This window comes from Desulfosporosinus paludis (assembly GCF_045689965.1).
GTDB lineage: Bacteria > Bacillota > Desulfitobacteriia > Desulfitobacteriales > Desulfitobacteriaceae > Desulfosporosinus > Desulfosporosinus paludis.
The window spans coordinates 5,312,672-5,370,342 of sequence record NZ_CP144211.1 but is presented as its reverse complement, the minus strand read 5'-3'; the positions used below and the strand labels follow the sequence as shown (position 1 = coordinate 5,370,342).

Annotated in this window: 58 protein-coding genes, 3 pseudogenes and 1 riboswitch (1 of these 62 cut by a window edge); of the genes and pseudogenes, 10 read left to right on the top strand and 51 right to left on the bottom strand. The window is 40.0% G+C overall.

What is annotated here, in order from left to right; all coding sequences use genetic code 11:
* The 5 genes from VZF35_RS26600 to VZF35_RS26580 form a co-directional block, all read right to left on the bottom strand.
* On the bottom strand, positions 1-181 hold the 5' portion of the coding sequence (locus VZF35_RS26600; RefSeq protein ID WP_407309704.1) for an ABC transporter permease subunit. 617 nt of this gene lie to the left of the window's left edge; the window shows 181 of its 798 coding nt (coding positions 1-181); it begins with the start codon at positions 179-181; its stop codon lies off the left edge, out of view.
* Positions 174-1,064, bottom strand: coding sequence for an ATP-binding cassette domain-containing protein (locus VZF35_RS26595; RefSeq protein ID WP_407309702.1), 891 nt, complete (start codon positions 1,062-1,064; stop codon positions 174-176). Before VZF35_RS26595 ends, VZF35_RS26600 begins: the two co-directional genes overlap by 8 nt.
* A 27-nt stretch (positions 1,065-1,091) precedes the next feature.
* Entirely contained in the window at positions 1,092-1,718 is a 627-nt protein-coding gene (locus tag VZF35_RS26590; RefSeq protein ID WP_407309700.1) for a TetR/AcrR family transcriptional regulator, read from the bottom strand.
* A gap of 854 nt (positions 1,719-2,572) precedes the next feature.
* The gene (locus VZF35_RS26585; RefSeq protein ID WP_407309698.1) at positions 2,573-3,013 is read right to left on the bottom strand and encodes a hypothetical protein; all 441 of its coding nucleotides are present in this window, start codon (positions 3,011-3,013) and stop codon (positions 2,573-2,575) included.
* Entirely contained in the window at positions 3,006-3,368 is a 363-nt protein-coding gene (locus VZF35_RS26580; protein WP_407309696.1) for a hypothetical protein, read from the bottom strand. Before VZF35_RS26580 ends, VZF35_RS26585 begins: the two co-directional genes overlap by 8 nt.
* A gap of 323 nt (positions 3,369-3,691) precedes the next feature.
* On the opposite strand from VZF35_RS26580, the pseudogene VZF35_RS26575 reads away from it, so the two are divergent.
* Positions 3,692-3,889: pseudogene (locus VZF35_RS26575) on the top strand (cupin domain-containing protein); the annotation flags it as partial.
* A gap of 227 nt (positions 3,890-4,116) precedes the next feature.
* Here VZF35_RS26575 and VZF35_RS26570 read toward each other — a convergent pair.
* The 8 genes and pseudogenes from VZF35_RS26570 to VZF35_RS26535 form a co-directional block, all read right to left on the bottom strand.
* Positions 4,117-4,389 (bottom strand): annotated as a pseudogene (locus VZF35_RS26570) (RtcB family protein); the annotation flags it as partial.
* An 80-nt stretch (positions 4,390-4,469) separates the two neighbouring features.
* Complete coding sequence (locus VZF35_RS26565; protein ID WP_407309694.1) at positions 4,470-5,048, bottom strand: nitroreductase family protein; 579 nt, start codon at positions 5,046-5,048, stop codon at positions 4,470-4,472.
* Positions 5,049-5,237: 189 nt separating this feature from the next.
* Positions 5,238-5,720 (bottom strand): GNAT family N-acetyltransferase, encoded by a 483-nt coding sequence (locus VZF35_RS26560; RefSeq protein ID WP_407309692.1) that lies wholly within the window; start codon positions 5,718-5,720, stop codon positions 5,238-5,240.
* A gap of 43 nt (positions 5,721-5,763) precedes the next feature.
* Positions 5,764-6,135, bottom strand: coding sequence for a GNAT family N-acetyltransferase (locus VZF35_RS26555; RefSeq protein ID WP_407314850.1), 372 nt, complete (start codon positions 6,133-6,135; stop codon positions 5,764-5,766).
* A gap of 41 nt (positions 6,136-6,176) precedes the next feature.
* Positions 6,177-6,350: a hypothetical protein gene (locus VZF35_RS26550; protein ID WP_407309690.1), complete on the bottom strand. Its 174-nt coding sequence runs from the start codon at positions 6,348-6,350 to the stop codon at positions 6,177-6,179.
* 153 nt (positions 6,351-6,503) lie between these two features.
* Positions 6,504-6,998, bottom strand: coding sequence for a GrpB family protein (locus VZF35_RS26545; RefSeq protein WP_407314848.1), 495 nt, complete (start codon positions 6,996-6,998; stop codon positions 6,504-6,506).
* A 79-nt stretch (positions 6,999-7,077) separates the two neighbouring features.
* Positions 7,078-7,254 carry a hypothetical protein gene (locus VZF35_RS26540; RefSeq protein WP_407309688.1) on the bottom strand — a complete coding sequence of 59 codons (177 nt, stop codon included), beginning with the start codon at positions 7,252-7,254 and terminating at the stop codon, positions 7,078-7,080.
* A gap of 79 nt (positions 7,255-7,333) precedes the next feature.
* On the bottom strand, positions 7,334-7,648 hold the full coding sequence (locus VZF35_RS26535; protein WP_407309686.1) for a hypothetical protein: 315 nt from the start codon (positions 7,646-7,648) through the stop codon (positions 7,334-7,336).
* Between the two features lie 661 nt (positions 7,649-8,309).
* On the opposite strand from VZF35_RS26535, the gene VZF35_RS26530 reads away from it, so the two are divergent.
* Entirely contained in the window at positions 8,310-8,891 is a 582-nt protein-coding gene (locus tag VZF35_RS26530; protein ID WP_407309684.1) for a manganese catalase family protein, read from the top strand.
* A 572-nt stretch (positions 8,892-9,463) separates the two neighbouring features.
* Positions 9,464-10,015, top strand: a complete 552-nt coding sequence (locus VZF35_RS26525; protein WP_407309682.1) for a DoxX family membrane protein — start codon at positions 9,464-9,466, stop codon at positions 10,013-10,015.
* 538 nt (positions 10,016-10,553) lie between these two features.
* On the opposite strand, the gene VZF35_RS26520 is transcribed toward VZF35_RS26525, so the two are convergent.
* From VZF35_RS26520 to VZF35_RS26510, 3 genes are all read right to left on the bottom strand, one after another.
* Positions 10,554-10,826, bottom strand: coding sequence for a hypothetical protein (locus VZF35_RS26520; protein ID WP_407309680.1), 273 nt, complete (start codon positions 10,824-10,826; stop codon positions 10,554-10,556).
* Positions 10,827-11,443: 617 nt separating this feature from the next.
* A complete protein-coding gene (locus tag VZF35_RS26515; RefSeq protein WP_407309678.1) occupies positions 11,444-12,127 on the bottom strand; it encodes a YetF domain-containing protein in 684 nt (227 codons plus the stop codon).
* Positions 12,128-12,590: 463 nt separating this feature from the next.
* On the bottom strand, positions 12,591-13,268 hold the full coding sequence (locus VZF35_RS26510; protein WP_407309676.1) for a DUF1232 domain-containing protein: 678 nt from the start codon (positions 13,266-13,268) through the stop codon (positions 12,591-12,593).
* A gap of 129 nt (positions 13,269-13,397) precedes the next feature.
* Between VZF35_RS26510 and VZF35_RS26505 the strand changes: the two genes are divergently transcribed.
* From VZF35_RS26505 to VZF35_RS26495, 3 genes are all read left to right on the top strand, one after another.
* Positions 13,398-14,051, top strand: coding sequence for a manganese efflux pump (locus VZF35_RS26505; protein WP_407309674.1), 654 nt, complete (start codon positions 13,398-13,400; stop codon positions 14,049-14,051).
* Positions 14,052-14,249: 198 nt separating this feature from the next.
* The gene (locus tag VZF35_RS26500; protein ID WP_407309672.1) at positions 14,250-14,396 is read left to right on the top strand and encodes a hypothetical protein; all 147 of its coding nucleotides are present in this window, start codon (positions 14,250-14,252) and stop codon (positions 14,394-14,396) included.
* Between the two features lie 180 nt (positions 14,397-14,576).
* A complete protein-coding gene (locus VZF35_RS26495; protein ID WP_407309670.1) occupies positions 14,577-15,863 on the top strand; it encodes an LCP family protein in 1,287 nt (428 codons plus the stop codon).
* 433 nt (positions 15,864-16,296) lie between these two features.
* Here VZF35_RS26495 and VZF35_RS26490 read toward each other — a convergent pair whose 3' ends face one another.
* Positions 16,297-16,722: a metal-dependent transcriptional regulator gene (locus tag VZF35_RS26490; protein ID WP_407309668.1), complete on the bottom strand. Its 426-nt coding sequence runs from the start codon at positions 16,720-16,722 to the stop codon at positions 16,297-16,299.
* A gap of 181 nt (positions 16,723-16,903) precedes the next feature.
* Here VZF35_RS26490 and VZF35_RS26485 point away from each other — a divergent pair, with 181 nt between their 5' ends.
* The 3 genes from VZF35_RS26485 (at position 16,904) to VZF35_RS26475 (ending at position 19,847) form a co-directional block, all read left to right on the top strand.
* Positions 16,904-18,193, top strand: a complete 1,290-nt coding sequence (locus tag VZF35_RS26485; RefSeq protein WP_407309666.1) for an Nramp family divalent metal transporter — start codon at positions 16,904-16,906, stop codon at positions 18,191-18,193.
* Between the two features lie 95 nt (positions 18,194-18,288).
* On the top strand, positions 18,289-19,230 hold the full coding sequence (locus VZF35_RS26480) for a cation diffusion facilitator family transporter (protein ID WP_407314846.1): 942 nt from the start codon (positions 18,289-18,291) through the stop codon (positions 19,228-19,230).
* 83 nt (positions 19,231-19,313) lie between these two features.
* The gene (locus tag VZF35_RS26475) at positions 19,314-19,847 is read left to right on the top strand and encodes a YjbE family putative metal transport protein (RefSeq protein ID WP_407309664.1); all 534 of its coding nucleotides are present in this window, start codon (positions 19,314-19,316) and stop codon (positions 19,845-19,847) included.
* 95 nt (positions 19,848-19,942) lie between these two features.
* Here the strand turns inward: VZF35_RS26475 and VZF35_RS26470 are convergent.
* The 34 genes and pseudogenes from VZF35_RS26470 to purF form a co-directional block, all read right to left on the bottom strand.
* Positions 19,943-20,065 (bottom strand): annotated as a pseudogene (locus VZF35_RS26470) (arsenate reductase ArsC); the annotation flags it as partial.
* Positions 20,066-20,132: 67 nt separating this feature from the next.
* A complete protein-coding gene (gene arsB / locus VZF35_RS26465; RefSeq protein ID WP_407309662.1) occupies positions 20,133-21,191 on the bottom strand; it encodes an ACR3 family arsenite efflux transporter in 1,059 nt (352 codons plus the stop codon).
* Between the two features lie 20 nt (positions 21,192-21,211).
* On the bottom strand, positions 21,212-21,565 hold the full coding sequence (locus VZF35_RS26460) for an ArsR/SmtB family transcription factor (RefSeq protein ID WP_407314844.1): 354 nt from the start codon (positions 21,563-21,565) through the stop codon (positions 21,212-21,214).
* Between the two features lie 90 nt (positions 21,566-21,655).
* Positions 21,656-21,790: a hypothetical protein gene (locus tag VZF35_RS26455; protein ID WP_407309660.1), complete on the bottom strand. Its 135-nt coding sequence runs from the start codon at positions 21,788-21,790 to the stop codon at positions 21,656-21,658.
* Positions 21,791-21,855: 65 nt separating this feature from the next.
* The gene (locus VZF35_RS26450) at positions 21,856-22,866 is read right to left on the bottom strand and encodes a permease (RefSeq protein WP_407309658.1); all 1,011 of its coding nucleotides are present in this window, start codon (positions 22,864-22,866) and stop codon (positions 21,856-21,858) included.
* Positions 22,867-22,872: 6 nt separating this feature from the next.
* On the bottom strand, positions 22,873-23,145 hold the full coding sequence (locus tag VZF35_RS26445) for a thioredoxin family protein (protein ID WP_407309656.1): 273 nt from the start codon (positions 23,143-23,145) through the stop codon (positions 22,873-22,875).
* An 8-nt stretch (positions 23,146-23,153) separates the two neighbouring features.
* Entirely contained in the window at positions 23,154-24,350 is a 1,197-nt protein-coding gene (locus VZF35_RS26440; protein ID WP_407309654.1) for an MFS transporter, read from the bottom strand.
* Positions 24,351-24,716: 366 nt separating this feature from the next.
* Positions 24,717-25,376, bottom strand: a complete 660-nt coding sequence (locus VZF35_RS26435) for a response regulator (protein ID WP_407309652.1) — start codon at positions 25,374-25,376, stop codon at positions 24,717-24,719.
* Complete coding sequence (locus VZF35_RS26430; protein ID WP_407309650.1) at positions 25,369-26,886, bottom strand: ATP-binding protein; 1,518 nt, start codon at positions 26,884-26,886, stop codon at positions 25,369-25,371. Before VZF35_RS26430 ends, VZF35_RS26435 begins: the two co-directional genes overlap by 8 nt.
* A gap of 50 nt (positions 26,887-26,936) precedes the next feature.
* Entirely contained in the window at positions 26,937-27,896 is a 960-nt protein-coding gene (phnD, locus tag VZF35_RS26425; RefSeq protein WP_407309648.1) for a phosphate/phosphite/phosphonate ABC transporter substrate-binding protein, read from the bottom strand.
* An 80-nt stretch (positions 27,897-27,976) separates the two neighbouring features.
* A complete protein-coding gene (locus VZF35_RS26420) occupies positions 27,977-29,449 on the bottom strand; it encodes a hypothetical protein (RefSeq protein WP_407309646.1) in 1,473 nt (490 codons plus the stop codon).
* Between the two features lie 63 nt (positions 29,450-29,512).
* A complete protein-coding gene (locus VZF35_RS26415; RefSeq protein WP_407309644.1) occupies positions 29,513-31,060 on the bottom strand; it encodes a YeeE/YedE thiosulfate transporter family protein in 1,548 nt (515 codons plus the stop codon).
* 40 nt (positions 31,061-31,100) lie between these two features.
* Positions 31,101-31,622, bottom strand: a complete 522-nt coding sequence (locus VZF35_RS26410) for a rhodanese-like domain-containing protein (protein WP_407309642.1) — start codon at positions 31,620-31,622, stop codon at positions 31,101-31,103.
* A gap of 69 nt (positions 31,623-31,691) precedes the next feature.
* Complete coding sequence (locus tag VZF35_RS26405) at positions 31,692-32,357, bottom strand: molecular chaperone (RefSeq protein ID WP_407309640.1); 666 nt, start codon at positions 32,355-32,357, stop codon at positions 31,692-31,694.
* A gap of 138 nt (positions 32,358-32,495) precedes the next feature.
* Entirely contained in the window at positions 32,496-35,306 is a 2,811-nt protein-coding gene (locus VZF35_RS26400) for a molybdopterin-dependent oxidoreductase (protein WP_407309638.1), read from the bottom strand.
* 1 nt (position 35,307) lies between these two features.
* A complete protein-coding gene (gene nrfD, locus VZF35_RS26395; RefSeq protein ID WP_407309636.1) occupies positions 35,308-36,474 on the bottom strand; it encodes an NrfD/PsrC family molybdoenzyme membrane anchor subunit in 1,167 nt (388 codons plus the stop codon).
* The gene (locus VZF35_RS26390; RefSeq protein WP_407309634.1) at positions 36,474-37,070 is read right to left on the bottom strand and encodes a 4Fe-4S dicluster domain-containing protein; all 597 of its coding nucleotides are present in this window, start codon (positions 37,068-37,070) and stop codon (positions 36,474-36,476) included. Before VZF35_RS26390 ends, nrfD begins: the two co-directional genes overlap by 1 nt.
* A gap of 487 nt (positions 37,071-37,557) precedes the next feature.
* A complete protein-coding gene (locus tag VZF35_RS26385; protein WP_407309632.1) occupies positions 37,558-39,792 on the bottom strand; it encodes an ATP-binding cassette domain-containing protein in 2,235 nt (744 codons plus the stop codon).
* A gap of 362 nt (positions 39,793-40,154) precedes the next feature.
* Positions 40,155-40,535 carry a carboxymuconolactone decarboxylase family protein gene (locus tag VZF35_RS26380; protein WP_407309630.1) on the bottom strand — a complete coding sequence of 127 codons (381 nt, stop codon included), beginning with the start codon at positions 40,533-40,535 and terminating at the stop codon, positions 40,155-40,157.
* 128 nt (positions 40,536-40,663) lie between these two features.
* Positions 40,664-41,170: a flavin reductase gene (locus tag VZF35_RS26375; protein WP_407309628.1), complete on the bottom strand. Its 507-nt coding sequence runs from the start codon at positions 41,168-41,170 to the stop codon at positions 40,664-40,666.
* A 241-nt stretch (positions 41,171-41,411) separates the two neighbouring features.
* The gene (locus VZF35_RS26370; protein ID WP_407309626.1) at positions 41,412-42,839 is read right to left on the bottom strand and encodes a VWA-like domain-containing protein; all 1,428 of its coding nucleotides are present in this window, start codon (positions 42,837-42,839) and stop codon (positions 41,412-41,414) included.
* Positions 42,840-42,845: 6 nt separating this feature from the next.
* Positions 42,846-43,973, bottom strand: coding sequence for an ATP-binding protein (locus VZF35_RS26365; RefSeq protein WP_407309624.1), 1,128 nt, complete (start codon positions 43,971-43,973; stop codon positions 42,846-42,848).
* Between the two features lie 12 nt (positions 43,974-43,985).
* Positions 43,986-44,786, bottom strand: coding sequence for a hypothetical protein (locus VZF35_RS26360; RefSeq protein WP_407309622.1), 801 nt, complete (start codon positions 44,784-44,786; stop codon positions 43,986-43,988).
* 430 nt (positions 44,787-45,216) lie between these two features.
* Positions 45,217-45,909, bottom strand: coding sequence for a class I SAM-dependent methyltransferase (locus tag VZF35_RS26355; protein ID WP_407309620.1), 693 nt, complete (start codon positions 45,907-45,909; stop codon positions 45,217-45,219).
* Positions 45,910-46,161: 252 nt separating this feature from the next.
* A complete protein-coding gene (locus VZF35_RS26350) occupies positions 46,162-46,821 on the bottom strand; it encodes a DUF1847 domain-containing protein (RefSeq protein WP_407309618.1) in 660 nt (219 codons plus the stop codon).
* A gap of 35 nt (positions 46,822-46,856) precedes the next feature.
* Complete coding sequence (locus VZF35_RS26345) at positions 46,857-48,413, bottom strand: long-chain-fatty-acid--CoA ligase (RefSeq protein WP_407309616.1); 1,557 nt, start codon at positions 48,411-48,413, stop codon at positions 46,857-46,859.
* Positions 48,414-48,828: 415 nt separating this feature from the next.
* Complete coding sequence (locus tag VZF35_RS26340) at positions 48,829-50,022, bottom strand: benzoate/H(+) symporter BenE family transporter (RefSeq protein ID WP_407309614.1); 1,194 nt, start codon at positions 50,020-50,022, stop codon at positions 48,829-48,831.
* Between the two features lie 452 nt (positions 50,023-50,474).
* Entirely contained in the window at positions 50,475-51,107 is a 633-nt protein-coding gene (gene thiE, locus VZF35_RS26335; RefSeq protein ID WP_407309612.1) for a thiamine phosphate synthase, read from the bottom strand.
* A gap of 5 nt (positions 51,108-51,112) precedes the next feature.
* A complete protein-coding gene (thiF, locus tag VZF35_RS26330) occupies positions 51,113-51,727 on the bottom strand; it encodes a sulfur carrier protein ThiS adenylyltransferase ThiF (RefSeq protein WP_407309610.1) in 615 nt (204 codons plus the stop codon).
* A complete protein-coding gene (gene thiH / locus VZF35_RS26325; RefSeq protein ID WP_407309608.1) occupies positions 51,724-52,857 on the bottom strand; it encodes a 2-iminoacetate synthase ThiH in 1,134 nt (377 codons plus the stop codon). Before thiH ends, thiF begins: the two co-directional genes overlap by 4 nt.
* On the bottom strand, positions 52,854-53,654 hold the full coding sequence (locus tag VZF35_RS26320; protein WP_407309606.1) for a thiazole synthase: 801 nt from the start codon (positions 53,652-53,654) through the stop codon (positions 52,854-52,856). The genes thiH and VZF35_RS26320 overlap by 4 nt, the downstream gene beginning before the upstream one ends.
* Positions 53,655-53,721: 67 nt before the next feature.
* Positions 53,722-53,922, bottom strand: a complete 201-nt coding sequence (thiS, locus tag VZF35_RS26315; RefSeq protein ID WP_407309604.1) for a sulfur carrier protein ThiS — start codon at positions 53,920-53,922, stop codon at positions 53,722-53,724.
* Positions 53,923-54,094: 172 nt separating this feature from the next.
* Positions 54,095-55,372 (bottom strand): phosphomethylpyrimidine synthase ThiC, encoded by a 1,278-nt coding sequence (gene thiC / locus VZF35_RS26310; RefSeq protein ID WP_407314842.1) that lies wholly within the window; start codon positions 55,370-55,372, stop codon positions 54,095-54,097.
* 171 nt (positions 55,373-55,543) lie between these two features.
* A complete protein-coding gene (gene purF / locus VZF35_RS26305; protein ID WP_407309602.1) occupies positions 55,544-56,947 on the bottom strand; it encodes an amidophosphoribosyltransferase in 1,404 nt (467 codons plus the stop codon).
* Positions 56,948-57,037: 90 nt separating this feature from the next.
* A riboswitch (TPP riboswitch) is annotated at positions 57,038-57,142 on the bottom strand.
* 176 nt (positions 57,143-57,318) lie between these two features.
* Between purF and VZF35_RS26300 the strand changes: the two genes are divergently transcribed.
* Positions 57,319-57,546 (top strand): hypothetical protein, encoded by a 228-nt coding sequence (locus VZF35_RS26300; protein ID WP_407309600.1) that lies wholly within the window; start codon positions 57,319-57,321, stop codon positions 57,544-57,546.
* Positions 57,547-57,671 lie beyond the last annotated feature (125 nt).

Sequence of the window (57,671 nt, the reverse complement as noted above, 5' to 3'; positions counted from 1 at the left end):
CAAAACCGAACGCCTTCATTAACCCAGGCATTGTCTTAATGATAGTGTCAAAAACGTTAGCATTATTTGGGTTAAACATATACACAATACACCCAGTGTAGAGAGTTAGTATATAAATGAAAATCATGATTAGCTTGCTAGTAGCTTTCATTTCACGATTAAACAGTGTCATATTAAACATTTGTAACACCTCCATAAAAATGCATGAACAGCTCTTCCAAAGTTTGTGTTTTTACGTCTAGGTCGACGACCTCAAATTTTTCTAATTTACTAATTAATGTGTTAATATTGCCCTTTACAGATACCGTAACCGTTTTACCTTGAATCTCCGAGATTTCGAAACCTTCTTGAGAAAAGCTAGCAGCTGCCTCTTCTGATGAAAAAGTAATGATATAAGTTTTTTGCTTTGACTGTGACAAAGTCTTTAAGTCTTCTATATCAACCAGTTTACCATCTCTTATTATCGCTGTACGATCGCATGTTTTTTCAATCTCTTCAAAGTTATGACTAGACATAAAGATTGTTTTGCCTTTAGCCTTTTCAGATAACACTAATTCGAGAAATTTTACTTGCATTAAAGGATCAAGACCGGTCGTAGGTTCATCTAAGATAAGAAGATCAGGGTTATTCATGAAAGCACAAACAATCCCAATTTTTTGTTTCATCCCTTTTGACATTTTTTTAATTTTTCCACTCGCATCTAGCTTGAACATGTCAATCAGTTCTTGAGCCCTGCTAAAATCTTCGATACCTTTCATCTTGGCAATAAATTTTATAAAGGTCAGCCCCTGCATATCGTCCATAAACGCTATTTCGGCCGGCAAGTATCCGAGAGTTTTTTGAATTACATCTCCTTGGGTGCGGCAATCTAAACCATTTATTAAACATTCTCCTTTGTCCGGATGAGTAAAACTCATTAGATTTCTAATAGTCGTTGTTTTGCCGGCACCATTTGGGCCTAAGAAACCAAAAACTTCACCCTTTTTAACGGAAAGATTCAGATCAAATATTCCCTTATCATTCCCATAGTCTTTTGTTAAATTTTTTATCTCAATAACATTCATCAAATTCACTCCCTTAAAAATATCTGCTTATTTATAGAAACATGCTTTTAGTATTTTTAGATATTCTTTTATTTCTTCCAATAATTTATCCAGATCAATTTCATCAGGAGTACGATTCTTTATTTTTTCCAACTCGCTCTTTGTAAAACCATCAATAGTCCAAGTGACGATATTTATCGCCTTTCCAATATCAATTCCCTCTTTGAATTTTGAGGTATCGATATTCTGATTTAAAAATGATTGCCCAATTCTCATTAATTGCGCATTCCTGCTTTCTAATTCGTTTTTTACTTCAGGTGAATCTTCCTTGTAAGCGGCGGCGGTGAATGCATAGATTTCAGGATGTTTTTTTAATACTTCGGTTTTGAGTATCATTCCATGGTGTCTTCTAATAAAAATATCACGTTCATTACTATCGAACTTTGATAAAATCTCGTCTTTTAAAATATTCAAGGCGTAGTCGTACAAAAACAGATACAAGTTTTTTTTGCTTTTAAAGTAGTGATATAAAGAACCTTTTGAAATCTCAGCTGCTTTTACAATTTCATCAGTGGAAGCATTTTTGAAACCTTTTTGCGCAAATTCATTCATAGCTGTGTTTATAATACGCATTTTTTTCTCACGGTCTAATCTAAAGAACATTGTAAAAATCATATGCACCCCCTGACGTAGCAGAAGCGTAAAAATAACTGACCATGTGGTCAATGAGGTAATTCTAGAACTTTTGACCAGCTTGGTCAATAGTGATATATTTCCAAATCTTTTCTGCGAATATTTTATTTGTGAAAAACAAAAAAACACCAATTTTAGAGATGGTGCTATTTTGACATTTGGGTTCAGGCGTATAAATCGACTTCGATCAAAATGAGTTATGATTCCTCATGTTCACCCGAGCTAATTCGTTTTTAAACCTGTGTTAGTACCAAGGCCTTACAAGGATAAAATCAAGCGCCTTTGTAAAGTTTCCCAGCCCAACGCCTCTCGGACTGCCGATGTTTTAAATTTATCGGTAAATGATATCCGGAGATCGGTTTCCTTCAGAACATCAAGGAGGCTGGTCATTGGTCAGCGACGTAACAATTCGGCTTTAATACGGGTTAAATTAGACGGTTCTGTCTGAGGTTCCAAAGGTGATAAGGTTATCCATCCGTTTCCATTGTCAGTAATCCGGATTTTGGGATTTTTAGGAGGCCCTGCATTAAGGCGTTCCAAACTTCGCGTATGCGCTCGTTCCTAGACAGGATATTCGTTATCTATTACGTTATGGCATTATCTTTGGTTTCGTCGCCGACACGGTAATGATTATAATCCGAGATCTAGCTTCCTTCAAGAATGAGCATCATGCTCCACTCCTCGCCACTAGTTTGTTTGAGCGACTATTCGGCAATATTTGTCTACCAAAATAATCTATTATCTTCGGGCTTTCACTCTTAAAGGAATTCCCTAACTCTCTCTAATATTTCTCGCTAATCGTTTGGACGCCATAGACTGTTTCTTCAAACTATAGCTTAAATCAGCCTGTAACTGAACCAAATGGTTAATAAACCAAGTAATAGATGTTCCGGAATCTCTATTAGAGCTGCTCTCGCTGAAAGATTTGCCGACTGTCTTACCCAAAATTTTGCTGTTATAGCACGATGAACTATCAACCAGAAGAAAGCGCCCGAAGTCATACTTTTTATATATAAATAATCCGAACCGGTAATCAAAAAAACCAGCCATACATATCCACCGAAACCCGCCCCCATCATGATATGCCCAATAAATCCCACAACTCTTGAACTGATCTTGTCTAATGGCTCCCAATTCGGCAGTAAAACTGAGGCAACAAAAGTCGAAATATCATTTTCCTTTAAATGTACTCTATATAAAATTTGATCAATTATAGTCGTAATTATTGTAGCTAACATTCCCGAAAGAGTCATTCTAAGAAAATAATCTTTAATCATGAACTCTTGCTCCGATTTCAAACTTTAACATGAGACCAGCTACAAGACCCCAAATAGCAGCGATTCCAATACCTTTCAGCCATGAATAATCATTTCCAGTCCAATTAAATAAGGAGGCAAGTCCAACTCCCCCAAAAGTTCCTGCAACCAGATTAGTCAATACTCCGAGAAGTAAAGAGAAATTTGTTATTAGCGTTCCTGGCGGAGTAATAGAAATTGCAGCATAATGGCTGGTTGTTGATGGCAAAACTCGAAATAAGTAAAGAATCCAGTTAACACTTACGGCTATTATCGTCGCTACAAAACCAGCGATACTTCTGCGCAGAACAGTGTCCATATTTGATCTTCCCTTCATTGAAAATATATTCCTTAACTGCCCTAGCAACAAGCCCCCAAGGTTACCTAGGATCAAGATATATATGATCCTTATAAGTTTTCCTATCCATTCACCAAAGAGAATCACATCAGGGTTTCTTTAACATCAAAAGTTTCAATCATTTTCTAATGTACATATTTCCCCACACTTTATCTAGCTTATTTTCTCCGATAACGAATCACTTATTCGCAGTCTTTGACTCTCTTCTCTTGAGGAAGTGGGATCACTTACAACTACGCTGGTACTCGGCAATAAAGAAGAAAAATCCTACCGATAATTGACAATATACCGGGGGATACTTAGAGGCTGAAGCTCACCCACAGGGAACACAGGAGTTTATTACTGCTTTTTCCGGTAAGCTGGTTGTCATCGTCGATGAACAGGAACTGACCATTGACCGTGGTTCATCCATTCGTTTTAAGGCCGATCGTCCTCATGTCTATAAAAATATCGGTGATGGTATTTGCCTTTTGAGCATGGTTATCTACTATCCTGAATAAAATGAGACTTATATACATAAAAAGGCGAGCTGCTTACAAAGAAGACAACTCGCTCTTATTAATAAAAGGCTAAATAAGTATCAAGGGAAACCCATCTAACATTCTTGGTTTCATTGCTCTGAGATAATCGCCTTGAGAAATCTAATCAAGAATATCATTGACAATTGGTCTACTCTTCTCCCGCCTTAAAGTTATAAATCGGCTTAATTACTTTCACAATATCTGCACTTTTGCAGTTCCAATCGTTTGTTGCTGATTGAGATAGTTTCCATACCGCAACCAATATCTACGCCCGCTAAATTAGGAACCACTTTATCCGTAATGGTCATCGTGGTTCCAATCGTGCAGCCAGCTCCAGCATGCACATCCGGCATGACCCTGATTTTGCTCGCTTTTACAAACTCCTGATTACAAAGGGTTTCAATCTGTGAAGCAGCCCCTTCTTCTAGAATATCGGTATACACCTTCGCTATATTATATTTCCCTTCAATTTGTACCATTGTTTACACCCGTTCCATTCCTATATTCTTAACCTACGAAGACGGCCTTATTTTGGAGAGCGAGAGGAATATTTTTCAACCTAATCTAACCAGTCTGTAACTTCTTTCCAAGAAACTCTGGGGCGTGGAAAAGGCTTTTCATTAGCATAACCCAGACAGATTGCGGCAATTAGTTGGTTTTCAGTGTTTAACCACGTTCGAATTTCTTCTTCTGCATAATATATATCACATACCCAGAGAGTTCCAAGCCCCTGATCTTGGGCGGTTAGCAACATATTTTGAATTGCTGCCGCAATTCCCTGAACATCAGTTAACCAGCGATTATGGTTTAATTGCCCATCTGCGTCAATGCAAGTATCAAAATAAGAATTCAAAACCATAATTACAACAGGTGCTTGATTCATAGCAGTAATCGTCTGGCTAAAGCTACCTGTGTTGACACCCTTAGATTTTCTTTCTTTTTCGGAACAAAACAAAAGACTTATTAAATCGTCCTTTTTCTTCCCTTCGATGACAATGAACCTCCAAGGTTGACGGTTCTTGCCCGAAGGGGCTAAAACTGCTGCTTCAAGAATTCTTTCAATTTGTTCCCTTGATACCTTTTCACTTTTGTATTTTCTAATACTTCTTCTTTGACTGATAGCTTCAAAAGTATCCATTTTAGTCCCTTTTCTTTAGTTAGTGTATATTTTACCCTCACACGGGCATTTCGAACAGTCTCATACTGCTCAATAATTCCTTCTTACATTGCTAATTGGATCTTTTTAATGCCCCAATGCTCCCGTCGTGGTAATTTATTTATCCTTAACGAAAAAGAGGCTTAGAATGCACTTTTATTGTTCATATCTTTACTTATTAGCGTGTACTGTGAAATATCTCATTATTGGCTTTGCTTTTGACCTTCTTTCAACTTCAACAAAACCAGCTTTTTCAAATGCAGAAGGAATGCCCGTCCACACAAAGGCATCCGGAATTTGTTCACTGTATGGTACAACCGGATAACCTTCAATTATTTTAACATTGTTATTCTCACAATATTTGATAACCCCATTTAGTAATTCAAGAGATATACTTTTTCTCCTAAAGGCTTTAGATATAAAAAAACAAGTTACAGACCACACCTGTTCATTATCAATTCTTTTTAAGACTCGTGAATTTTCGAGTCTTAAATATTCTTCCCTCGGCGCAACTGCACACCATCCAATTGGTTCATTATCTATATACGCCAAAACGCCTATTTTCCTATTTTCTTCAACCAGTGCTCGCATAGCACTTTTATTCTGTTCGCCCTTTTGGCGCTCAAAGTCAGATTTCTTTAAACGCCAGGACATGCACCAACAGCCACCACATGCTCCTCTTTCCCCAAATAGAATCTCAAAATCGTCCCACCGAGTAGAGTCCAAATCGTAAATCTTTAAGTTCAATTCTTTGTTTGAATAGATAAGCATAATAAGTCCTTTCTATAGATACTCTCAACCCACACCCCATGTCTCCCAGTAAACTTTCACTCCAACAAGCCCAACCAACCTTCAAAAGGGCCTTCCTTTGGAAAGCGGGGGGATAATCATCCAATGTCCCAACAACCCAGTAGCCATATTTGAGGTAAAAGTCTCTTGCTTGAAAACCAAAAGTAGTTAAGAACACTTTCCCACACCCTATTTCTTTTGCTAACTTTTCTACTTGAACTAAAAGTTGCCTACCTATTCCTTTTAATCTATATTGGGATTCTATCCACAAAAATTCGATATTTAACCACCCCCAGTAAGCTTCGGCATAAAGCCCACCAATTAAAGTGCCATTTTCATCATTAACCCGGAGGTTGATTGTTTTAATTGCGCCTTTTTTCTAATTTCTAAATGGTGAGGTGAAGTTGCATTATTGAACTCTCTAATCTTTGTTTGAAGTACTATTCTAAATTCGTCGCCAAAATCAAACTCAGTCGTTATGTTAAACTCATTCATTAAAAGATTTCCCTCCTTTCAATTAGATTTACTTTCCTTACTACCCAACGCTCTTGGCATGGACAATGGATTAAACAGGATGAAGCTCAACCCGGAGGGTATGAGTGGATCACCACATTCGCTAAAACGACAGAGCCAGTGATGTTGAGCATGCTACTCTGCCGCGTTCGCTCGGTCCATAATCTCCTGGATTATAGCGGTTTTGGCGTCTGCGTAGTTCTGCACGTGCCGCCATACACGCTGAGCCAAGCTTCGCTTGACACGCGCGTAGTTGTCCCGGTCGGTTTCGCTGGCCCGTAACCAATCGCGGAAGCGCAGCATTCGTTCAACTTCAGAGGTCCCCACGCTGAACACGTGAAGATTGATGCTGATATCGGACCCTTTGAACAGACGGTGTTCGAACCATTCGGGCTCCCGGACCCGCAGCGTGAAATCGGCCGTCTCCAAGTGCAGTACATAAGACAGCTCGTCGGCAGAGTCCGCCACGACCAGCAGCATATCAATGATTGGCTTGGCACATAGTCCCGGCACCGAGGTCGAGCCGACGTGCTCCACCCGCAATGCCTTGCTGCCTAGTGCAGAACGAACTCGGTTGGCCGCCTGTTCGAATTGTTCAGGCCAGCGCGGGTCGTATTCGACGAGGGTGATGGTCGCGTTGTGCGGTTTTAGTTCGCCTACCGTGATCCTATGACCCCTTCTGAAGTTTTCTCCAAAGCTAAGTCAATTCTCAAAAATCCGTGCTTTGATTTCTGAATCCATTGTAGATTTCTCTGATTGATGTCCTCTTTCCTAAGTCCTCTTCGAAAAAGGTTGAAATACCCACATGATGCTCATTCAATTTTTCCCAAAGTGGAGCAACTCTATCTAAGAGTTCTTTGCTACCTTCAACAAAGGTAATATTCAAAAAGCCACCTCTATACCATCATCAGTCTAACTCCCACAACGCTCCGGCTCGGTAATTAGAAACGTATAGAATATATTTCCTATTCATTTAGCTTTGAAAGTTCCCAAATAGTTCCCTTTTTCGATGGACAATGAATTCTATAAATGGCCCTATTATCAGACTCCCATGAAGGGAAACCCAACGCTACTCTCCAAATGTAAAGATCTAAAACATGTAATAAGGCGGTACATGCTTCATGAGGCTTATCATATGGGGTAATGTATACGAACATGTCACCAAGATTATGGCGGCATGAGCCAATTTTTTCAATCATTTTTATTTGAATTGGCCCTATTTTACTCCACATTTCCTTATATTCTTTATCAGTCATAGTTTTCTTTTCCATGTATTCCATTACTTCCACTCTCCAGCTCTTAATTTGCAATCGATAACGTATTCGAGAATATCGCAACAAAGCAGCTTAAATATTTTTGAATATTTGGGTTTCTTTCTTTTACTAATTCCACTAATTATCTTCCATTTCCTGCAATCAGGATGCAAAAAGGCCGGAGCCCCTCAAAGCACTCCGGTGAGTATACATGTTATAAAATTTCAAACCGTATGTTCTTCTTGAACTTAGCAAGGCGCAATCGGCGAGTGATTTGCCTTTAACGTTTTGTCAAAAATAACCCTTAAGTTTATTTAAGTTCGAGGGGCCTTCTCTTGCAATGCACGGAATTGATTCTTAATGCCTGCATAACAACGAGGGTTAGAGAGAGAACTGGAAGCGTGTCAAACAACAGCGCTTTTGTCAAATTAACCCCCCCTTTCATATATCCAATTCAAACATAAACGTTCGTCCCTTCAAAAGTACAGTAATAATCCTTTCACATTTAGTTCCCGACCAATGAACCTAAATTCGGTATGTTCAATACAATGAATGTATCAGGGTTACCTAATTTTATATTTTTGAACTCGTTAACACTGTTTAAAAGCAAAGTCATTCGGTTTTTCTGATTATACGTCTTATTAGGCCATGCCAGTGTGTTAAAAGGAGCACAATCGGAGGAGTACAAATGTTTATTTTTAAAAAAGGGTTATTGTATCCAGTTCGTGTTGAACGTCCTAATCCTCAGTTCGGGCAAATTATGCTCGAACATTATGGGGGAAAAGACAGTGAGTTCTCTGCTGCAACTCAGTACTTAAATCACCGGTCTAACATGCCGAATCATTATGTCAAAAATCTTTTAGGTCTAATCGCTGCAGAGGAAAAAAGCCATATGGAAATGATTGCGGTCGCTATTAAAATGCTTGGTGGCCCTCCTCTTAGTTATATAAATTCACAAGGTGTCCCCTGGAATATAGATTATGTGGATCAAAGTCTAGATCCTATTGCTATGCTTCAAGCTGATGCTGAAGCAGAGATAAGAGCGCGGGCATTATACAATCAGCATCTCACGATGACCAGTGATCCCGGACTTAAACAAATGATTAGTTTTTTAGGTAGCAGGGAAGATGCGCACAAACACCTTTTCCAAAAGGCCCAAGCTCTAATTTTAAAGGGAGCAACACCCGACCAATTTAAGCAGTTAATTTCCGAATATAAGGTAAGCTTCTATAAACGTAGTAGTGATAGTTTCTTAAAGAACCGCCGATAGGTGGTTCTTTATTAGATAGCAATCATTACGTTCATCGGTTAAATGAACCATCTATGTCCATTGTAAGCTACTCCTAACCCACAATAGCTCCTCAAGCACTATTCCAACAATCTATCGTCCCTGTCAACTTCAGCTCAAGTCATCCAGTATTTTTTCACTCCCACCTTCCCACCAAGCTTCGAAAGGAGCCTTCCTTTGAAATACGGGGAATTGAAAGACTCGTTACTTGACTGCCGGCTAGGCTTTAACAAGACGGCTATCTCCAAGGGTATATGCCTCTTGAGCTTAGCAAGGCGCAACAGCAACAGGAGGGTGATTTACGCTCGGGGATGTGACCGAAATGCTGCTGGGATAAGTTGTCTGGATTGACCCTAATATAGCTTTTTAGATGAGGGAATTCTTACTGAAGTAATCTTGATGATCGCCTCTTAAGATACTGCGTTATTTTTGATGGTGACAGCTGGGGCCGACATTATTTTTATAAATATTATAATATTTTAATTGTTTCTTCTTTATAATTATGTTAAAATATTCGTATAAGAACTTAATACTTACAAAGGAGGCTTATATTAATGAACTCTTACATTAATGCAGTTAAAGCTGAATTAAAGGATTGGAAAAAGGCTCTTTTATTAATTGTCTTAACAGTAGCAAGAATCATATATGGCTGGGCTTGGGTTAATGCTGGTTGGGAAAAGGTTACATCAGGGTGGTTTAACTTCAAAGGAGGTCACTCTGCTAAACTAATCGCCGGAATGGCTGCCAACATGCTCCCGCCCAAGGCACATGGCTTTGACCCTCTTTATATCAACAAATTGTGGTCATGGGTTGCAATCCATATCTTTAACGGAATGCCCAGTGTAACCGATTTCTTAGTCCCTATTTGTGAGATTGCCGTTGGTGTTGGCATAATTATTGGTTTTAGATTATTATGGGTTGCTCTTCTCGGGCTCTTCCTGAATGTACAGTTTATTGCTTCTGGTTCCGCCAATAATTTTGGTTATATTTGGACGGACATCATTGTTATGAATTTCGCAAAATACTTTGAGTTATTTGGTATTAGTGGATATTTGGCTTTTAAAAAAAGTCAAAAAGTGACCGAGAATAAAAAAATTGCTGCCTAAGATTATTTAAAGTTAGTATAGAGCATCGTATACTTTTCAAAGTATACGATGCCTTTTTGGGATAGAGAGCGTGAGAAAAGGATCCATAGTGCTAAGGTCGCTTTATGGTTCAGGCCTTAGCACTACAAACGCTTTCTCGATGGTTAGTATCTTTTTCATGTGACTCCTTTCCTTCCTCAACACTTGAATTTGTCGAGGCTTGTGGGAACATATAACTTTCAGCAAAATCCTTACGCCTGGTAATTGTCCAGGTGTAGGACATGTTAGCTCTGTAAGGGGTTAATAGCAAGTTAATTTATGTAGTTAGCAGAAGAATTGGCGTTTGGTCAAGTCCTCTTGTTCCATATGAGACAAAGATTACTACAATAAGTAATAATGCCTGAATCATTCCAAAATAAAGGTTTAAGCTGTAGCTACTGGAATATTGGTAATTTCCGCTTGGCTTAAAACCAATCTGATTGGATATAGTCAACATGTTATTCAACCAAGGACCAAGAAAAAAAGTTCCTATCGCTATCTGCATAATTATCATGACCCACTAAAATATTATCCAATAAAATTTGGTGAGACCCCACTTTGTAAAAACAGAATACAAAAGTCCAGTCAGTAAACAACCAATTGCGCCTGGAACAATAATAAAGTCATCAATCACTGTTAATAAAGATGTTACGGAATATAATTGAAATCCCGAATTTGGTTGAGCCTTCAATGCAAGAACCAAAACCATAGCCAATGCGGACCCTAACCAAGCACATGCAAACAACACATGGAAACCTTTGAGCCAAGTCTTGCTCTTAACACCTAATTCCATCAAAACATCCCTCCCTTTTATTACTCTATTACTATGATGAGCGATCATCTCATGCTAGTAACCTAGATTATCCCTACGGCTCAGTTTCCCAAGACAGCCACCCCGGCGGGATTCGCTCAAATATATGCATCAACTCCACGCCAAGTCAACCAGTATACTTTCACCTCAAACCTACCAACCAAGCTTCGAAAGGGGCCTTCTTTTGGTAAGCAGGGAATTGATTTCAGTTTCTTGTAGATAGAAAATATTTTGCCTGTTTTCTATCCAATTCTGAATATTCTCTTATCATACAACCAGCATGAATAGCGGGTTTTCATTATGTGAGTGTTTTCAGAACCGACACGGTCTCAACGTGCGTGGGGTTGCCAAATCGGCTCGGTAGAAAACACAGTGAGCCCTCAGAGGATTTTTTGAGCTCCGTATTCTGCTTAAGCCAGTTCCGTATAGTTCTTTGGCAATAGCTTTTTTAAACGATTTACATGGTGAACTAGACGTAGAATTTTTTCCTTAAACTTCTGGTTGTAAGGTTTTCCTTTTTTGATCATTTTATCGTCCTCCACAGGTTGTATTATATCCTAACTTACCTGTGTCCGACGAACCGAGTATGGGACAGTTCATTAACTGTTTTCATACTTGTCAATAAAGAGTTGGCCGTCACTCTCAAGTTCTGCGTATAATACCTCACTTACTGAATTAATTCCGACCTTTCTTAGTTCTTGGTAAACCCACTGATAACTTATGTTTAACTCCAGAAGGTTCCTTTTAAGTATTTTGCCATCAACAATAATCTCGGTTGGAATAAGAAACCTCGTAGCACTTGGAATATTCATATCCTGTCTCGTAACCGTTTGCTTCTCTTGCTTTTTGGACACACTGATTTGGCCGTTAGTTTCAATTACTGCGTAATCTACATCCTTAATAGAAAAAACATTGCTATTTCTCAGCATTGTGAGTAAGCCGTCCAAACTCAACCTCATTTCGGACATAACCTTTTGTTGAATTTTCCCTTTCTTTATTACAACTGTTGGTTCCCCATTTAAAACTCTTCTAATTATCCCTGACTTTAAACTGATAAACTCAACAAAAATTGTTAACCCCGTCCAAAGAATCAAACTACTTAAGCCTTCAATAGTCTTTATGTCTTTGTCACTTGCAAGCGACGCGGCAATGTTACCAAATGTAATCCCTGTAATATAATTAAAAAATGTAAGATGGCTGAGTTGTTTTTTACCTAATAGCCGAGTCAAGATTAATAGGACGAAGAATGCTAATAGTGTGCGTGGAAAAATGTCATAGTACATTTAGTATCTCCTTGTAAAAATAACTTCTTTAGTTAATATTCATCATCTAACAAGCGCGTATACCGTTTTACGAATCCTAATGGACTGAGTGATAACATTATTTATTCAATATGTATACTGTAAACAAATTCTGTGAGGATTTCGAATACCTGCAATAAAATGAACGTCCTATAGCCCTATACTCCGCCTTTTATTTTGATCCGATTCAAAATCTCTTTTAACAAAAATCAAAAAGTAATATATGTCATGCCAAAAAGGCAAGGATTAATTCCTGCCTTTTTTAATAAAAGTATTTGGAATTTGATATTAATGAACTCTCACCTTTTGCCCTGGATAAACTGGATGCGAATTACGGATATGAAGATCGTTAAAAACCGCCCTCAAGCATCTTGGGATGAAGGACATTTCCTGTAAACTACTCATGATTTTGACTAGGAAGAGGAGATTAAATGGCCCCAATAGTTTATGAGCTATTATCTTCTTGCTGTGGAGGATTTTTTAACATCGAAAGTTTATGCAAAACAAGTTTCACAGCAATGGCATCGTCAAGGTAGCCAATTGGGAAAATATAATCCGGGATGACGTCTGTAGATAATATAAAATATAATAGTGCGCTGCCCAGTAAGGCGCGATCAGTTGTCGTGGTGCTACTTAGGCAATATAATTCATACATCTGATTTAAATCATCAATAAAAGGGCCTAAACCTCCTACTTGCTGAATTTTCTCCTTGTAGTCCTCCAGAATAATTCGCTGCCCCTCTTCTGTTTGTGCATGATGCTCATAATTTGCTAATTTCTGCTCAATACGATTCTTTGTATATTGCATATCAAATAGATTAGCGGATAAAAGAATTTCTTGAATAGTCTCAACTGAGGCATGAATATCCGAATAAAATTCTTCTTTTTGTCGTCCAAATATATAACCTGCAGCTTCAAAAAAACGTTCAGCTGGTATGCCAAAGAATTCAGCAAATTGTTGTAAGTGTTTGGGTCTTGCTAATTGCTTACCGTTGATAATACGTGAAATTGTTGCTATATCAATTCCCGTTTGGGTACTAAATTTACGCATTGATAAGGAATGTTCTCTTAACAGTAATTTCAACATGACCCCAAGTTTTAAACTATTCCTTTCATCGCTCATTCTTGGTTATACCCCCCACAATTGGAATAAGATTCTGTTACTGTTTTATCAACATATGGCCCATAGTACTTGCGCATCTCCTCAAATTTATTAATAGGATGGAGCAAATAACGTTGAGGAGTGATGAAAATGGGGCTAAATAGTATGTTACTTATCTTTGCGATCGGAATCGCATCAAATATTGATAATGCAGGAGTTGGCATTGCGTATGGCGTAAGAAAAATTAGAATTACATTAATACCTAACTCTATTATCGCGTTAATGGGTTTCTCATTAGCTCTCGTAGGTGGTCTTTTTGGGAATTGGGTTTCTCTCTGGCTTACACCGTTAACATGTCAATTAATTAGCATGATAGTACTCGTTACCCTCGGGGTTTACGTGTTGGGTCAACAATTTTTAGCTAAAAACCCCGAGGGGATCTACGTGTTTAGTCAACAACGTCCAACTAATAAAACCATAGAGCAACCTTCAGATAACTTTTTTCGTGTGTTGCGCAACCCAGAGGAGGCTGATTTAGACAATTCGAAATCAATAAGCCTTTCTGAATCAGTAATACTAGGAATAGCTTTATCCCTAAATAATTTAGCAGGTGGATTTAGTGCTGGTATTACGAAACTTAATATCCTGACGACTTCCTTTGTTTCTGGATTGTTTTCTTTCTTATGCATTGGTCTATGTGTCGCCTTTGGGTTAAAGTTTGCTTCTGGGAGATTAGGGCAAAAAGCAACCGTAATCTCAGGTATTCTTCTCATTTTGGTAGGTCTGCGTCAAATAATAAGTTGATATTGTTAAGGTAACTTTAATAAAGCAGGAGTGGTTATCCCTTCCTGCTTTAATCTTTACGATTTATATAAGCCTTGATGGTTTATGTGATGTGTAACATATGCTAAATTGATATTCTCCTGATTCTAAATATAGAAGCAAGATCCAGAGAAATGTGTGAAAACCGTTAATCAATTTATCGTAAAGGAGAGACCTACTATGTATCAACAAAATAGAACTGAAAAAGCAACGGTAGAAAATAAAGAAGAATTAATCAAATGTTTGAATACTCTTTTGCCCAAACTAGAAGGATTAATACTTATTGGAGTCGGGTTATTTGAATTATCTAAGCATTTACATAGATGAATAATTCCACGGAAGTGCTGACCTTTGGATAAAGAAACACCCATGAAGCTGTCACTACTTGCAAGATTTAAAAATTTAAAAGTTTATATGTTATTTTATTATATTTCTAATAGTCCAGTGTATAATTGTTTACCCCTAATCCAATCCTATAGGAAGATATGCAATTAATGGGGTAAGGCAATGAAAAGATATATACAAAGGATTATCAGTGGAATCCTCCTGCTGATGGCAGCAATCATGGTTTCTATCGTTTTTACTGGTTATAACTCTTTGTGGTTAATGAGAAGCCAGCAACAAGGGGCTAATGAATTCAGGGCTATTGTTAAGCTTTCTTCTTGGTTTGGGTTACAAATCAAGAAAGAGATGGATAACGTGTACGGAGTAGGACAGAAGCACTCACAGAATGATACCGAAATAGTTACAGGCAGCTCAGCGGCGACATCCGCAACATCTTCAGTAACGGGAACTGGAGCATTATCCTCCAATTTACCTAACCTCAAAGGTCAATTGAATGTATTATTGTTGGGAGTAGATGCACGCCCTAGTGATAATTCACTAGGTAACAGTGATACCATCATTGTAGCTCATGTAGATACGACCAAAAATAGAGTAGCCTTTCTTTCAATTCCACGCGATACACAAATAATTGTACCTAAATATGATAAGCAAAAGATCAATGCCGTAGCCCGCCTTGAAAACGGTCAGGAGGCAACTGTGAAGACTGTGGAGCAAATAATTGGTCAGAAAATTGATGGCTTTGTCCAGGTCGATTTTTCCGATTTTAAAGAAATAGTCGATAACTTAGGCGGCATAACCATTAATGTGGAAAAAGATATGCATTATGAAACAGGAGACAAACAAGATGGTATCATTAATTTGAAAAAAGGGATTCAACGGCTAAATGGTGCACAGGCTTTACAGTACGCACGTTTTCGCCACGACCAGTTTGCGGATATCTCTAGGACAGCTCGCCAACAAACTGTTCTAAAAGCTATAGCCAAAGAATTGACCCAACCAAAAACTCTACCCAAACTACCTTGGTTACTCTCTCGAGCTTACCAGGCAATAAAAACTGACCTTGGTATAACAAAACTCTGGTCATTTTCTGGTATATTATTACGATGGGACCATGTAGAAGTTGTCTCACAAACTTTACCTGGCTATTTTGCAGAAGAAAAAAAGATTAGTTACTGGAAAATCATTCCTTCCCAAGCTCAAAAAGTAGCATCCCAACTTTTTGAACAAGGTAAAACAACTAGCATCTTTGCAAATCCTCCGGCAAAAACAACTCTCCATAAACCTGAGCAGATAAATCCGAACGGCAAGGATTATGTAAACTCATCGGAAGTAATCGCAGGACGGTCAGTTATGAATTCTCTAGCCGACAAGGCCGACCAAGTGGAACAGAGTTCACCAGTGAACACCTATGAATTTCAGTTTACTCAAGACGAGACGAGTATGAACTGATACGGGCCTTGAGAGGGTGGACAATGCTTTTATGGTAGGCTGGTTATTCTCTAAGAATACGAAATTACCAGCCTTTTTGTTGTCAAAATAATTGATGCGATTCAGTTAATCACCATGTAAATATTCTATTTTAAGCCATCGATTTTTATCGATGGCTTTTCGCATCCAAGAACTCATAGATTTCAATTATTTGAGTGACGAGTCTAGTTCATAAAAACAGATTAAGTATTGGACAAATAATTGGGCCGATGTCATAATGCCCTTTTTGCTATTTATCATTGGGTTATATTGTCAGACGACATGGGTAGCAATTCCGAATTTCTTACGTATTCTATTTTCAAACCAACGTTCAAGTTAGCTACAGCTAACCTAGTCAGGATAAAAGCATCATAAGGAGGTCAAATAAATGCTTACATTTTTAGCTGTGCCCAATTCATGATTTTCTACTAGCTTTTGACTCTATGAAATCATGAAACGCTTGTTGCCAAAACGGATTGACTTTCATAAAGTCCACCATGTTTTTAATGGCATCGATCGTTGCCGTTGAAAGGTAGTGTTCCATAGCTTCAGCCTCAGCAGCAAAGTCGCATTTGCTACATATTAGGGCCAGAAACTCCTGTAATAGTTGGTTTCTCGCTACTAAGTAGTACCCGATCTCTTTTCCTTTATCGGTAAGCATGATCACTCCATATCGTTCGTACTTTATGTAACTCTCGTCTCTTAATTTATAAAGGGCTTTTGTAACCGATGGCAAAGCAACGTTAAGCCTATTACTGATATCCGTTACCCTTACGGTATCGAGGGATAATGAAAACCGATATATTTCCTCTAAATAATCTTCCAAGCTGGGGGTTAGCATGTACGGCACTTCCTTTGATCACCTTGTTTTCCTATGTCGATTTTAGTTTTAAATTCCTTATTGGAAGCATTTAGCGCTAAAATCATTCTCACCCTATCAATATGCTGTTCAGGTATATCAGTATGTTCTTTCTAATACGCAATGACTCTATTAAATAAAATCAAACTGGGGGTTTAAAGAAATGAGTGAAGGTTTCAACCTGTCCCGAACATCACTTCCATTACCATTACCATTGCCAAAAGAAACTTTGAAAGTAAAAGCCAAAAGTGTGCTTAAATTTCTAGGTCCTGCGTTTATCGTAAGTGTTGCTTACATTGACCCAGGTAACTTTGCCACCAATATTAGTGGAGGTTCAGTTTTCAATTATAGTCTAATTTGGGTCATTCTTTGGAGTAATTTGATGGCGATTTTTTTACAAAGTATGTCTGCAAAATTAGGGATCGCTACGGGTTACAATTTACCGGAAATGTGTTCGAAAACATTTTCCCGTAAAACCAACTGGTTTTTCTGGCTTGAGGCTGAATTTGCTGCTATGGCTACTGATTTGGCTGAGTTTCTTGGCGGTACATTGGGCTTGTATTTGCTATTCCATATTCCCATGATTTATGCCGGTCTCCTCACTGGCGTACTTACTTTCTTAATTGTGTACATGGAGAAATATGGGCAAAGGGTCGTGGAGTGGATTATTGGTACCTTAGTGGCGGTCATAACCATTGCTTACACTATAGAAGTGTTTCTAGCTAAGCCAGATTGGGCTCAAGTAGGTATCCACACACTAATTCCGTCACTCCCCAATGGCGAAGCCGTCTTAATAGCGGTTGGAATGCTTGGAGCAACGGTTATGCCTCATGTAATCTATCTTCACTCGCAACTGGTTCAGGCCAGAAACAACAAAGATTATACAGAAGAACAAAAGCGTAAGCATTTACGTATGGAGCAAATCGACATTGCCATTGCCATGAACATTGCGTTTCTCGTCAATGCTGCTATGGTCATTGTCGCCGCAGCAGTATTTTTTAAAAACGGCATGGCTGTGGATACGATTGAACAAGCACACAAATCATTAGCTCCTCTTCTTGGAACACTGTCCAGCGGAGCATTTGGAATTGCTTTATTGGCTTCGGGTTTGTCATCATCAGCTGTGGGTACTATGGCCGGTCAAACCATTATGAAAGGTTTTGTTGGCTTGAGTATCCCTATTAATATCCGGAGATTGATCACGATGACCCCGGCTTTGATGATCATCGCTTCAGGTATCAATCCCATGAATGCTCTTGTCATGAGCCAAGTTGTATTGAGCTTCGCCCTCCCATTTGCCATTGTGCCGATGCTGTTAATTACTAGTCGTAAAGACTTAATGGGGCGCTTAGTCAACAAGTCTCTAACCAAAATAGTAGGCTGGATTATCACAAGTCTTATTGTTGGTTTAAATGCAGTACTGCTTTACCTGACTTTCACCGGTAGCGTATAATGAATTCTCTTAAGGTTTAAGTATTTAGAAATATTAAGAAACAGTGAGCATAGGGCCGGGCGTATACCTCGGCCCTATTGAATAATGGATGGGTGGTGTTTCAATTGACTGAAAATAGCCTTCATCAAAGCCAAAAGCAGATCTTAATCTCAATTAGTTTAGTTGGTCTAATATTAGCTGTAAAACTGGTTTTTGCTGTAATAACCAATAGCCTTGCCCTTTTGAGCGATTCTTGGCACTTAATAACTGATTTTGCATCGCTACTGATCAGCTGGTGGGGGTTAAAAGTAGCAACAAAACAAGCGGACTGCAAAAATACATATGGCTACTATCGATACAGTGTTCTTTCGGCGTTAATAAACAACGTATCCCTAATAGGTATTTCTCTCTTTATATTTTATAAAGCTGTAGACCGTTTTCTTCACCCAGTTGTTGTGGAACCGCATGGGATGATTTTCGTGGCTTTTGCTGGGATAATAGTCAACAGTTTAATTGTCCTTAATTTGAAGCAACACGCCAACAACTTGAATGTAAAAAGTGCTTTCCTCCATTTTGCAGGAGATGCCCTTGCCGATTTAGGAGTACTTTTGGGCGGAGTAGTTATTATTTTTACAGGATGGTCAAAGGTTGATACGTTATTGAGTTCAATCCTTGCTTGTCTGATCTTAAGAAGTGCTTTTAAAATGACTCGTGAATGTCTACACATCTTCTTGGAATCCGTGCCCGGCAATCTTTCGATTAACGAACTCAGAGTATCTATTTTAGCCATTGATGGCGTTCGAGGAGTAAGTGATATTCATGTCTGGGCGATTTCCCAAGAAGTTATATCCTTGACAGCTCATGTTTGGGTTAAGGAGTTAGATAAGGAACAAACGTTGGAGCTTTTGCACAAAATACAACACACCTGCTACGAGAAATTTGGGATTGCCCATACAACAATACAATTTGAATATTGCGCTTGTAGTAGCTGTTTTCACAATAAGATTGACCATAAGAAACAATGTTCGTTGTGCATTGATTTGTGTCCTACGGGTTAGTATATCCGTCTCTGGCTTTGTGTAATTTTCTAATCTCAATCCTGTTATAATAATTCAAAAAATTTTTTCAGGAGACTTTTTACATGAACAATATTAGAGAAACAATTATAGGCGTATTTCAGATTGCCTTGATCAATCTTGTAATGTCAGGAGACAATCTAGGAATAATAGCACTTGCTATAAAAAACCTGCCCAGAGAGTATGCAAAAAAAGCAAGTGCTACAGGTATCATAGGGGCTATCCTATTAAGGATTTTCTTTACACTCATCATAACACTTATCATGAGGATTGATTGGCTACCGATAAAGCTTATAGGCGGAATTGTACTTATAAAAATAACATGGGATTTCATAAAGCCACAGGAAAAAGAGCAAACACTTTTGGAAAAATCCTCTGCTACCTTTTGGAGCGCAGTTCTAAGCATTATATTAGCAGATATTGCAATCAGCTTAGACAATGTCCTGGTAATCGGTGTGGCTGCAAAAGGGAATATATGGCTTATTATTTGGGGCCTCTTAATAAATGTTCCAATTATATTTTTTGGCAGTCAGCTTCTTAATCAATACTTCCATATGCTCTTTCGGCTTTTCTCTAACCATTTTGCCAATTTCTATTGACGCATTTATTTCTACTGTAGTTGCGCCTGCCACACGGGCTGCGTTAAACACCTATTTCTCAGCGGCTACTATTTCTTACATAACCCTCTTCTAATCTAGATTTGGATTTCGTGGTTTTTTATTCGTTCCTTTAGGTTTAAAATCTTATATTCTATTGTTCTTGCTGTCTTTATAAATTCGTTGTCACTTTTTCCTGTAGGATCTTCAAGACCCCAGTCTTATAAAATAACGTATGACGAATAAAACCCACCATACGTTATTTTTGGAAAGACCTATCATTTCTTACTACATCGGCTGCCCGTTTTTATCGAAATACTTTTTACCCCAGTTTAAGGCAACATTGACTAGCGCAATCATTACTGGAACCTCAATCAACGGTCCAATCACCGCAGCAAAAGCCTGGCCGGATTTAATCGTAAATACAGCAACTGCTACGGCAATAGCCAGCTCAAAGTTATTACTTGCTGCTGTGAAAGAAAGACTCGTGGTTTGGGCGTAATTCACACCCATTTTCTTGCTTATGAAGAAGGACAGAGTAAACATAATGATAAAATAAATCACGAGGGGAATAGCAATACGTACTACATCCATGGGCAATTTTACAATGTAACTTCCCTTATAAGAAAACATAATCACAATGGTGTATAACAAGGCAATCAGGGCCAGAGGGCTAATTTTAGGTACAAAGGTCTTTTCGTACCACTCTTTGCCTTTAGCGGGTTCTAAAAATATGCGAGTAAGCATACCGGCGAAGAAAGGAATCCCCAGATAAATCGCCACGCTGCTTGCAACTTCCTTAATTGACACATGAATCGCCATACCTTGCAGCCCGAAAACTCCGGGCAAAACGGTAATAAACAGGTAAGCGAAGATCGAATAAAATATCATTTGAAAAACTGAATTGAAGGCTACCAGAGCTGCAGCATACTCTGAGTCACCTTTAGCCAAGCTGTTCCATACTATAACCATGGCAATACAGCGTGCTAATCCGATTAAAATAAGACCTACCATGTATTCCGGTTTATCGCGCAAGAAGGTAACAGCCAAAAGAAACATTAAAATCGGACCGATAATCCAATTTTGTACTAGAGATAAACCTAAGACCCTAGTGTTTTTAAACACCTCGCCGAGTTTACGGTAATTAACTTTAGCCAGAGGCGGATACATCATAATAATAAGACCTATAGCAATTGGAATAGAGGTTGTGCCAACCGACAGTTTATCCAGCGAGTCGGCGACGCCTGGGAACAAATACCCTGCACCTACTCCCACAATCATGGCAAGAAAAATCCATAAGGTCAAAAAACGATCAAGGAATCCGAGTTTTGCAGTTTTTATGCTCACCTTTCCGCCCCCATTTTATATTAATTCTTGTTGGTTAATCGTTCGCATAAATCTGGATCTTTTCTGATCCGTGATGGCATGATTTGTTTGAGTTTTAATTTCAAGGATTGGGCATAACTTGCTAACAAAGTTTCTTCGTCTCCAGAGAACACCGTACTAAAGACTTCTGCATTCAGAGAGTAATAAATCCATTTACCTTCCTTAGAATCTCGTAAAATACCAGCGTGTTTAAGTATCTTTAAATGATGGGAGACTGCTGGTTGGGAAAGACTAAGTCGTTCAATAATTTCACAGACACACATTTCCTGTTCAGAGAGCATATCAACGATCGTCAACCTAGTTTCATCACCCAAAGCCTTGTAAAACTCAGCAATTTTCTCAAGTCGAATTGTAATAATAATACCTCCAATTATTAATATATTTAAGTTTATCGATATTACAATTATAATATTTTGAGTTTTTGTTTACAACTCATTCGCCACTTTGAGGACAGCTTCAACAACTTGTTCTATTTTGAAGACATTCTCCGCCGCTATCGCTTGGGTTAAAGAGTCGAACGTGATTAAAGCCCTGTACTTCTTTAGTTCACCGTAGAGCATCTCAAGTACCCCAATCGAATCATCAAAAGGGGCTTTGCATTAATATCTAACAAAACCCCGAAGTCCTACATAATAAGATTAAAGAAATACCCAGTAACCATGATAGCCAAAGCGATGATGGTCACAAAGATAGCAATTAATTTAGGTTTGAGAACTTGTCTTAGAATAATCATCTCTGGCAAGGAAAGCGCAGTAACCGACATCATGAAGGCCAGAACGGTCCCTAAAGGCATTCCTTTCTCCATCAGTGCATTAACAATAGGAATTGTACCAGCCGCGTTGGAGTAAAGTGGGACACCAATTGCTACTGCAATAGGCACTGCAAACGGGTTGCCTTTTCCGGCATACTTAACTAAGAAGTCAGCAGGTGCATAACCATGGATTACTGCACCAATGGCAATACCTATGATGACATAAAGCCAAACCTTTTGCAGTATTTCAACAGCATAGTCTTTGGCGTATTGCAACCGATCCTTCCAGCTTAATTCCGATTCAACATATTCAATTTGTTCTTCTGCAAAATTAACTGTATCTGAACAACAAGTCTCATCGTTAGTACATTTTGCTGCAGTACCAATCTGGTATACATAATCTTCAACCAGGTGTTCTAACTTAAGCCTTCCAATAACGATCCCACCAAGTATAGCCACTACCAAACCACTGGCAATGTAGATAAGAGCAATCTTCCATCCAAACATAACCCATAACATGCCTAGCGCAACTTCATTAACCATAGGGCTTGAAATCAGGAAGGAAAAAGTAACTCCGAGAGGTACACCAGCTTCTACAAAACCTATGAACACCGGCACAGCAGAGCAGGAGCAAAAGGGCGTAACGATTCCCATCAGCGCCGCGATGATGTTACCGATAAACTCTTTATTGTGGCTCAGGATCTTCTTAGTCTTTTCCGGTGGGAAAAAGCTCCTGATCATTGTTACCAAGAAAATAATCAGGGACAGCATTACTAGAATTTTTACTGTGTCGTAAATAAAAAAGTTAACAGCAGAGCCCAACTTGGTTTCAGGAGAGAGGCCCATTAAATTATAGACCAGGTAATTTACAAAAGCCTCCCACATAAACCTTTACCCTTTCTTAGCTAATTCAGTGGTAATTATTTCAGTTACCTTAGCCTTCGATGGAACCATGCCGGAGATCATAACCTGGTTGTTGATGACAAGTGCAGGAGTTCTCATAACCTTGTATGCAGCGATATCTTTAAAATCTGTTACCTTGGTTACATTGACATCGACACCAAGTTCGACTACTACATCATGAACTATTTGTTCGAGCTTTTTGCAGTTTGCACAACCGGGACCCAAAACTTTGATATCCATTTCATACTCACCTCCCTTCATTGTTCTTTTTAGCGAGACAGTTTAACGGTTTCGTGTTCTTTAAGGATTGAGCCAAGGTCAGTTTTGACTATGAGCCCTGCTAAGAAGATTAAAAGGAACAAAGCCAAACCGTAATAACAGAAAAAGCTTTGATAACCAATAACCTTTATTAACCTGCCGCCCAATGCCGTACCGATTCCGCCACCGCCCATGAAACAAAAGGCGACAAGTGACATCGCAGCCCCACGTGCCTTCGCGGCAAACTCAGTGGCGATAGTGAGCAATGTGGAGTGGGCGAGCATAAATCCTAGACCTAGTAAAGCAACGCCAATAATAAGTACCCCTATTAGGTCTCCTTTGATAAAAAACAAAAGGTCAGCTGCCATCGCAGATATAAGCCCAGCTAATAGGACTTTCTTTCTCCCCAATTTTTGAGCTAACTTACCGCTTAGACGACCGCCAATGACTGCCGTGACACCAAAGGCCGTCATGATCAAACCTATTGCAAGATAATTAAACTTGTAAACGCTTTCGATAAATGCTCCGAGATAGGAAAAAGAACCTAAAATTAAAAACCCCTCGATTAAAACTACTAAATACAATGTTGCACTATGGCTTTTGCCAAGTAATCGACCATAGGGGGCAAGAAACTCGCTATTAGGATTTTTTGCGGAAGGAATTTTCCTACCTGTAGTGGCAAAGAGAATTGTAACTATTGCTGCCAGCAATGCATAAACAATGAAAACTCCGCGCCAACTTACAAAGAATGCAATAGAACCTCCAATTGCCATGCTCAGGCCTTGACCCAAAAAGGAAATTCCCATAAAGGTACCGATAGCTGCTTGGCGCTCAGACATTGGAACAAGGTCCGCAATCAGGGCTAATGAAACAGGCATTACAGAGGCTGCAAATGCTCCTGTTAATGCCCTGTAAAGGCTAAGATCTGCCAAGCCTTTGCCTAGAGAGGTTAATGCTGCTGCAAAGGTGAATAAAAAAATTGCTAAGGTTAGAATTTGTCTTTTGCCGAATCTGTCTGCTAACGGTCCAAAAACCAATTGGAAAAGTCCGAAGGGAATCATATACGATGTTATTAACAAGCCCGCGGAAGTAACTGGAACCCCAATGTTTTGAGCTATTGCTGGCAAAATTGGTGAGACAACCCAGTTATCTGCCATTACGATAAAACCTGCCAACCCTAGAATAAGAAGCACAGTGCTCTTTTTCATCTCAACTCCCCCTTAATTTGAACAAGATAGACCAGTTGAAATTTATGCCACCTCCTAGTTATATATTCAAATATGTAAATATGTATATATGAAATATACCCCCTTTATACAGGAGATGTCAATAGGTATTTGTCCTATATTAACATATGCTCATATATTAGGCATGAAATAAGCACTTTGCTTTATAATTCTTCTTACAATAACCCCCAATTCAACTTGCTACTAAATTTGCTTTCTTGGCATATCGTTCCACTCCAGTGCGATTATCCCCTGAAGCTAAGTTTTGACCTATAGGATATATGGTTGAGAGTCCGACTATCGCGAAACGCCTCTATTTAAGGATACGAACTTTCGCCTTGAAAAGTGTCAATCATTAATCAGGCCATTTTCCATAGCATACCGAACAAGTTCGGCTCGCTTGCGCAAGTCGAGCTTCTCCATAACACGGGTTTTATAGGTTTCAACCGTTTTTATACTAATATGAAGAAGGTCTGCGATATCTTGGTTTGTGTGCCCTAAGGCCAAATATTTAAGCACTTCTCGTTCTCTATCGCTAAGTCCTTTTTCTCTCTTTTCTTTACGTACAGGTGTTTGAGGAGCGACAATCTGATATAACAGTGCCCCAGCCATTGGAGGATAAATATAGAGTTCTCCGCGTGAAACCGTTCGGATGGCTGAAAGCAGTTCCACATCTGCAGCCTTTTTTAAAACATACCCCTTTCCCCCAGCTCGAATAACGGCCTTCATATACTCTTCGTCATCATGCATGGTTAAAACCAGAATCTTAGTCATCGGGTGCTTCTCCAAGATAAGTCCTATACAATCTAAGCCACTGATCTTTGGCAAAGTTAGGTCTAGTAACACTAAATCAGGTAGGGTCTTCTCGACCATCTGAACTACTTCTTCCCCGTCAGCTGCTTCACCAACAACTTCAAAATCCTCTTCAAGGTTTAGTAGAACCCGCAACCCCGCCCTCAGAACAGCGTGATCATCGCCTAATAAAATTCTCAGTTTCTTTTCAGACATGAAGCTCCTTCCTTCCCTGCCCTTGATTCATGTTCACAGGAATCTTAATAAAGACTGTTGTTCCTATCCCATTTTGTGACTCAATATTAAATGTTCCTCCCAGTAACGCTGCCCTCTCCTGCATGCCGAAAAGTCCAAGTCCCTGTCCAGGTTGGGCAACGGCTTGATTTAGATCAAACCCCTTACCATTGTCTTCAACAATCGCTAAAACCCAGTCTTCTCTCCAATCCAGCAAAACAGATACCGTACTGGCCTCAGCATATTTTGCTACATTAGTTAAAGCTTCTTGAACAATTCGATAAAGCGCAACTTCAATCGCGGCAGAAACACGATATTCCTGGAACCCATTGACATTAAAATCTATTTCTATCTCGAATTTCATCTCATATTCCCGAATATAACGATCGAGAGCCGGTACCAATCCCATATCGTCTAGTACACTAGGCCGAAGCTCCCGTGCAAGGTGATGAACTTCTTCTAACGTCTGCGAAACGATCTGACGCATATCTTGCAAACGATCCCCTACAGCACAAACGGAAGCTTCAGACTCTAAAACCTTTATTCCCACCATGAGGGATGTTAACGCCTGGCTTGTTTCGTCATGAAGTTCTCTTGAAATTCGTTTTCGTTCCTCTTCTTGAGCTGTCATTACTTTTTCTAAGAGTTGAAGACGCATCTCTTCCTTTTCCTTAAGTGCACCCATCAATTTTTCACGTTCACGATGGTTTTGACTTAGAGATACCGTCATTTGGTTAAAAGCTTCCGTCAAAACTCCTATTTCATCTTGAGAATGGACAATTCCCTGTACATCAAGTTCGCCTTTCGTCACTCGCTGTGTTAAAGCGACCAACTCGCGGATCGGTTGCGTTAACACCCGTGTCAGCAACACCGCAGCGATAATACCTAGGGCCGAGACAAAAAGCGCAATTAGCAAGAGATTCCACGTCATCTGAAGCACCGCTTTTTGTAACCCGTTTTCATTCATCCCCACCCGAGCGACTCCCAGCTTCCCATTCAAAATAGGGACTGCAACATCACGAACAATTCCTACTTCTGTGCGGAAAACCGTTAAATGATAATTGTCTGTTCCCGCCACAGCATTTGCTTTCAGCAGTTCTTTGGGAAAGGCTTCACCAAACGTATGCGCCAAAACATTCCCTTGGGGATCGACGACGAATAGATACAGGATATCCTGATTATTTTTTAGTGTGTTTTGCAGCAATTCGTAAACAGCATAGTCGTTATTGATCAATAGTTCATTGGTCGCTCTTGCCGCAACATCGCTCCCGATCGAAACGGCTCTCTTATCAAGTTGATCTCGCAAATTGTTCGTTAAGATGTTTCCCATCTGCCAAACAATCATACTACTCAGAAGCAGAACGACCCCAACAACCAAACCGAGTATCTTATATTGCACACGGACACGTTTAAGGACACCCGTCGCGTACTTCACCAAGCTATTTATCTGCAACTTTTGGTTTATCTCTTTAAGCCTATATTTCAAACCCATAAGCCCTCCAATTCTATCATCCGCTGACTGACCCGAGCAATCCCTGCAGATCATTTCTTTTGATCAATCGCGGAATTTGCGTTAACCATAGACTGTATGGGTTCATACGCAACATCAGTGGGTAAAACAAAACGATCATATAATAGTGCTTTCAGGGCCTTCTTACCAACAGGATCATTATCCATTTGCAACAACGCTTCCAGTAAAGCCGCTTTGAGATGAGTGTCAATATTTTTATTAACCACAACCGGAGGGCTTCCGACCTCCGGAGACTCTGCAATAATCCGAATTTTCGTTGCTAATGAAGGATCCTTAGCTACAGAAAACTGATATACCAGAGAGTCTATCCCCGCAGCTGATACTACATTATCCAAAACAGCCTTGATTGAATTATCATGACTGTACGTATAAACAACTCGTTTAAAGAAGTCAGTCGGTCGACTGTTTAAAAGCGTTACCATATACGTTGGGGCAATCGTCCCTGAAAAAGAAATGGGGTCCGTGAAGCCAAACACTTGACCCTTAAGATCTTGAAAAGACTGAAACTTACTATTCGAACTTACGATAATATAAGACTGGTATGTGGATTTCCCATTCACCTCGGGAACTGCCAACAACATGAGATTTTCTTGTTTTCCTGATACATAGGCACCTGAACAAATAAAGGCTATGTCAACTCCGTTGTCCCGAACCAGGTCATTAATCTCCTTATAACTCTGGCGTTGAACTAATACAACAGGTCTACCAATTTTTTTCTGGAGATATTCTGCCAACGACTGATAATTTTCCAGCGTTTCACGAGGAGACAAAACTGAAGAAATCCCGACCCTTAAGACATTCTGATTTTCCATGGGCAGTGGATTCGTAAGTGAAGGATCTTTTGATTGTTCAATACTAACCATGGGTAAATGGTCAGTTGCTTGACATCCCACGAGCACAAACATCGCTATGACAAGGGTAATTACCAAGCTAAAATGATGCCCAATCTTATATCTTCTCCAAAAATCCATTTCAGTCCCCCCAAAAACATTACAGCTACTCTATACGCTAGTATTCGTTTATACCTCTAAATCTCCTGCACCTTTAGTGCCTACTTCTTCAAATTCCCTGAAACATCATGACATTTGTGGCAATCATTTGAGGACTGGGCTTCAGGGTCTTGCTGACAACCGCTTCCATACACTAGTGGAATAGGATATTTCTTTCCCGTGTCTTTAAGAGTTAAAACCCAACCCCCAGCTTCTTGTCGTATATACGGCAATTCTTCTCCTTTATCGGTTTTCAGAATTTGATCCCCTGTGTTCATTCTCGGAAAATTCGTATTGACTTGTTCTTCTTCAAAAGCAAGGTCGTCTGGCGTACCAACCGTCCAGGCCAAAGGGCGTCGTTCCTTTGTTCCATGGCAGTCGTAGCATTGGATTTTCAGAGACTGATATTCCGTAGCATAGAAATGTCCATCACCCATAACCTCTTGCCGAGTATGACAGTCAATGCAATCCAGCTCTACTTCGCACTTTGTAAAAACCATTCCAGGTTGATAGACATTTTTCAATCGGTCACTTGGAGTTTCTTTGCTTGATTCGGAGGAAGTTTTGACACGTGCTAAATCAGGTCGTGGGTCAAACTGTGTGTTATAGAGGTTAGGCATCCCCTGATTATGACATTGATTGCATTGGGTATATGGAATCTGAGTAGTTAGGCGATGCGTGAGACCATGTCCAGCCGTTCCTTTTACAGTAACATCTTGCCCCTGATAGGTATGGTTCCAACCCGTAAGAACATGGCAGCTTTCACATCCATTTGCCGAGGAAGCTTGTTCAGGAAGTTTTCCATTGCTCTGATGGCATACTTCTAAACAATTATCTAACAGTTTCTGTTCAAGGGGTTGACCATTAAACGGCGAAGGGACCTGTGAAGCAATTTCTCCAGACTTTATCGAAATCTTGGGAGATTTATCAAGGCCATGCATATAGCGAATCATGGAAAGTTCACCTCCTTTATTCACCATTAAAGAGGATTGGACTAAGTCAACTTGATTATCCTCAGATCGCGTATGCCCAGAATGGCATTGAGCGTTCGAAGTTTGCGAACCGCAACTTAATTGGCTGACCTCTAATCGCCCAGGGTGCCCGGCTCCATACATTCCTGCATGCGCTACATTTTGATCGAGAGAAAGTGCATTTCCGCCGTGACAAACTACACATCCCAATGCCTGCGACGGATGAGAATCCGAAATTTCCTCAATTCCCAAATGGCAAGTCTGACAGTGTTCTATTTTCCCATTCGTTAGAATCAATGTTTTGATCTCTGGTTTTTGCTCTTTCATATTATCACGTTGTTGCTCTAAAGCTTTCTTAAGCATAGGATTTTGAGTTGCCTCTAGCTTACTCTCGTATTGAGCTATTTGAGATTGATAATATTTGATTTGCCACATTTCCCAGCTTGGATGGCTATTTACCCAAATGACCCTCGAAAATATTGCCATAATAAGCAAAACAAAGCCGAGAAAAAGCCATGCGAGGCCTGTTCCCTCTTTTATCTGGGGCAATAAATCTTTACGCATTGGGAATTCACCTCTTCTACGATATAAAGAAAACCTGAGTATTAAAGAGTCCTCTTAATGATTCTATCTATGGATTTCTTCACATGGATTTCCTATAGAAACAATGGGATGCCCATCGGACAACTGGACAGTTTCCATATTTTCATGAAGCAAGGTTTTAAGGGGAATATGCATGACACGAGCAGAGGTACGCATCGCCCAAATTTGTGTTGCTACTAAGAGCACAGAGTAGAGAATACCTGCCAAATGTTGCTCTCCTAGGTTTCCCGTTATAAGCTCAGGCCAATTATATGCCTGAATTATGACCGTTGAACTGAGCCAAGTATCATGCGCTTCCGGAAATAGGGTATATGGAAGGTAACCGATGGCAAAACCAATAAAGCCAATCAGTGTATTACCGTAGAGAAGCCCCAGTCGCATGTAAGAGCGGATTTCGCATCCTATTAACGCTACTGCCCCAAAACCCAGCATCGCTGCTCCTAGCAGATGACCTAGGTTAAGCTGATCTTTGACCGCTATGTGATGCCCTAAAGGGATCCCAAAGCCAATCCAAGCGATAAGAACAAAAATATTGGTTATAACGATAGCTGTAATCACCCCTATGAAGGGGAACATTCCCTTAAATAAGGTTTGAGTAATCTTAGGCAAACCCAAAGTTTTGAACAATTCGTCGTTCCTATGTAAAGCCGGCGATAGTTCCAGAGAAACCATAGCGCATTCAGTGCCAAAACCACTCTTGGCCATCGCTATTCCAGCTAAGAGGCCAGCTAAAAGTGTAATAGTTGGATAGGCCCACCCAGCCTGCGAAAATCCCATTGTATAAACAGGGTTAAACACTCCGTTCCAAACTGCTACCCCAACCATAAGGACCAAAAACACTACGCCAATCCAGCGCCAAGGGTCCCGCCATGGCCGATACTTAGGTTGATATCCCATACCCTCTTCGTCCCAGCCCCTCAATTTTGCCTTTTCCACATAATACCGGGTTTCCTGATGTTTAAAATAACCAGCTAAGCCTAACTTGGTCAATAACATAAAGGTTAACATTCCACTTAGGCTCATGACTGCCACAACCACCCAACTATCAATCTGCATCAGGGGAATTCCTCCAAGTAAATGATAGAGGGTACACCCTCCAGCGAGACGGGTACCATAACTAAAAATGATTCCTCCGATGAAGGAAACAAGAAGCATTTTTTCATCATACTTTACCCAACTTCGAAACTCGCCTTCCATTAGTCCTACCAGACTTCCCCCTAAAATCATTCCGATAATTGGCCACCAAACATCCGGTTGAAAAACCTGTCCATACCAATTCGTCTTTCCGCCAAATAGAAACACCTCTAGTCCCCGAAACATTTGCCCTAGTCCTGCAGTTACACGTAAAGGATCTATGACAGCACGACCATAGATTTGATAATCCCTTTGAATATCGACGAGGATGAAAAGAATTTGCGCCAGGCCAAATATCAGGCCGGCCCAAAAGAACGACCACTGTTTTGTTACCGCTTTAAGCATTTTTTCTCTCACGATGATCGCCTCTTTGTTTTTTCTTTTGTTAACATTCCATACATTCTCAATAATGAGGTACAGCCCTTGTTTGAAAATCACAAACAAGGGCTGTTTTTCAAACAACCTACGTTTCTTCAGTTTAACAGCCGCCTATGCTTTCTGTAACCTCACCATTCCCCATACTTTTCCATTGTTCCATTCCGCCGACAAGAACTTTTACTTTATTGGGGTCATAGCCTTTCTGGGTAAGTGTTTGCCAAGCAGTGAAAGAACGTGATCCATTTAAACAGACAAGTATAACCTCTTTACCCTTGGCGATTTCGTTTAAATGATTTGTTAAATTTCCTAAGGGTATATTCACCGCTTTCGGTACATGACCTGTGGCATATTCATTGGGTTCCCGGACATCAACGATTTGCCAATCGTTTTTAGCTTTAATACCTGCATCAAGCTGGCTCGCAGATATCATAGACCCCGAGGGCAAAGTCTTTTCGGCGGAACTCGGTGATCCATTTGTTAATCCAGAGGATTCTGAAGCAGCCGGAGAGGGAGAGACCGGTTGTGAAGTGCCAGCAGTATTAGGTGATGAGGGTACTTTAGTTCCACATCCGACCAAGAAGATTATAAATATTACGCCTAGAAGGATCGACATTACCTTCATTCAAACATCACCACTTATTTAAAATACCAGGAAGGGGCCCCTACATCGCATAAGATGAAGTCCTGAGTTTTAGTTAAACGTATTCACTAATGCTTCTTCTTCCCGAAGAAAAGCCCGAAGTAACTTCGCCGTTCCCCGGTAGAATTCAGTTTCAGATTTATTCTCAATGTTACTGAGTAATTCAAAAACCCAGGGACGAAGATGCTTTACAAATATCTGTTTTTCCCATTCTAAGAGTCTTTGCATTTCATCTTTATTTTCTCGTCGTTCCGAAACTAGCCGACAAAGGTTGCCCATAAAGAAAAGCTCAATCGCAATATGATCCGGAATAAGATCCCATCCTTCAGCTAATTGAATTTCCCATTCTTTCAAAATTCGATACATATCCTGCGCGGGTTCCTGCCATAAACGGCCAAAGGTTCCATCCACATTACGGTGCGTATAGCATGATTCGTAAGGAAAGATTAACTTTGCCCCCGGTACGCTAAAAAGGGCGTCATGGTCCAACTGAACCTTTTGGAAATATTCTGTCTCGTGTGCCGCTTGATTCAAGGCTGTTAATAGTTCTTCCTTTCCCTCTACATCAGGCAACCCGCTGCTCAATGGTGCTTGAAAATGAGGATTTAACCAAGATACATCCAATTTACGGGCTAAGGCATCCGCGAAAAAGTTATAAAGAATAGCTCGTGTCCCTGACTCTTCAGCAAGTTCGAGATACATAGCTGGCTCAATCATTTTTTCACTCTTTTCATCGAATAATTTTACATTCTACATCTTAAACACCTTAAGGTAGTTGTTAAAATGCTCATTTATAGCGAATAGTGCAGGATATCCCCTGCACTATTCTATTGATTTATTTTAAGATAGTTTTACTTAGGCCTTCTCGACTTTGACGCGAGAATCGTAGAATGAACAACTGCCACCGATTTTATCTTCTAAACAAACATTGCCGATTGAATCATCGACCCGCAGAGCATAGTTGATATTGACTCCTGTCCCCCGCTTCTTATCTCCTGCAATGGTCTTGCCGTCAATAACAGAATCAATTGCTCCATAGTGCCAGTGACCATAACTCGCGCAGACTGTAATAACGCCAGGACGAATACCGGGACGTAAACGGACTTTTCCCTTAACCCCTTCTTTATTGCTCGGGCTGCTGACTTTAACCATATCCCCGTCCGTAAACCCTAATTTTGCCCCTTCATCATTATTCATTTCAATAAAGTTTTCGGGCTGGATTTCCGTTAACCAGGGGGCTGAAATTGTTCGGCTATGGGAATGGAAAGCCTGTTTATACGTCGTAGCGGTAAAGTCATAACCCTCGTCCTTAAAGATCTGATCTTTGGCATCTCTTACAGGGTAATATTGTGGAATTCCATCAAAATTCTTACCGGTCATGGAGTCTTTAGTGGTTGCCACTTTCTCAGCGTAAATCGTGCAAAGACTTGCTACCTTGTTCTTCATCATCGAACCATCGTAGGCTCCTCCGGCATCAAATACGCCCCCGCGATCCATAATATATTTAACTTGAGCTTCCTCTGTAGCACCGGGTATTTTACCATATTGGCTGGCAAAATTCGCTACCAGCTTAAGGTACCAATCCTCTTCTTTGTTAAGCGGTATACCGGCTCCAAAACCATTGTCTCCAAAGCCTGGAAGATTCATTTTCTTAGCAATGTCAATAAACATATTTTCCACGGATTTTGCTTGCGGAAAAACATGAGTCATCGGTTGGCGAACATCTGCCACTAGGCCAAGAATCGTTGGAGCGGCTCCAAGAGCATTCCATTGCTCTAAGTAGGTAACATCCGGGAGAATATAATCGGCAAACATCGTGGTATCTCCGATGACGATATCGCTGGAAATAAGCAGTGGTATCTTCTTAGGGTCCTTAAAGGCGCTAATAATTCGATCTTTCATGCCTGGGATGGAATAGGCCGGAGTTGCCATATGGAACCATAAAATCTTAGCAGGATATGGATAACCATCAATAACACCTGCAACAACTTCTTGATAGACATCCCCCGTGAGAGGGAACCAAGGACGTTTTGCCGGATATCCATTCTTCTTAAACTCGGTTGAATCCTCATAATTAGCTTTTTCCCGAGAAATCCGGACCCCTGTCATTTTTACGGCTCCAGGGAGCAGTTTGGCTACTTGATATTTTCCGTTTTTATCGCCCATATAACTAAGAGTGCTACCGCCTGATTGATAACCACCCCGGTGATCGACATTACCCATTAGCATGTTGAGAATACATATCGTACGTCCATTCTGGAAACCATTGGTATGCTGTACCGGCCCACGGTAGAAATCGGCAACTGCCAGTTTGCCATAGGAAGAAAATTGATCCGCTACCCGCACGAGTTGCTCTTGTGGAATTCCGCAAATTTTAGCATACTCGTCTAAAGTTCTTTCTTTAGAACGCTCAGAGAGTAATTGGAAGACGGTTTTGCATGCAATTCCATTGGAGGAAGCCTCTCCAAGCAAGTCAGAGGCATTCGTTTTAGCGGCAAGCGAAGGGGTTCCTCCAACCAAAACAACATAATCGTCTTTCGTACCACCCAGACCGGCTTCATCACCACGGAGATACTTTCCGTTATCTGTACGAACAAGATACGTTGCATCAGACCAACTTGACTCTCCTCTAAGTGCTGCTGCATCTTTAGAGGGAGCCTCCAAGAAGGCTTTATCATAACGCTTGTTGTCGATAATCCACTGAATCATGCCTAATACAAGTGCTGCATCACTGCCTGGCAGAACAGGAACCCATTCATCAGAATGCGAGGCGCTGACGGAAAAGCGCGGGTCCACTGTGATTAAGCGACCTCCTTTGATGCGGAAGTCTGCTAACTTTCTGCTCAGACCATTCATTGGGAAGTTCGCTTCGCCATAGTTGGCACCAAAATTCATAATCAATTTGGCATTTTCAAAGTCCGGCTTCATATGCGTTTTACCCGCAAAAGTATTTGCTGTAGCAATATGATGGCTTTGTTCACAGACAGTTGTATGCTCAAACCAATTAATAGAACCAAAGGAATTATTAACAAAGCGTTTGACCAATTCTGCACGGCTGTTTTCAATCCGACCGGCTAAAAATACGAACTGATTCGCTTTTGGCCCGAGTTCCGGTGCCTCCGGGTCAATTGGCGTGGATAAATCACGGACTGAGCGCAAGCCCTCGACATTCCCCTCGCCAAAAAGATTGCCGCCCTCGATGATCTCTTTATAGGCCTGATCCCAACTGATAGCTTGCCACTTGTTTTCTCCCCGTTTGCCAACCCGCTTTAACGGCTGCTGAACCCGTAAGGGATCATAGAGGAGTTGTAACCCTGCTTGCCCGCGCGGACAGAGTTTTCCGGCAACTTTGCGGGCTTCTTTAGGATCGGTAGAGTATTTAATAGGATCATTCAGAGTCATTGGACTATAGGGATTGCCATCTAATTTGATAACAACACCATCTTTGACCTTGCCACGTAAACTACAGTCACTCCGACAACCTAAGCAGGTTGAATAGATAAAACTAACACCTGGGTCTGTATCCAAAGCATCTTCAGCGGGAGATCCCTCTGTCCAACTGGGGATGGTTTTCTGCGTAGTACCTCCAAAGGCTAACGGCGAAATGGCCATCGTGGCTCCTAAAGCAGCAGCTGCCTTTAAAAAATTTCGGCGTGTTGTTTTCATATTATTGAGCTACCCCCTTCGTGGCTTGACTTGTCAATTTAACTACAGCACCCGGACGATTCATCGGCAAGACAGCATAAAGGAATGAAAGTACCACAGTTGTCGCTACAGCTAAACCGATAACAATGGTAAGATCGTGTCCTGAAACAACATACTCCAGCATCCTGCTGCCAGTCAAAGGGAGTTCTTGTCCACCGATTACCAAGTTGATGCGCATCGCCAAAACCCCAATAATCGTTAGCAAGGATGTGACAACCACAGCTGGTATACTTTGGCGGGCTTTCTTAGAAAGGAGGATCAAGAGAGGAAGGAGCATCCCTAAACCATTTTCTAAGCCCAAGAAACTCCAGGCATCTCCGTGTAACAGGTAGTAGGCTGCTGCATAACCCGATTCACTAGAATACCAAAGTACAATAAAGTAAATAATCATCAGAGCCCCATCGATGACAATAAACCATTTCATAAGATTGGCAATATCAGGAATGAGGGATTTAATATCGTCACTGACTCTGCCAAATTTAAATTTTTCAACCAGCAAGAGCACAATGATAAAGAGTCCTGTTCCTGATACCATAGCAGACATCAAAAAGATAATTGGCATTAAAGGTGTATGCCATATCGCCCGTGCTTGGACATTACCTAGAATGAAACCCGTGTATCCGTGAACAGCCAGGGCCAAAGGAACACCCACTGTTCCGAAAAACTTAGACTTCTTCTTGTCATTTTCTTTGGCCGCAGCAGACATGTCAGTCTTACCAAAGAGTAAGAAGCGATAAAGTCCTGCTTTAAAGCCTGTTCCATTCATATCATTGACAAAGTCCTGACGGAACATATACCAGGCATAGATGAGTAAACAAATTGGATATAAGACAAGAAGATAAACACCCCAAGACATTGCCGAGGTTGGATTGACGTGTAAAAAAAGATTGAGTGCGCGACCAGGCTGTTCCAGATCAAACAGCAGGTGTAAGGGCGCAAAGATCAAAAGAACAATAGCCATCAGAACACCAACTTTGGAAACCTTTTTGTATTTCTCGATCCCGAATACAGTCCCAAGACTAGTGAGAATAAAAGAACCCGCGCTCATACCGGTGTAGTAAAAGTATACGGCGATCAGCAATCCCCAGTAAATTTGATGATTAGTATCAAATAAATGAACTGTCGTCATTACTTTCCACCTCCTACGATGTTAAGGAGATTTGGCCGTAGAGCTATCTCATCAGCGCCAATATAATACGTCTGTGGACGGTTGTTCGTCTCTGGCTTACTAACATTCACGGATTGAGTGGCCACGAGTTTAAATACCTCGCTCGTTGGATCGTTAAGGTCCCCAAATACCCGAGCTCCAGAAATACAGGTATTAACACAAGCAGGTTGTAACCCGGCCTCTAGCCTTTCGTGACAATACGTGCATTTTTCGGCGGTCTTTCTCACAGGATTGATAAACCGGGCATCATATGGACAGGCCGCAATACAATACTTACAACCAATACAACGATCATAATCAATTAAAACAGTGCCATCCTCAAGCTGATATGTTGCTTTCACAGGGCAAACATTGAGGCAGGATGGATTCTCACAGTGATTACATAGTCTTGGTAAACGATGACGGGATACATCGGGGAATTTACCCGTCTCTAATTCGTCGACCCAGTTCCTGAAGACGCTTAGAGGTACATTGTTTTCGCTTTTACAGGCCACTTGGCAGGCATGACAGCCCACACATTTGCGCAGGTCTATCACCATGGCATAGCGTTTTCCCATTGTCTCATCTCCTTCAAAAATAAGTGCATGCCACCTTCGCCAAATACGGGCAGGCGCAGATTTCCGCACCCTATCGGTTCCAGTCTAGAAATAGCCGGAACTCGGAGGCAGATGAAATATTTCATCAATTTAAATTTTAGATTATTCTAGGATACTTACTAGCAGGTAAACTCCTGATTTATCTACTCAAAACCCCCATAAAGTTTAAGTACTATGTCAGTGATTTTCCTTACAAAGTAGTCCGTTTCCCTATAGCAATAAAGAGAGCGCACTTTGTACGCTCTCTTTATAATTACTGTTAATGCGGAAAGTAGTTAATCTTTTTATAATTGCCCTTCTTCGACGAAACCTTTAGCATTATCTTTTGCAGTATCTTTCTGAGTTCCAATACTTTAACTATTTGAATAGGTTTTCAATAGCTACCCGTTCCAGAGAGTTGGTAAACATTAAGATTAGTGATTTAGACCTAGAAAACTGTAAAGTCCGTTTACAAGTATTTTGCAGTAATTGACTCCTTGCAGTTTCTCAAGTTACCAGGTGTTCCTTCAAAAAGAATCTGTCCGCCTCTGCTGCCGCCCTCAACACCTACGTCAATAATCCAATCGGCATTACGAATTACATCCAGGTTATGTTCTATGACAATTACTGTATTGCCTTTGTCAACAAGACGGTCAATAATAGTCAAAATACCGGTAATATCGGACATATGTAACCCAGTTGTAGGCTCGTCCATTATATAGATATTGCCCTTTTTGCTTAATTCCTTGGCAAGCTTTAAACGTTGACATTCTCCGCCGGAAAGGGTGTCTAACGGCTGTCCCAGCGTCATATAATGCAGACCGACATCGACTATATACTTCAGCTTATTTTTGATTTGTTTTTGAACAAAAAAATCAACCGCTTCTGCAATGGTCATATCAAGTACTTCAACAATGGTCTTACCATTGTATTTATACTCCAAAGCCTCATGCTTATACCGTTTACCGCCGCATTCCTCACAGATGGTTTCAACAGAATCCATGAAAGAAAGATCTGTTTCTATATAACCTCGCCCTTTACAAGCCTCGCATGCACCCTCTGAATTATAACTGAATAATCCAGCGCTTACTTTGTTTCCATCAGCAAACAATTTTCGTATTTCATCCATGATGCCAGTAAAGGTCGCTGGATTTGAACGTAAATTTACACTGACTGCGGACTGGTCGATAATGATGGCATCTTTAAATTCCTTTGCAAAGACACCATTAACAAGCGTAGACTTGCCGGAGCCAGCAACTCCTGTAACAACAGTGAATATACCTATAGGTATTCGTGAACTGACATTTTTCAAATTGTGTAAACTACTCTTTTTCGTTTCATAGAAATCTTTACTTGTCCTTGGCTTACTCTTAATCGGCAAGCTCCTGACCATATATTCTCCTGTAAGCGTCTTGGATTTCAGAAGGTCGCTATAGCTGCCCTCAAACACGATCCTACCGCCGTTTGAGCCTGCTTGTGGCCCAACATCGACGATGTAATCGGCAACCTTTATGACATCAGGGTCATGCTCTACCACGATTACCGTATTGCCTTTATCTCGCAATTTAACCAGCAGTTCGTTAAGCCTGTGCACATCTCTGGGGTGTAATCCGATGCTTGGCTCATCGAAAATATACATGACATCCGTCAAGCTGCTGGTAAGGTGCTTGACCATTTTAACACGCTGCGATTCACCGCCGGATAATGTGGAAGTTTCTCTATCCAAGCTTACATAATCCAGCCCAATCTGTATTAAATCATTCAACCGCTCAGTCAGATTTTTAATAATAGGCTTTACGCCATTATCATTAATTTTTTGTATTAATTCCAGAAGCTCATCCACCTGCAGAGCCGTAAAATCTGCAATAGAATATCCCATGATTTTCGACGTTAATACACTTACGTTATATCGTTTGCCCCCGCAATCATGGCACTGCTGTTCAGTGACGAATGGCTCAATTTTCTTTTTTGATGCCTCCGATTTTTCAAACTCGGTTTTGATGTTCTGCATTATGAATTTCTCAACCAGACCTGCATATGTGGTGTTTATTCCTTCAATGACCGAATTAATTTTCTCCGGTTTACAATATACAAGCTTGTCATATTCCTCTTTGGAATAATCTTTGATTTTTTTGTCACAATCAAAAAAGCCTGATGAGGCATACATTTTCCACTGCCAATTACCCGGTTTGTAGCCCGGCAACAAAATCGCCCCTTCGTTTAACGACTTTTCTTTATCCAAAGCTTTGTCAAGATCAAGTGTTACTATCCTTCCGATCCCCTCACAGATCTTGCACATTCCATTTGGGTCATTAAACGAAAAATAATTGGAAGGGCCAATATGCGGCTGCCCGATTCGTGAAAACAGCAGTCTGAGTAATGGATTGATATCCGTTATTGTACCGAGAGTTGAACGTGAGTTGCCGCCTATCCTCTTTTGATCAACCGTAATCGCCAACGATAGGTTTTCGATGGCATCAACATCCGGATGACCATGCTTGGGTAAATAAATTTGAATAAATTTGCTAAAGGTTTCATTCAATTGCCGGCCAGCTTCCTGGGCAATCGTGTCAAATACAATCGATGACTTGCCCGACCCTGACACTCCAGTAAAAATTGTTATTTTCTTTTTCGGGATCTTCAAACTGATATTCTTTAAGTTATTCTCACGTGCACCTACTATCTCGATATACTCATGTTCCATATTCGGTCTCCTTATGTGTCAAAGCCGAGTTCTTCTTAAACTAACCATTAGAGTCCGTCTGAAGCCCTTATGACTTTAAATCTTTAATATTTCTACCATTACTTGATGGCTCATTTTTTTACATCCTGGATTGCACTTTCATATGAGTCTATAAATTGCGTTTGTCCTCAAGTATACTATCATTCTCAATATTCAGTATTTCTGTTGAAGGCTTAAATCTCGTAACAAAATTAGTGTACTCCTCCACAACTCTTTTCATACTTCCAGAAAAAAGGCCTAAAATTCGATTTGTACAAACCAAGCAGTACCGGCAAACATAGAAATTACTATTACGAAAATAGTTCGATAAAGAACGTCGCTATCTATTTTCCCGGTTTTTTCATCTCATTGAATCTTTCTTCGGCGGCCTTAATAGCATCAATACCTGTTTTGCATAGAACATTAATCCCTTTAACGATTGTAACAATGTTAAAAGCTTCCACTAATTCCTTCACTGTTAGTCCCGCCTCAATGGCAGCTACGGCATGCGCCTTAGCTCCACTGGCCTCATCATCCAACGAATCTAATATAGTGAAAATTAGTTCTACTGTCTTCTTTGGTAATTCACCATCCTGAACTGATTTACGCATTGTGAAGTAACCTTCCAAAGCATCCGGCGAATACCTCGATAAAATATCAGCAAAGGGAGGTTCCCATTTAAGTTCCTCTCTGTAATATCTTAAAATATCTTTGCTCTTCTCCACTCACAATCACCTCAAAACAATGGTCATTAAGTTCAGATTAAATAATCCAATTCAAAATGAATATTTTAGCAAATGCAGTTCGTCTTCTTTTAGAAAATTGGTTACTTTCTTTTGGATAGTTCACTTATTTATTTATGATGCAATACTTTTTCGATCTGTCCGAGATAAAATCTATGGAATGTTGATGATTCTTTATAATATTCTTTAAACAACTGCTGCGAATCAAAATTATCCTTTTGTACATCCGTATGATAAACTTTTCTGCACACGAAAATTGTTTTTGCCTCTTCAAAAATAACGGTGTTTTCAAAGGGGATAGGATGCAGCCCTGACTCTGTCACCTTATCACATTCATTGCCATGCATTCTTCCACAGATTTGTAAAGCGGGATGGTGAGGAACATCAAAAAAAGACACCGTAAAGTAATCGTTGTCCTCTAAAAATTGATAGGAATACCTGTCCGGGTGAACATATACCTGCATCATTGGTTTGAGGAAAAATTTTCCACACATAACACCGGTAATAGTCATCATGTTAAATTTGTCCTTCGTTCCGGCAGTTAGAAGCGCCCAATCATCTACTTTGGTAAATGGATTAAAATCAAACTGTCTTAAAGGTATTTCCTCAAAACTCACCAAAATCACTCCTTTGTCTTAAATGGGTCCTCTTCAAAGTTTCCGTAAAGAATTAAAGCAAAGCCAAAAATATTGGCAAAGGGATATCTTTGCCATGTAAAAAAGGCTGCATAGAGGGCATATTGTCTTTGTTACATTAAAGGTTCCTTTGCCACAAAAAGATAAAATTATGACGATAATCAATCCCTTGAAAAAGCAAATAAGATAGGTTTGGTTGAACATTAAATCTGTGGAGACTGCGCTAAATATGCATACTTTCTTGGTCATTCATTGAATATCCATCACTTCGAACATCCGTCATTTTTAATGTATTATCGTTTGTTACAATAGTTTTTAGTTTTTTAACTGTCCCATAAGCTTCTTTCAATGAAAGCTTTTCTCCCCTCCCGGAAATAACCCATAAAGTTTTATATCCCTTAGGGATTGTAAGAAGCTTTTCTTCACCTTTGCCATCGGTAAAATAGACTAACAAATTAACCTTATGATGATTAGCATATTCAAAAACCGGGGTGAATTTAGTGCTTCCTCTTATATTAAGTCTATCTTTTATATCTTTTAGAGATCTGATATTATACACTCGTCTGATTTCATTATCACATTCTATCATCGTAATTTCATGATTATAATTTTTAACGATAGCCAGGACTTCTTTGAGAGCTTGATTAAATTCTTGATCACTGATGCTTCCACTGATATCAAGGGCGACAACAATTTTGGCTTTATGACTCCTGAGTTGACCTCTTAAATCCAATCTATCGGGTTGTCTTCTGTTCCTTCGGGTTATGGTCTTTTTTTTATTGCTTTCAACAGACCCCAACAACCGCTTAAGATATAAATTCCAAGGCAATTCACCCTTGCTGTTTTTAAGAGAGGATACCATACTTTCTAAATAATCTGGAATGCTGCCTTTTTGGGCATTGTCAATAAACTTCTCAGTAAATTCTTGAAGTGTTTTTTCATCGATATCACTGGAATCTTCCCAAATGTCATGGGTTTTTTCAGGATTATAATCGGTTTCTATTTTTTCATCCCTGTTACTGTCATCATCTTCATCGGGAATACTATCATCTGCCTCATCTTCATCTGCTTCCAGTAAGTCCAGGGCAGTTTGAATTTCTTCCACATAATATTCAAAAGGCTTAAAAGGTAGGAGCGTTAAAGAATAATTCAAATTTACCCATTCTAAGGTCATCGAATAGGGTGGCAGATAATCCAAATAGGTATTGACGACGATATTCATTGCCATATTAATTGCTAATCTGCTGTAGCCGCCCTTAAATTCTTGGGCTCTTATTAAATGCAGAGATAATACATGAAGTATTTCATGTTTAATGGTACTTTCCATTTGCTTGAGATTAAGATTCAGAAATATTATTGGATTAAAATATAGAACATAGTTAGCCTTTTTGAAATTCACAGCAGTAGGGCTGCTGATGTCAAATCGTATTTCTCGGGACATTTGCATCAAAAAATAGCCATAGAAATTATCTTTGTCTTCCATAAGACTTAGATTAACTTTATCGACAAGGCTGAAAAATTCTTGTTTAAACTCTAGAGGCATATTAATTTGGGCATGACCATATTGGCGTTTGGCATTAAAAAAATCATTAATAATGAGATCTGCTTTTTCGTAAAGTCCTTTAACCTGGTTATCAAAATAAGTTTCCATAGCTTATCACCTGATTAAACGATAAGATTCAAAATATGATTCGATAAACGCTTCATTTTCTATAGCAAGTTTATACACTTCAGGATAACTGTTTTTTATATCCTTCATGATTCCTATCTTTAAATCCACAGGATATAGTTGTAAAAACTCAATCAGCTTGTTTATATAAAAACTTGAATTATCACGATCATTTAATATGTTTGCTTCTAGGTTTTTGAGAATATTCCTGGCAGATAGATAAAGTCTGGTATGACTTTCGCTATTTACTCTTTCTCCCATGGAATCATTAAGAGAGTTTCCTGAAAAAACATCTTCATAAGATATAAGAGAAGGATAATCGGATTCGACAAAGCTCACAAACTCTTCAGCTATTAATCTCCCGACATTTCCTTTGACAACATTTAAAAACACGGACCTGGGTATGGAATCTTTTTTCTCCTTATATAGTTTATAACTGCTGGAAATTCTCTCATAGCTTCTGGGAGTTGCTCTTAGATCATCTTCATTGATCTTATGCAAATAATCAGGGAAGGTGGAAATAAATTCGGTAACCTTTAGCTCAATTCCGGACTCTATGGCCCAATCGATCCACTGATTATAATCAGGCTCCATGTATAACCAGACAAATCTATTTTCTTGGGCTGCATCCATATCGACAACCTGGTAATCAAAATCCGAACCATATTTACTGGAAGGATTCATAGCGGCTAATATTTTTACACCATCAGGTAACTGATAGCCGTTGATTTCTCTATTTAAGATTAAATTCATAAGCTCCTGTTGTACTGTATGTTCACAACGATTGATTTCGTCGATAAATAAAAGAACTGTTTTCCCTTGAGATATTTCTTCATCGATTTCCCTTAGCTTATGGTGAACGGCATAAACTGTCGCTTTCTTTTCAATTGGGTCTGCTTTATGATTGATGCCTGCATAAGATTCTATCGTTGGCAGACCACCTATCTCACCCTCTTTAAGGAGATTCCCATTGATAACAATTAAACTCCAATGATTTTCTTGAGCAATTTCCTTGGCTAAAGCTGTTTTTCCGATTCCGCTTTCGCCAACGATTAAAGGTACTTCTCCAGTCGATAGTACTAAGTCAACACTTTTTAAGGTATCTGTGAAATTCATGATGTTTCACTCCTACAGCATCTTCAGCTTTTCATCAACAGCTATTTTTTTTGCCTTTTTACTTCCATATTCATAAATAAACATCATCTTATCGCTGGGCATAATGTCACAATCTTTATCGGTACTACAGTTCAAATAATCTCTCACGTAATTTTCCTCAACATCCTCCTTAGATAAGGAGTCCTTTAACACTTGTTCTAATTCCTCTTTAGATATTTCTTTCATAACATATTTAATCACTAAAATATTGGCTTTTAAGAATTCTAAGATTTTACGTTTATCTAACTCATTGATAAAGGTAATAGCCCTCTCATTATGCTTGATAGCTATAAGCTCTGCATTATAGGTTGGAGAATTTATATATCTTAAGGCATCATAACTGATTTTTACTGCCTCTTCTTGTACATGCTCGCAAGGTTCATTAATAAACTTTATGGAATCGTAATTCTTTTGCACCGCTAATAACTGTAACTCCTCACTGGGATTATGAACATATTTAATCGCCCAGCCGGCTTGATTGATCGCTGATTTGATTAACCGATCATTGGGATTCTTAAGATACTCTAAGTTAATCCAGCTATCATTGATCGCCTTGATCATCATATCTTCGGTAGGGTCATTGATAAATTGAATCGCTCGACTGTTATTGTTGACAGCTAATTCCTGCATCTCTCTTGTTGGGTTTTCTATATATTTTAAGGTAAGTCCATTTTGTTTAACGGCCAACAACTTTATCTCATCCGTAGGATTATTTATATAGGCGATAGCATTAGGGTTATTCTTGATCATTTCAATAAGCTTTGACTTTTCCATAATGTTACGTTCCTTCTGCCATTAGTTTTATGATTACTTAGTATAAATAATATACCTTCTAAGTTAAACTAAAGGGAATAGTTATACCATGTATAAAAAAAGGTCTATCAAACCTACTGAAACATGACAGGAATGTAAGAATTAATCTCCAAAACCTGATGGAAATGAGTCCATCGGGTTGATAGAACGGAAATAGCTTCTAAGGGGTTTCGAGGTTTTCAGGAAGGTTCATGTTGTGTTTTATGTTTCCTTGGACGTATGTACTAAGGAAACTTTTTGCTTAAGGGGGCGCACTTCTGCGCATAAATATACAATTGCGCGGAAAGAACAAGAGTTTTGCGCAATTGTATAGGCGCTTTGGGGCAACGTCCCCCTCATCTCCACCAAATAAACTTTTTCAGTCAAGGTGCGTAGAATCCTATAGTATTGATCAGCCCTTTACCCACTTTGCCACCACAAACCCAGGATTTCCTTCCCTTTTCTCCTCGATAGAAAGCGCCTCAGATGTTGTTTGAACATTCGGTGGGAAGAATAGACATTCTCCAATTTGAGCCGATGCACCGATTTGCCAGGAACATATTTCCTCTTTGGTATAAAGAGCAGCACGGGCGAAGACAGAAGTGGGTTTGTTACGAGATGCCTCCGCATAGTATTCACTCCAGGCACTCATGCCGGCGATGACTCCGATCATTATACAGCCCCCGGGCTTTAAACAACTAAAAAGTTTTTTCAAGACTTTTTCTGGTTCAGGTACGAATTCAAAGGCGGTCATGGAAAAAATCCCATCATAAGTTTCAAGTTGATCAAGAATTTCTGTAATATCAGCATGCCACCAGTGAACATGATTAGCTTTTGAAGTGTTCTCCTCAATCGCCGCTATTTTCTTTTGGGCCAGAGCCATCATTTCACCGGAGATATCGACAGCAGTGACCTCATATCCCTCTTGCACAAGCCAGCTCGTATATTGTCCAGTACCACATCCGATCTCAAGAACCTTTGGACCCGGTGCCTTAAACATAGACTGAGCCAAGTGACGTTCAACTTGATCAGATACTGATCCAAGCTCAGTATCATACCAGGAATCATAACGTGGAGCAACGTGGTCAAAAAGTGCTTCGTTCATTTGCAATCATCACCCTTGTCTATAGTTTATACTTTTCGTAGTTCTTATGTCCTATTTCCTATTTTTATTTGTAACTTTCTACTTTTTGCTTTAAATTCCTCCTTCCACTTTCCCTTTTCCTTAAAGTCCGATAATTCAATATGCAAGAATTTGCTAATAGCAAAAAGCACAGGCAAAATAACTTGACCTGTGCTATAAGTGGGGTTAACTCTTCCGTCAGAAGTTGATTCAAGACCATTGTCAACTCAGGAGCTAAATATTATTCTCTTCTAATAATCTTTTATAATAAAAATTACTGGTATATAAAGCTGCGGCAGGATTATGCCCCGTAACTCTGTCTTTAGTAATTAGAGTTGTTACTATTGCTTCAGAATACTTTATGAACAATGAATCATGTCCAACACATAAACCATTAATAACATTTAAGTCCGTTTTAGCTTCATTTAGCAGCTTAGCTTGTAAAACAGGATTGCATATCCCTTCAAAACAATCCTTTTGTAATTTTAATTCATTTGGAATCCCAATTTCCGTTTTATCAACTGAGCCAACTTTACAGATTACACAATAACACTCTAATCCTTTTGCCTTTAAAATTTTGCTGAATATCTTTGCTTCATTAAGTAAGCCAACACAAGTAGCAATCCCTATTTTTTTTGCCCCTATTCGCTTGGCAAAAGCAATAATTTCTTCAGCACGTGTCAATTTACCATAATAAGTACCTTCTATTTCAGCAGCCGTTTTTGCCAGCTTTGCTACTAAGTCATCTCCCTTATACAAATTGAGGCATTCATCAATTAATTCTTGTCGAGTATGAGTAGTCAAACAAAAGCTCGGAAATTTGCTGTCTTGGTGAAAACAATTTGCTGCGCCACAATCACTGCAGCTGAAAGATTTCATTTCCTCTTTATCCATGTTTATCCCTCCAGAATTATATTAGTGATGTGAATTTATTGGATCATTCCCATCGAATACGCTTCACGCAGTTGCTTCTTGTCAATCTTTCCAGTTGAGTTTAATGGGAGTTTTTCCATAAACACAACCTTACGAGGACATTTATAGTTAGCCAAATGTTCACGACAGTGGGAAATTATTTCAGAAGCAGAAGATGTTAGTTCTGCTTTTAGTGCAATGACAGCAAGGGGAACCTCCCCCCTTTTCGCATCGTGAATACCAATAATAGCTGCATCTGCTACTTTAGGGTGTGTGTACAGGCATTCTTCTACTTCACGTGGATAAACATTTAAACCGCCAACAATCAACATGTCCTTTTTTCGATCAACGATAAAAACATATCCATCCTTATCCACTTTCCCTAAATCACCGGTATGAAGCCACCCGCCCTTCAATGCTTCAGCAGTTGCCTCAGGAAGGTTAAGATAACTCTGCATGACATTATCGCCTAGAATACATATCTCACCAACTTCACCAACAGGCATTTTCAGATCATTTTCATCCACAATATTCACGGATACACCTTCTAATGGAAGCCCTACTGAACCAACTTTACGAAGCTCCGGAGGATTCACATAAGATACGGGTGAGGTTTCAGTAGGTCCATTGCCTTCCAAAATGATGATGTTATGCTTTTGTTCATAGGCTTGTATAATCTCTACAGGCATTGGTGCACCTCCTGAGACACATAAGCGCAAGGACGATAAATCATAGTCATTAGTGTTGGCTAATACTGTTAATAGGGCGTTAAACATTGCGGGTACTCCACAAAACACTGAGATATTCCTTTTTTTAATCTCTTTTAAGATAATTCCAGGGTGGAATTGGGCGACAACAGTGATGCTTCCCCCCGTATATATCGGTGCAAGGATAGCTCCCATCTGGCAGAAAGAATGAAATACCGGCAGAATGCAAAGGTGATTATCTTCAAAATTAAATTTAATACGTTTTACAGAGGCAATACAATCGAAGGCTAGATTACCGTGAGATAATAGTGCTCCCTTTGGCCTCCCTGTTGTACCTGACGTATAAAGGCAGGATGCAATGTCTTTATCCTTAATATCCAATTCAACAGGCTTTGATTTTTTATTGATGATGTCCTTATATGACACTATACGATCACTTGAAACTTCACTGCCAATTACAATGACCTTCTTTATGCTTGCTATCTGATTCCATACACTTTGGACAAGATTGATAAATGGCAGAGTTGTAACTAGAATTACGGGATTTGAATCGTTAAGTATATACTTTAACTCTTCACCTTTGAATAACGGGTTGATTGGAATAACAACACCACCCGCTCTTGTTGCCGCAAAATAGAAACGTATAAAATCAGGAGTATTTCCAAGCAGCAACCCTACCATTTGTCCTCGTTTTAAACCTAAATTCAAAAGTCCTTGTGCCAGATTGTCTACTTCATGGTCAAGCTGTTCATACGTAATTTCCTGTTCTTCGAAGTATACTGCTATTTTCTTAGGATGTTCTTTAGCTGTGTTACGTAGAATATTTGCTACTGACATAAATTTCTCCCCCATAACTTTTAAGTACATTAGTATCTATTGTACACTTTTATCAGTGAAACATCATGAATGGTTAACCCGCTTTTGACACAAGGGTCTGTATACTCCATATGGACTCATAGTTCTCTATTGGCAACTAATTTCCCTTCCATATCAGCTTCTATAGGAAAGAAATGGTGTTAGATCATCTTCTAGACATATTCCCATAAAAAATTATCCCTCGATGTTGAACAGTATAGGCCTTTTTCCTAACTGTTTCATTAGAGGGATAATAACTGGTAATTTGTCCTTGACGATGTTATCCAAAATAAGCCAATAATGACTTCTGTTCGATAAAATTAATTCCAATTTATGTTTGGGTCCGTATCAAATCTTACTTGATTTATTTCTTATTACGGAAAGATTTAAAGATACTTTCATGGAAACCCTTCTTATTGAAAATCAGTTACTCGGCATACCTTGCGAGTACAGTCCCTATAAGTAAGGCCCAAGCAGGGGCACTAATATGAAAAAGAGAAATATTAGATGCGGCAATGATAAAAGTAAATCCTGCACTTATTTTCATTGTCGGTTTAGAAAAGCCCGTATATAAGCTATTCCCAAACACACCAAGAAGTGCAAAACCCACCAAAATTGAATCAAATGCTTTGGGTAATGACTGAATCACAGGCACTAGATACCAGGAAAACAAACCGAAAAATACAGTAATAATGCCTGCAACAGCAGAGCCAATATACCTTTTTTCTTTAGGCCCGGCTGCCTCATCTGAACAAATGGCCGACATCATTCCTGCGACGTTAGCAGATTGACCCCCAAAAAAACTTGCAAATAAAGAAAAAATCCCACTATAGGTTACGACTCTATTAACGGGTGGCTTAAAGTTATTTTGTTCTAGAGCACCTAGTCCAACTGCTGCATCATTACTTAAAATAAGCAATGCAAGAGGGATTGAAACAGTTAGAAAACTTAGGGTATTAAATTTTGGCCACTGAATTGTCGGCAAGATAAAAGATGTTGCGAAACCATTAACATTTAAAGGTTTGGTTAAAAATAATAGTACAAATGCCACAGCTATCGCTGCAACCATAGGAGGAACTCTCCGATCCCATTTATTAAACAAAAGATAGGAAATAAGAGCTAGGCCACCTATTACTGGTATCTGACTAATGGAAATAACGAAGTTTACCATATACTGAGTTATCATACCTGCCAACATCGCAGCTATTATTTGTTTGGGGACATATTGAAGTAATTTGGAAAAAACCCCGAAATATCCAGTCAAAAAAATTAGCAACGCTGCGAACATATATGATCCAATTAGCTCATGATAACCGAACTGTGATGTAACCGTTGCTAGGAAGGCAACTCCAGTAATGGAATGACCTGCAGTAATCGGCATTCGATAATACAGTGACATCAAAATACTAAGAATACCACCAAATACATAAACGGCAAACATCCAATAGACGGTTTGTTCTATGGTGAAATTTCCTTTGGCAGCAGCCTCTAAAATGATGGCCGGTGGGCCGGCCATCACCAATAAAGCCGCTACAATTCCAGAAGCAATATTTTTACTGTTCAAATCCCTTAAAGGATTTGAAGTTCCACTCCAATCCCCATGTTCCTTATGTTTAAGCATGCTTATTTCTCCTGTTCATTGTAGAATTCTTCATTTTTGTTAACTATGGTCAGTTAACAAAAATGAAGAATCTCACCTTGATAGCAATTTAGCCTATGTATAAATTTCGCAGACCCTTTTTGTTAATTTCAATTATTTTACGAATCATCCTCCCTTTTGCCTAATTTTCCTTAAAAATGGCTAGACCTCGCCCTTATCCCAAATTGTATATGGCTTTTTACAGCATTATATTTCAGCAGATATAGTCTTTCTAAGTATGCAATTAACAGGTTGTATCGTAAAGGGTTTTTTCAGTCTTCTAAATAAAAAAATTGCACGATATTTGATGCGATAATTACAAATAAAGCACCGCTTCTACGGCCTTCCCTCCATGCAAAAAGCACAGGCAGAATTGCTTGCCTGTACTATAAGTGGAGTTAACTCTCCCGTCCGAAAGCTTATTCGAACCTTGTTCACTTTTTGACTCCCTTGTCTAAGATGCTATTTAGCCTTGAAATAGTGCCAGGGATATCCTCGCTCCCGACAATCTCAGTGACTAAGGCCACTGTCTTAGCACCGTTTCTAACCACTTCAGGTAAGTTATGTTCCTTAATTCCGCCGATTGCAACAAACGGAACATCCAAGTTTTTAACCACATAGCGCAAATACTCTACGCCTACTGGGTCACAGACGTCGGTTTTGGTCTGAGTACTATAAATTGGGCCAACACCAATATAATCAGCTCCCCCGTACTGCAGCTTGAGCCTGTTCGGGGAATGCGTAGATAAACCAATGATGCGTTTCGATCCTACAATCTTTCGCACGATATCAATCGGAAGATCGTCTTGGCCTATGTGTACACCATCTGCATCCACGGCTAATGCTAAATCAAGATAATCATTGACAATGAAGATCGCCCCGGCTTCACGAGTCATTTTTCTTAAAGCTAAGCATTCCTCGTACATGGCCTTCGGCTTTTTTGATTTTTCACGATACTGAAGAATTTTTATACCACTTTTCAAAATCTGTTCTGACACCTCAATATTGCTTCGACCCAAAGAATGCGGTGCGGAGGTGAGAGCGTAAATCCCACTTGGTAGCAGCATGACCATTAAGCCTCCTGTCCTAAAATCCAGGTTAATACGGTATCGGCCTCTTTTGCTGCGGCAATGCCTACTCGAGGGGACATGGGCGGTTTATGCTCTGCTGCTTCGGATTTAAGATCCCCTATAATGACAAGCTTAGAATTAATCTGATGGGTTGTCAGGGCATCGGCATCTCCCCAACCTGCAAGTCCCGAAGCACTGACGACTTGTTTTCCGAGTCGAATGGCCGCTTCGACAAAAAATTTTTTAACTTCAGCTTTGTCAAAAGCCTCAATCCAAAGATCGCAGTCCGCAAAAAGTGACGATACATTGTCCTTCGTTATTCTCGTGGTATCAATTCCAAGTTGTAACTCAGGATTGATTCGTTTTAAGTTTTCGGCTAAGGCCTCTACTTTAAACCATCCTACTTGATCGGCAAAATAAAATTGTCGGTTTAGATTACTGGGTTCGATTCGGTCAAAATCTACGATCAAAAGGTTTTGACATCCGGATCGAACAAGATGCATGGCAGCATTTGAACCTAAGCCTCCAGCGCCACCGATCCCTATCTTTACTCTGGTGAGACGCAATAGACGTTCTTCGCCTAAGGTTTTTTTTAAGCTGTTAATAAGAGGGTTCATAGTTTAAGCCTCTCTCTGTCGCGAACGTTAACCCAGTCACAAAATACTGGCTGATATCCCTTAGTCCGCAACATCTTCACGACCTCTTCAACAGAACGCTCATCCGATACCTCAAATTGTGCACTCCCAGCTTCTGTTGTCTCTGAATAGCCTCCTACAGACGTCAATGAACCAGCTGAAAGTTTGGTAATTCCAAGCGGTAATAAGGAATCACGCATTGAAGCACTTTCTCTTGTGGAAAGTGTGATACCTGCTCGTGGTAAAAACAAGCGATAAGCGAGAAGAATCTGCACAAGTTCTGTATCCGTAATGGGATATTGAGGTTTATAGGAACCAACATGCGGGCGCATCCGTGGGGCAGATACAGCAACTTCCGTTCCCGGATACGTTCTCTGCAAATAACTTGCGTGTAAACCTGTAAAGAACGCCTCTTTCCTCCACTCCCCTAAGCCAAGCAGTGCACCAATTGTTACACCGCTAAATCCTGCCTCACAAGCCCGTTCGGGTGCCTCTAACCGATAACGGTGAACACGTTTGGGGCCTGAGAGGTGCACAGAGGCATAAATATCCTCATTATAAACCTCTTGATAAATAGTCAAGGTGTCAATCCCCGCTTCATAAAGCTTATGATATTCTTCGGTTTCAAGAGGATAGACTTCAATTCCCAGCGACGCAAAATAGGGTCTGAGAATCTTAGCACACTCGGCAATGTACTCAGGGCTGCTAGCCTTGCGGCATTCCCCAGTTAGAAGCAACAAATGTTGAAGTCCCATCTCTGCTATTGCTTTAGCTTCGACCTCAACCTCCATAAAACTTAGCTTCCGGCGAACAATTTTGTTCTTTACATTATAGCTACAGTACACACACTGATTGGAGCAGAAGTTAGCCAGGTACAAAGGGGTAAAGAGAAGTATAGCTTTACCAAAGTTTTGGAGGGTGATTCGATGAGCCTTTTGAGCCATTTGCTCCAAATAAGGCGTGGCTGCAGGTGAAAGCAAGGCTAAGAAATCGAGTATATCCAGCCGTTCTTGACTAAGAGCTCGTTCAACATCAGCCGGGGTAAACTGTTCAAAGGAATAACGAGTTAATTCTTTCTGCCAAGACTTAAATTCATCGAAAAACAACGTCATTCCTCCCTTAAAAACCCTGTTAAGGGAGATGAGGCTTCGGCTTGTTCTCGACGAGCGCCCAGTCCAGCAAGATAAGCAGCTCTCCCTGCCTCGACGGCCAACCGGAATGCCCTGGCCATGTCCACAGGCTGATTAGCCGTGGCGATTGCCGTATTGACAAGCACTGCAGCTGCGCCCATTTCAAGGGCTTCCGCTGCTTCCGATGGACGACCAATACCCGCATCGACGATAATGGGTACCGATATCTCTTCAATCAGAATCCGTATCAGTTCCCGCGTTTGCAAGCCACGATTACTCCCAATCGGGGCCCCTAAAGGCATGACAGCGGCAGCACCGGCGCTTTCTAATCGTTTTGCCGTTCCTAAATCTGGATTCATGTACGGAAGAACCACAAACCCTTCTTTGACGAGCTTCTCTGTGGCAATTAAGGTTTCCGGGTTATCAGGCAATAAATAGCGTTGGTCCTGGATGACCTCAACCTTTATCCAATTTCCGCAACCGGCAGCTTTTGCTAGACGGGCGATTCGAATCGCGTCCTCTGCCGTACGGGCTCCGGAAGTATTCGGAAGCAAGGTGATGCCTTCGGGGATATAATTAAGAATATTCTCTTGAGGATCTTTCCAGTCCACCCGACGTAAAGCCATCGTAACAACTTGGGTTCCAGAGGCTTCAATGACCTGTGGAACAATTTCGTGGGAGGAAAACTTACCCGTGCCTGTCAGCAAGCGGCTTCTGAGTTTCTTACCGCCAATCTCAAAAGAATCTATACTCTGTTCAGGATCAACAACTTGTTGCATAAACGATCTCACCTTTCACTTTTACGTTACCGTTCAAATTCTTAACTCTTGTTCGGTAAAAATGAAATCAGCCCCCACCGACGAATTTCAAAATCTCAAGTTGGTCGCCCTGTGTTAAGACAATAGTTCTCCAGTGTTCCTCGGGTATAATCTCTCCATTGTACTCGATAATCACTGTGTTATTCGGGATGTTTTGCTCATCAACCCACTTTTGCAGACCAATGCTTTCTGTTAACTCGACCGTTTCCCCATTAATCTTAACGTTCAAAGTCCATCCTCCTCAGTAGAAGCACTTAATCATCGCCTTTTTGATATCTCATTATTGATCCACATTCGAATTATCCCGGCCCAAAGGCTGTTCCTGAACCTGTTTAATCTTTAAAATACATTGTTAAATTAGTTAATTCCTACCTTAATGCAGCATCGGGTGTGTTTGAAAATCATAAGATTTTGTTCATAAGTCTCATTGGACACATTTCTCCACACATAGTACAGCTGTCTTCATGAGTTGGAGAGGATTCCCTCCGATAACGTTCTGCTTTTTCACGATCAATTGCTAAATCAAACATAGTTGGCCAATCCAACGCTTGTCTTGCTTTACTCATTTTTAGATCCCAATCAGCAGCACCAGGGATTCCTTTTGCAATGTCCGCTGCATGAGCTGCAATTTTAGTCGCTATTATTCCTTCTTTCATATCATCGAGAGAAGGAAGACGAAGATGTTCTGCTGGGGTCACATAACATAAGAAATCTGCTCCTGATGCGGCAGCTATTGCACCACCAATTGCACTGGTGATGTGATCATAACCGGGAGCGATATCCGTAACTACTGGGCCTAACACATAGAAAGGTGCGTTATGACATAATTTCTTTTCTAATAACATATTAGCTTTTATTTCATTGAGAGGGATATGGCCGGGGCCTTCGATCATAACCTGAACGTTCTTCTCCCACGCACGCAGGGTCAATTCGCCCATCACAATAAGTTCTTCAATTTGCGAAGGATCAGTGGCATCTGCCAGTGATCCTGGACGACAACCGTCCCCTAAGCTTAGGGTTACATCGTACTTCGCACAAATTTCCAGTAAATCGTCAAAGTACTCATAAAAAGGATTCTCTCTATTAGTTAATTCCATCCAGGCAAACAGTAAAGAGCCTCCACGGGAAACAATATTGGTGATTCTTTTGTTCCGTCGAAAATGGGTCGCTGTTTGGCGGTTGAGCCCTGCATGTATTGTCATGAAATCTACACCATCACGTGCATGTTTTTCAACGACCGACAGAAACTCTTCTACGGTAATATCTTCCAGTTTTTTCTCCAAAAAACCGATCGCGTCATACATAGGAACTGTACCTATCATAGCTGGAGACATGTCGATAAGGCGGGCACGAAATTCTGCAGTCTTGCCGTAGTTGCTCAAATCCATAATAGCTTCAGCTTTCATGTTAATAGCTGTTTGTACTTTTTTTAGTTCCAGGTCAATATTCGCACAATCTTTGGATATTCCTAGGTTTACATTAACCTTTGTTCTGAGGCCTTGACCAACACCTTCAGGGCTTAAACTATGGTGGTTAATATTAGCAGGAATAACGACGGTGCCTTCGGCGACACGTAAACGTATATCTTCGGGTGTTTGATTCTCTTTTTGAGCAACAATTTTCATAGCTTCAGTAATCTCGCCTCGTTTGGCAGCAGCCATTTGTGTAGTCATGATAATAGTACCTCCTCAATTATTTTAGGTTTCATTTTGTTATTAAGGTTAACTAAATATGTTATGAAGGCTTCCTCGTTCCCCCTTTTATTTCGGATTTTCTAGAAGTGCAAAAAGAAAGCTATCTAAGCCCATAAGGGGTACTCCTAGCAAATAATAGTTTTTTAAAAGTCTTAATTAAGCAGATTGACTATTGAGCATTAGCTTATCAAGACATACACTTGATTTTAGCGGATATTGTTCATTAAAACAGGCTAAACAGACTTCTTGAGCGATAAGTGATTTGAGTAAACCGTCTTGTGATAAATAATACAGTGAGTCCGCCCCAATATATTGGCATATCTTGTCTACCGACATATGCGCTGCAATTAATTCCGTTTGTTCACTAATATCGACCCCGTAATAACATGGAAATTGCACTGGAGGAGAAGCAATAAGCAGATGCACTTCTCTAGCGCCAGCCTCACGAATAAGTTTAACTAGCTTAACACTGGTAGTTCCACGTACCAGGGAATCATCAATCATTAATACACGTTTTGAGCGTATAACCTCTGGTTGCACTCTTAAGGTCTTCACCACCATAAGTTCTCTTAACGTTTGAGTGGGTTGTATGAATGAGCGTTCATTCTGAGTAATTTTGAATATAGCCTCTTCTAAGGGTAGCTGCCTAGCAGAAGCATAACCTAAGGCCGCGTGGCGTCCGGAGCGAGGGACGGGGATAACTACATCAGCATCTACAGGGTATTCTCTGGCTAATTCTTGTCCCATACGGAAACGACTCATTTCAACGTTAACACTATCAATGGTACTGGATGGATGTGCGAAATAGATATATTCAAATGCACAACAACACTTTCTTTGAGTTTGAAAAATTTGATGGGATTTAAATCCGGTCTCATTAATGATTATCATCTCTCCGGGAGCAACATCTCTGATAAAAGTTGCTCCAATTGATTGTAATGCAAAGCTTTCAGAGGCTATGCAGTAAGCATTTCCAAAACGTCCTATGCAGAGTGGCCGAAAACCCAGTGGGTCTCGTATACCAATCAAGGCGTTTTTTGTCATGATAACTAATGAATACGCTCCGTTTAATTTACACAGAGCTTTAGAAATAGCATTTTCTAAAGAAGTAACTTGGTCATTTATCAAATGTAAAATTACTTCACTATCTGCTGTACTTTCAAAACGGTGACCGGCTTGAGCAAGAGATATGCGTAGTTCTTTGGCATTTATGATATTGCCATTGTGGGCCAAAGCTATTTCTCCAAATTTAGTGGAGAGGGTTAGTGGTTGAGCATTGTCGATAAGATTCGAGCCCGTTGTAGAATAACGAACATGGCCTATTGCATTGCTTCCAGCCAAATTTGCAAGGATCTCATCATTGAAGACATCGGTAACTAAACCTAAAGCTTTAAAGGTTCTCATTGACATTTTATGAAATGACGCAATACCGCAAGACTCTTGTCCCCGATGTTGTAACGCTTTTAAGCCAGAAAAGGTCAAACTGGCAGCATCATCGTTTGTCCCAATAATGCCAAACACTCCACATTCTTCCTTTGGTTTTTCCTGTTCGCAATTCATCAGGAAACCCTCCCCAAACTAAATAAAAAACAGCTTACCCGTCGGTAAGCTGTCGTTTTGACTTACATAAATACACTTCAGTGAAGTCAATAATTGACGATTTTGCTTCCCTACGCTGGTATTAACCAGATCAGGTTCAAAGGGATAAGAGCATTGCTCTTTCTCAGCCACATTTGGGCACCCCCAGCACAATTAAATTATGACTTATTATACGACCTCATCTTCGAGATGTAAAGGTATACATTATACTATCAGAACAGCAATCCTCTTTTCCCTCCTCAATGAGTTCTACTCTGTCTAAGAGTAAGAGAATGCATAGCAACTTAACTCCCGCAAATAATAAGCCTATCACCAAAGAGGAGATGAGCTATATGAAACGTATTAAGGTTGGAATCGCATTTATTTCAATGTTCGGGTTAATATTAGGAACAGCCAGTATCGCAAACGCTGTCCCCAAATACAAAGTTCCTCAGGTAAAAACATTTCATAGTACAAAAAGTACACATCATCAGAACAAGGGCCAAACACCCAAATTAACAGTTCATAAGTCGGCTAAGTCAACTAAAACGCTTAAATCGGTAAAGCAGTTAAAAGATTAATATGTAAAGCTCTCGGCATATCAGATGCTGGGGGCTTATTTCTTTGCCAAAAACCACAAATCACAAGTGTTTATCAATTTTACTAAAAGTCAAAAGGATGCCACCATTTGATGGGTATTGCCTAA

Coding starts and splice junctions, on each gene's coding strand:
- VZF35_RS26365 (WP_407309624.1), bottom strand. CDS start 43,973: ATGAATTTCACAGATACCTTAAAAAGTGTTGACTTAGTACTATCGACT.
- VZF35_RS26475 (WP_407309664.1), top strand. CDS start 19,314: ATGAACAATATTAGAGAAACAATTATAGGCGTATTTCAGATTGCCTTG.
- VZF35_RS26345 (WP_407309616.1), bottom strand. CDS start 48,413: ATGTACTTAAAAGTTATGGGGGAGAAATTTATGTCAGTAGCAAATATT.
- VZF35_RS26580 (WP_407309696.1), bottom strand. CDS start 3,368: ATGAAGGGAAGATCAAATATGGACACTGTTCTGCGCAGAAGTATCGCT.
- thiH (WP_407309608.1), bottom strand. CDS start 52,857: ATGACGTTGTTTTTCGATGAATTTAAGTCTTGGCAGAAAGAATTAACT.
- VZF35_RS26495 (WP_407309670.1), top strand. CDS start 14,577: ATGAAAAGATATATACAAAGGATTATCAGTGGAATCCTCCTGCTGATG.
- VZF35_RS26300 (WP_407309600.1), top strand. CDS start 57,319: ATGAAACGTATTAAGGTTGGAATCGCATTTATTTCAATGTTCGGGTTA.
- VZF35_RS26535 (WP_407309686.1), bottom strand. CDS start 7,648: ATGGAATACATGGAAAAGAAAACTATGACTGATAAAGAATATAAGGAA.
- VZF35_RS26530 (WP_407309684.1), top strand. CDS start 8,310: ATGTTTATTTTTAAAAAAGGGTTATTGTATCCAGTTCGTGTTGAACGT.
- VZF35_RS26440 (WP_407309654.1), bottom strand. CDS start 24,350: ATGAAAAAGAGCACTGTGCTTCTTATTCTAGGGTTGGCAGGTTTTATC.
- VZF35_RS26485 (WP_407309666.1), top strand. CDS start 16,904: ATGAGTGAAGGTTTCAACCTGTCCCGAACATCACTTCCATTACCATTA.
- VZF35_RS26320 (WP_407309606.1), bottom strand. CDS start 53,654: ATGCAACAAGTTGTTGATCCTGAACAGAGTATAGATTCTTTTGAGATT.
- VZF35_RS26385 (WP_407309632.1), bottom strand. CDS start 39,792: ATGGAACATGAGTATATCGAGATAGTAGGTGCACGTGAGAATAACTTA.
- VZF35_RS26560 (WP_407309692.1), bottom strand. CDS start 5,720: ATGTCCTGGCGTTTAAAGAAATCTGACTTTGAGCGCCAAAAGGGCGAA.
- VZF35_RS26595 (WP_407309702.1), bottom strand. CDS start 1,064: ATGAATGTTATTGAGATAAAAAATTTAACAAAAGACTATGGGAATGAT.
- VZF35_RS26500 (WP_407309672.1), top strand. CDS start 14,250: ATGTATCAACAAAATAGAACTGAAAAAGCAACGGTAGAAAATAAAGAA.
- VZF35_RS26550 (WP_407309690.1), bottom strand. CDS start 6,350: ATGAATGAGTTTAACATAACGACTGAGTTTGATTTTGGCGACGAATTT.
- thiE (WP_407309612.1), bottom strand. CDS start 51,107: ATGCTGCTACCAAGTGGGATTTACGCTCTCACCTCCGCACCGCATTCT.
- VZF35_RS26370 (WP_407309626.1), bottom strand. CDS start 42,839: ATGGAAACTTATTTTGATAACCAGGTTAAAGGACTTTACGAAAAAGCA.
- VZF35_RS26405 (WP_407309640.1), bottom strand. CDS start 32,357: ATGATTGAGCCAGCTATGTATCTCGAACTTGCTGAAGAGTCAGGGACA.
- VZF35_RS26420 (WP_407309646.1), bottom strand. CDS start 29,449: ATGCGTAAAGATTTATTGCCCCAGATAAAAGAGGGAACAGGCCTCGCA.
- VZF35_RS26340 (WP_407309614.1), bottom strand. CDS start 50,022: ATGCTTAAACATAAGGAACATGGGGATTGGAGTGGAACTTCAAATCCT.
- VZF35_RS26490 (WP_407309668.1), bottom strand. CDS start 16,722: ATGCTAACCCCCAGCTTGGAAGATTATTTAGAGGAAATATATCGGTTT.
- VZF35_RS26515 (WP_407309678.1), bottom strand. CDS start 12,127: ATGTACTATGACATTTTTCCACGCACACTATTAGCATTCTTCGTCCTA.
- VZF35_RS26445 (WP_407309656.1), bottom strand. CDS start 23,145: ATGAAGGGAGGTGAGTATGAAATGGATATCAAAGTTTTGGGTCCCGGT.
- VZF35_RS26355 (WP_407309620.1), bottom strand. CDS start 45,909: ATGAACGAAGCACTTTTTGACCACGTTGCTCCACGTTATGATTCCTGG.
- thiF (WP_407309610.1), bottom strand. CDS start 51,727: ATGAACCCTCTTATTAACAGCTTAAAAAAAACCTTAGGCGAAGAACGT.
- VZF35_RS26430 (WP_407309650.1), bottom strand. CDS start 26,886: ATGGGTTTGAAATATAGGCTTAAAGAGATAAACCAAAAGTTGCAGATA.
- purF (WP_407309602.1), bottom strand. CDS start 56,947: ATGAATTGCGAACAGGAAAAACCAAAGGAAGAATGTGGAGTGTTTGGC.
- VZF35_RS26350 (WP_407309618.1), bottom strand. CDS start 46,821: ATGGATAAAGAGGAAATGAAATCTTTCAGCTGCAGTGATTGTGGCGCA.
- VZF35_RS26450 (WP_407309658.1), bottom strand. CDS start 22,866: ATGTGGGAGGCTTTTGTAAATTACCTGGTCTATAATTTAATGGGCCTC.
- VZF35_RS26520 (WP_407309680.1), bottom strand. CDS start 10,826: ATGGAATTAGGTGTTAAGAGCAAGACTTGGCTCAAAGGTTTCCATGTG.
- VZF35_RS26410 (WP_407309642.1), bottom strand. CDS start 31,622: ATGAAGGTAATGTCGATCCTTCTAGGCGTAATATTTATAATCTTCTTG.
- VZF35_RS26565 (WP_407309694.1), bottom strand. CDS start 5,048: ATGGATACTTTTGAAGCTATCAGTCAAAGAAGAAGTATTAGAAAATAC.
- VZF35_RS26505 (WP_407309674.1), top strand. CDS start 13,398: ATGGGGCTAAATAGTATGTTACTTATCTTTGCGATCGGAATCGCATCA.
- nrfD (WP_407309636.1), bottom strand. CDS start 36,474: ATGACGACAGTTCATTTATTTGATACTAATCATCAAATTTACTGGGGA.
- phnD (WP_407309648.1), bottom strand. CDS start 27,896: ATGGATTTTTGGAGAAGATATAAGATTGGGCATCATTTTAGCTTGGTA.
- VZF35_RS26525 (WP_407309682.1), top strand. CDS start 9,464: ATGAACTCTTACATTAATGCAGTTAAAGCTGAATTAAAGGATTGGAAA.
- VZF35_RS26510 (WP_407309676.1), bottom strand. CDS start 13,268: ATGAGCGATGAAAGGAATAGTTTAAAACTTGGGGTCATGTTGAAATTA.
- VZF35_RS26435 (WP_407309652.1), bottom strand. CDS start 25,376: ATGTCTGAAAAGAAACTGAGAATTTTATTAGGCGATGATCACGCTGTT.
- VZF35_RS26360 (WP_407309622.1), bottom strand. CDS start 44,786: ATGGAAAAGTCAAAGCTTATTGAAATGATCAAGAATAACCCTAATGCT.
- VZF35_RS26390 (WP_407309634.1), bottom strand. CDS start 37,070: ATGGGAAAACGCTATGCCATGGTGATAGACCTGCGCAAATGTGTGGGC.
- VZF35_RS26455 (WP_407309660.1), bottom strand. CDS start 21,790: ATGCTCTACGGTGAACTAAAGAAGTACAGGGCTTTAATCACGTTCGAC.
- VZF35_RS26590 (WP_407309700.1), bottom strand. CDS start 1,718: ATGATTTTTACAATGTTCTTTAGATTAGACCGTGAGAAAAAAATGCGT.
- VZF35_RS26585 (WP_407309698.1), bottom strand. CDS start 3,013: ATGATTAAAGATTATTTTCTTAGAATGACTCTTTCGGGAATGTTAGCT.
- VZF35_RS26400 (WP_407309638.1), bottom strand. CDS start 35,306: ATGAAAACAACACGCCGAAATTTTTTAAAGGCAGCTGCTGCTTTAGGA.